The sequence below is a fragment of the Candidatus Methylopumilus turicensis genome, assembly GCF_000953015.1.
Taxonomy (GTDB): Bacteria; Pseudomonadota; Gammaproteobacteria; order Burkholderiales; family Methylophilaceae; genus Methylopumilus_A; species Methylopumilus_A turicensis.
Genome location: NZ_LN794158.1, coordinates 575104 through 632774, shown reverse-complemented (window position 1 = coordinate 632774; position 57671 = coordinate 575104). Strand labels below are relative to the sequence as shown.

The following is a 57671-nucleotide window of genomic DNA, read 5'->3' as shown; positions in this document are numbered from 1 at the left end:
ACAATGACGCACCAAAACAATGCAACTATCCGTGCAGCGCACTAATTAAGTGCAAAATCAAACCTATTGCACAACAGCACCCTTCAAGATTCATGCATGACGAATCTGCTTGGATTGTTTAAACTCTAAACATATTCTTTAATGAACAAATCCTTACCGTGGAAAATCTACTACTTATCATCATTGTGATGTTGGCCTGGTTCTGGTTCGACAGCATTTCAGCGCGTGATATGGCCATCGAAAAAGGCCACGACCTGACACATCGCACCAACTTACAACTATTAGACGAAAGCGTAGCATGTGTGCGTTTACGTTTAGGGCGTAATGCAAAAGGCCATGTGCAAATACTCCGCACTTATGAGTTTGACGTCAGCGCCAACGGTGGTGATCGCATGCACTGCCACCTTGTCTTGCTGGGGCGAGATTTGCAGTCTTGGTATATCCCACCTTACCTGGAGGCCGTTCATTAAAACGGCGAATCCATGATAGGTCGATTTGCTCCCTCCCCTACAGGGCCACTTCACTTTGGCTCGCTACTAGCGGCGGTAGCAAGTTATTGCGAAGCCAAGTCACAAGATGGACAGTGGCTAGTTCGCATGGAGGACCTTGATAAACCAAGAGAAATGGCTGGTGCTGCCGACCATATTCTACGCACGCTTGAAGCCTTTGGGTTCGAATGGGATGGCGAAGTTGTTTATCAGTCGCGGCGCAGTAGCCTTTATCAAGATGCACTATCTCAGTTACAAAAAAAATCCCTTATTTATCAATGCGATTGCTCGCGTAAAGAAATTGCAGACGCTTACAATCAAAGGCCTGCTCAGCATGGCATTGATGGTTTAATTTATCCTGGTACATGCCGTCATAAAGCAAAGATAAAACTACCACACGCAAGCCGCGTCGTTGTTGATTCAAATCCAATCGCTTTCACTGACGCAATTCAAGGCAATATTCAGCAAAATCTTGCACACGACATAGGCGACTTTGTATTAAAACGTGCTGATGGCTTATACGCCTACCAACTCGCCGTCGTGGTAGATGATTTCGTACAAGAAATTACCCACATTGTGCGCGGGGCGGATTTGCTCGACTCAACACCACGCCAAATTTATCTGCAACAAAAGCTGAACTACCCAACGCCACAATATGCCCACATACCAGTCGCTAGCAACACAGCTGGCGAAAAGCTAAGCAAACAAACTTTGGCGCCCGCTATCGATGTTGGACAAGCACCCATACTCCTTATTCAAGCTCTCAGCTTTTTAGGGCAACAACCTCCAAATGACTTATCCACAAACAGCCTCAGTGATATTTGGCTGTGGGCAAAACAACACTGGGGTATAAAAAAAGTACCCAGACAACGAAGCATCACGTTCAATCCATCATAATTTCAAGCCAAACCAAAAGTAATGTCATGATAAAATGCCGCGCATGACAACACTCAACACACCATCTACCGACCAACTCCACCGATTTGTGTTTGACAACACACCGATTCGTGGCAATACCGTCCATTTAGATCATACCTTTCGCACCGCATTGCAGCAAGTTGAATACCCAGTAGCGCTTAAAACAAAACTAGGCGAGCTAATGGCTGCAGCTGCGCTTTTAGCTGCCACGCTTAAGCTAGAAAATGGCGCACTGATTTTGCAGATTCAAGGCAAAGGGCCATTAAACTTATTAGTGGTGGAATGCAGCGCAGCACTTGAGATGCGCGCCACAGCGAAATGGCAAGGCGAAATTGGCAACCAAAGCTTTAGCGAACTCGTGGGTGATGGGCATTTTGTGATTACCTTAGACCCCAAAGACGGTGGTCAAACTTACCAAGGCATTGTGCCGATTGAAGGCGATAGCATCAGCGAAATCTTGCAAAACTATATGCAACGTTCAGAGCAAATTGAAACACGCATTTGGCTCGCCAGTGATGAAAACACTGCAGCGGGCATGTTGTTGCAAAAACTACCCGACTTGCCAGAACAAGATGCTGACGCTTGGGCAAGAACAGGGTTTTTAGCAGAAACCATCACCAATGAAGAGCTCATTACCCTCCCTGCTGAAACACTACTCACCAGACTATTCCACGAAGAGGATGTACGCTTATTTGACCCGCGTGACATTCACTTCCGTTGCAGTTGCTCACGCAAAAATGTCAGCAATATGCTCAAAATGTTAGGTCAAGCAGAAGTCGATAGCATTATTGAAGAGCGTGGCGAGATAGAAGTGAACTGCGATTTTTGTAATGCGGCTTACGTGTTCGACAAAGTCGATGCAGAACAGCTTTTTGCGGCAGATATCACGCCGCCCGTTTCAAAAACAAAGCACTAACTTCGTTCGTCCTGAGCTTGTCGAAGGATTTAGTAGTTCGACAAGCTCAGGACGAACGAAAAAACTAACAGCTAAAGCGTCTGCCTCACCCGCTCAAACAAACAAATTGAAGCCGCCGCGGCTGCATTGAGCGATTCAACACCTTCCGCAATTGGAATGGTGACATGATGACTCGCTGCCTTTTGCATCGCGCTACTTAGGCCATTGCCTTCGTTGCCAATCGCAATCGCGGTTGGGCCAGTTAAATCTAGCTTGTAGATAGACTCACCACGCAAAGTGGTGGCTAATACTTGTCCTGCAAAGTTGCTCGCCAGACCCACTAAATCAGCACGCTCAATAATGGGCAAAGTAAACTGAGCCCCCTGACCACCACGAAGCGCTTTTGGTGACCAAGCCTCTGTGCAGCCTTCCGACAAATAAACAGCTTCCACACCTGCCGCTGCTGCCGTGCGAAGCATAGAACCCAAATTACCTGGATCCTGAATGTCTTCCAGCATCAATACGAAGTTAGCTGCTTCTGGCGGTGAAATCGTTGGGGTTTTCACTAGGGCCAAGATACCCGTTGGACTTGCCACAGGCGCCAGCTCTTGAAACATTAAGGTTGGAAACATCACCGTCGGCACGTCTGCCAATTGCTGAATAAGATGCGACACCTCTGCAGTACTTTCACCTTCTGCAATAATTAGCAAACGAGGTTCACCAAACACCTCAAGATAAGTCTCAACCAAATGCGCGCCATCAAGCAAGGTTTCACCTAGCTTGCGACGCTCACGTGATGATTCAGCTAATTTTTTAAGCTGCTTAAATAGACTGTTATCGCGAGAAATAATGTGTTTGAATGTCATGGAGAGTTACTTAAACTTAATCGTTGTGGCATTTTAACTTAAACTGCCTACATGCATCCTATACAAAGACCATCCATATCATGATTAAACTTTACGGTTTTCCACAAACCCGCTCGGTACGCGTTGCATGGGCCTTAGAAGAAGCAAATGCCGAGTACGAATACGGACTCGTCAACTTACGCACAGGCGAACATAAACAGCCTGCATTTTTAGCGATTAATCCCTTTGGGAAAATTCCAAGCTTGGTTGATGATGGGCTAGTCATCAGCGAGTCTGCGGCAATCTGTACTCATATTGCTGAAAAATTTCCTGCGGCCAAGCTGATTCCAACTGATGCAAAAAGCAGAGCGGCGTATTTTCAATGGCTATTTTTTGTAGTTTCAGAGTTAGAGGTACATTTATGGACAGCGGCCAAACATGACCGCTTTCTACCCGAAGATAAACGCATCCCAGACATCGCAAACACCAGCTATTGGGAGTTTGAAAAAGCGGCGGCTATTTTAAGTACGCATCTTAAAGCACAGCCCTATTTGGCTGGCGACCAATTTAGCGCAGCAGATATCATTTGCGTTTCGGTTTTACACTGGGCACATCACGTCAAAGTGACGCTCGACGACACTTTACTGAGTTATATGAATCGAGTTTCAGAACGTCCTGCCCTCACCCGCGCCAGGAAACGTGAAGCCGATGCCACTTAAAGGAAAAACAAGATGAACGATAAAGAACTAGTCGCTTTTAAAGCAGCCAAGCTCGCCAAAAATGGCATGGTGATTGGCTTAGGCACAGGCTCTACCGCCAATTACTTTATTGAGCACTTAGCTAAACGCCAATCAGATGAAGGCTTGAGCATCAGTACCGTAGCCAGCTCCACAATTAGCGCCATCAAAGCAGAAAGTTGCGGGCTCAAGGTCGTCGCGATATCTCAGCTAAGTCGTATTAATTTATATGTCGATGGTGCGGATGAAATCACCCCCAATTTAAGCCTGCTCAAAGGCCGTGGGCAAGATTTGGTGATGGAAAAACTCCTCGCAAAAGCAGCGAATCAATTCATCGTAGTCGCTGATAAGGGTAAGCTTGTGAGCCGTATAGGCGAAAAATTCATCATCCCGATTGAAGTCATCCCTGACGCTTGGAAAATGGTCAAACACCAACTAGAAAAACATGGTGCAAAAGGTGATATCCGCCTAAATACTGGCAAAGACAATGTCGCTGTTAGTGCGCATGGTAGCTATATTTTAGATATGCATTTTCCTGAACACATCAGCGATGAAGCACTTAACACTTTACTCAACAATACAACTGGCGTTGTGGAACACGGCGTGTTTTATGGCATCGCTAGCCAAGTGTTGATTGCAGATAATGGCAATATTGAAGTGATGCTCACGCAAAAGCCTCTATAATGCCGCCATGTCTAAAAAAATATCGATAGAACGTGTTTTACATTCCCAAGGCTTTGGCTCACGTAAAGCCTGCCGCATCTTAGTCAGACATGATGCCGTGACCGTCAATGGCGAACCTTGTGATGACCCATTTGCAGAATTCCATACTGAAAACTTACACTTCACAGTCGATGGTGAACCTTGGCAATATCGCGAACAAGCTTACTTAATGCTCAACAAACCAGCGCATTACGAATGCTCACACAAAACCATTCATCACCCGTCGGTTTACAGCTTATTGCCACACGCTTTGGTTGAACGCGATGTGCAATGCATTGGTCGTTTAGATGAAGACACCACAGGGTTGATTTTACTTTCTGATGATGGCCATTTCATCCATCGCCTCAGCTCGCCTAAATGGAAAGTGCCAAAAATTTACGAAGTGTATTGCAAGCACCCTGTAGACGAAGCACAAATCAAAAATCTACTCGATGGCGTGCAACTCATTGATGAACCAGCACCGATTGCTGCGCTGGCTTGCGAGCAAGTCAGTAGCCACATTCTTCACATGACTCTAGCTGAAGGCAAATATCACCAAGTTAAACGCATGGTTGCCGCGAATAGCAACCGAGTAGAAGGCCTCAAACGTATCAAGATTGGTGAAGTGACGTTACCGAAAGACCTTGCTGATGGCGAATGGCGTTGGCTCACAGCGGAAGAGTTACATCTACTCACGCATACTGAAAAAATTTAATTACTAGCTAATCACGTAATACTCAGTATAATCAAGCCCTCCCTGTGCCATACCAATCAGCACAGCGGCCTAAAGGCGCCATGCGCCAACACTTTTACCTCTTATTTGTTAGTCTCGATTGGTGTTGTCTTAAAGGCAACAGACCACTTATAAATCTCCTTTAAGGAATTTACATTGTCTTCAGAAGTTACAAACCCTAGCCCAAATTTTAATGATTTAGGCTTAGCAGAACCTATTCTCCGCGCCATTAACGATGCGGGTTACACCACGCCCACCCCAATTCAAGTGCAAGCGATTCCACAAGTCCTCACGGGCGGTGATTTACTCGCTGGCGCACAAACAGGCACAGGTAAAACCGCTGGTTTTACTTTACCGATTTTGCATATCCTTAGCCAAAAACCAGTGGCTGACATAGGCAAAGGTCGCCCTCGCTGCCTCATGCTGACACCAACACGCGAGCTTGCCGCACAGATTGAAGAATCTGTTAAAACATATGGCAAATATTTATCACTTACTTCAACAGTCATTTTTGGAGGGGTGAATATCAATCCACAAATGTCGCGCTTAAGAAAACCTTTAGATATCTTAGTGGCAACGCCAGGCCGATTGTTGGATTTAGCTAACCAAAAGGCAGTCGATTTATCAGGCGTAGAGATTTTAGTGCTAGACGAAGCAGACCGTATGCTCGACATGGGCTTCATTCGTGACATTAAAAAAATCTTGGCATTATTGCCTAAAGCGCGCCAAAACTTACTGTTCTCAGCCACGTTCTCTGATGAAATTAAAGCACTGGCAGATGGTTTATTAAACAACCCAGGCTTTGTTGAAGTCGCTCGACGCAATACGGCTTCAGAACTCGTTGAGCAAACCGTTCACATGATTAGCCAAAGCTTTAAGCGTGAACTAGTCAGTCACTTAGTGTCGCACAATAACTGGCAACAAGTATTAGTGTTTACCCGTACAAAACACGGCGCAAACCGCTTAGCTGAAAAATTAGTGAAAGATGGCATTGAAGCCGCAGCCATTCATGGCAATAAGAGCCAAGGCGCGCGCACCAAAGCTTTGGCGCAGTTCAAAGACGGTACCGTACGTGTATTAGTGGCTACCGACATTGCCGCACGCGGTTTGGATATTGATCAATTGCCACAAGTCATTAACTTTGAGCTGCCTAATGTGCCTGAAGACTACGTCCACCGCATTGGTAGAACTGGTCGCGCAGGGAGCAGTGGTGCCGCGGTTTCATTAGTTGACCGTGAAGAATTAAAGCTACTCAAAGACATTGAAAAGCTGATTAAGCGCGAGATTCCAAAAGTGCCAGCTGATGGCTGGGTGCAGCCTGAAAAAGCGGAACCAGAAGCCCCCCGTGCACCAAGGCCTCAGCAACGCCGTCCACAAAACGCAGGCGCTAAACCTTCACAAGGTAAGCCACAACACAACCGCAATAAGCCACAAGGCCAACGTTCAGACAAAGCACCTTTTGACGGCAATAGAGTGCCAGCACAAATCCCCTCGACTAAAAACATGTCAGAGGCCGCGCGTCATCAAGCCATGCCACAGCCTGCTTTATTTGCGCCTAAACCGCAAAACAGAGGCCCTAACCCAAATGCAGGACGTAATACCAGCCGCAACAATGGCGGCAGTCGTGGTGGCCATACAGGCGGCGGCGGACGTGGTCGTTAACGCAATATAAAAGGAGTCCTTATGTTAAGAAAATTGGTGTTAATCGCTATGCTTTTGCTTATTTCCTGCACAGGTGATGATGCGAAATACAAAGCGGTTACAGGGTTTGAGGTAGATAAATATCTTGGCACTTGGTACGAGATAGCACGCCTTGATCATAGCTTTGAACGTGGATTGGATAAGGTTTATGCGGAATATAGCTTACGTGAAGATGGTGGCTTAAAGGTCATCAATCATGGCTTTGATACCAAAAAGCAAAAATGGAATGAAGCCATTGGTAAAGCATACTTCGTAGAAACACCAGATATTGGGCGCTTAAAAGTATCATTTTTTGGCCCATTTTATGGGGCATATACAATTGTTGAGTTAGATAAAACATCCTATAGCTATGCGCTCGTGACGGGTGGCGATGATTATTTATGGATACTCTCTCGCACACCGCAAATGTCTTACATTGTTAAACAGCAGTTGATTGCGAAAGCCAAAGCGCTAGGCTTTGCAACCGATAAGCTGATTTATCCGAACCAATAGCTAAAAATGCTAACCATTAAGAAAGCGCAGTGCATTTCTGACTGCGCTTTTTTATTTGCTGAATTGCTAGCTTTACTTGACTGGCGTCACCACAAAGCCAGACGCGCGCAAACGACCTAAAATGCCACCGTCGCCTGCCAAGTGCGATGCGCCTACCGCGGCAAACACGGCTTTGTCTTTTGCCTCAGATACAAGGCCTTCCGCCATGCCAGCATTACGCTCATCAATCAATTTAACGCGCATATTTTCCCAAACCGCTTTCGGTAACATGCCCCCAGTAATCTTGTCATCGAGGTCGATAATTTTCTTCAAATCCCCAGACTGATAAGCCTTTAGAAGCTTTTCATAATCACGCTCTTTGGTTTTTTGGCTCCGCTTGAGTACCGCACGTAACATGATCATTTGATCTTCCATGCTCACACTATCAAGTACTGAAAAATGCTCACGCGTTTTTTCCAAACCAACGATTCTTTTGAACTGCTCTTCTGCTTTTGCCATCAACAACTCATCCATTGAATAAAGCGCTTTAGGCTTAGGCAAATCAAAGATGACAGCAAGTAGCCAAGGCTTCATGCGCATGGCGGCTTCAATATGCATAGAATGAAAATCAGCCAGTTCACGTACTTGGTCGAATTCTTTCTCCGTCATCATTTCAGCCACTGTGCCCTGCTTCATCATGAATATAGAAGGGTCACGTGGCGGTAGCGTTTCCATCATAAACGCTTCGCTTTGATTAAAGGCTTCAAGGATTTTAGGTGAGAACTCAGTGACGCGTTGATCGTCGGTATGCATGGTGCCGAGCAAGTAGCTCACCTTGCCGCTTGGCGCTTCGAGCTTCCAAAGCAAACCATTATCAGCAGCAAAAGTGATATTAGCGCTGACAATAAGCATGACAGCCAATGAGAATTTAGAGAAAAATGAACGCACGGGATAGCCCCCAATCATGAAATGTAAAAGTCTGACAGACAACAAGCGCAGCGGTTCAATCAAGCTTAACGAGAACGTCGAAACGGCTTCCCTATTTCAAGCTTCTTACCCTTCACTGGGGCGGCAGGCGCTGCAATAGCGCGTTTTTTGCTCGCCACTTGCACAGGGCGCGGCGGTGTTTTATCTAGCGGCTGCCAAGCAGGAATTAAGCAATGTTTGCCGTTACCGATCAAATCCGCACGTCCCATGTTTTGAAGTACTTCACGCAGTAGCGGCCAGTTTTTTGGGTCGTGGTAGCGAATAAAGGCTTTGTGCAAACGGCGCACGCCACCCGCCTTAGGAATAGGCACTTCTTCGCTGTCATCCGTCACTTTACGCAATGGATTTTTACCTGAGTGATACATGGCCGTTGCCATCGCCATTGGCGTTGGGGTAAAGGTTTGTACTTGGTCTAACCTAAAGTCATACTTCTTGAGCCAAAGCGCAAGATTCATCATATCTTCATCGGTCGTGCCAGGATGCGCTGCGATGAAGTAAGGAATCAAATATTGCTTTTTGCCCGCCTCTTTTGAGAAGCGCTCAAACATCTCTTTAAACTTATCGTAAGCGCCCATGCCCGGCTTCATCATTTTAGAAAGCACATTCTCTTCAGAATGCTCAGGCGCAATTTTTAAATAGCCGCCAACATGGTTTTGCACTAATTCTTTGACATACTCAGGCGAAGTTACCGCCAAGTCGTAACGCAGGCCAGAACCCACCAGAATCTTTTTAATACCCTTGAGGTTACGTGCTTTGCGATAAAGCTGAATCAAGGCCGAATGATCGGTATTCAGGTTTTCACAAATGCCAGGATAAACGCATGAAAGCTTGCGGCAAGATTTTTCAATCTCAGGCGACTTACACGCCATGCGGTACATATTCGCAGTTGGCCCGCCAAGGTCTGAAATCACACCCGTAAAGCCATCGACTTTATCGCGAATTTCTTCCACTTCTTTCAAAATACTTTCTTCAGAGCGGCTCTGAATAATGCGACCTTCATGCTCAGTAATCGAACAGAAAGTACAGCCCCCAAAACAGCCACGCATAATGTTCACTGAAAAACGAATCATCTCCCAAGCAGGGATTTTTGCATCCCCGTAGACAGGGTGTGGTCTGCGGGCATAAGGCAAATCGTAAACGTAATCCATCTCTTTGGTAGTCAGAGGAATCGGTGGCGCATTAAGCCAGACTTCACGATCACCATGCTTTTGAACCAATGCACGCGCATTACCAGGGTTGGCCTCTAAATGCAGTACACGAGAGGCGTGCGCATAGAGCACTGGGTCTTTGACAACATCTTCATAGCTTGGCAAACGAACCACTTGAAAGGCGCGATCCGCTTTCGGTTTGCGAACGATTTGTACAGCTTGCGTGCCCTCTGGCAAAGCGACATCGTCTTTTTTTGCCTCAGTCTCACAGCTAGTGCCAGCACCCATTTTCATTTCATAAGGATCAATCGGCGCTTCTAATTTACCTGGGCGGTCTAGATTAGTTGAAGCAACTTCTTGCCAACCTTCTGGAATTTTTTTCCGTAAGAAAGCTGTGCCGCGAATATCGGTAATATCCGCAACATTTTCACCTTTACCCAAGCGGTGGCTGAGTTCAATCAATGCACGCTCAGCGTTGCCGTATAACAAAATGTCGGCTTTAGAATCCACCAGCACAGAACGACGTACTTTGTCAGACCAGTAATCATAATGCGCGATACGGCGCAAACTGGCTTCAATACTCCCAATCACCAAAGGCACATCCGAGAATGCTTCACGACAACGCTGTGAGTAAACTAGCACCGCGCGGTCTGGACGCTTGCCAGCAGCCGCATCTGGGGTATAAGCATCGTCAGAGCGTATCTTGCGGTCTGCGGTATAGCGATTCACCATACTATCCATATTGCCTGCGGTAATCCCAAAGTAGAGATTAGGTTTACCCAACGCCTTAAACGCCTCAGCATCTGACCAATCCGGCTGTGAAATAATCCCAACTCTAAACCCTTGTGATTCAAGCAAACGGCCAACCAGCGCCATACCAAAGCTAGGGTGGTCGATATATGCATCGCCCGTGATCAAAATAATGTCGCAACTGTCCCAACCCAAATCATCCATCTCTTCACGAGACATCGGCAACATTTTAGACGTGCCAAAACGCTTAGCCCAATAAGGACGGTACTGAGTGATCGGTTTTACGGTAGGAATAGTATTGATTTGCATAAGTTGAGTATTTTACTCTGGAATGGCTATTTTATAAAATCTAATGCGTGTTAGGGCTCGTTGTGCGAATAACGTTCGCCAAATCATCCCAATTACCGTCTGGCTTTGGCGCATATTGGCTAATATCCACTCGCGTGGCAGTAAACTGACCTTCGTACCATAGCGGCACATAAGGCAATTGCTGATGAATAATCTTGGTGGCGGCTTGCCAATCGTGCTTGGCTAACAAAGCGTCTAGCTGCGCATCGCTAAAACGACCACGGTTAAAACCTTTAGGCGGGGCATTATCTGAGCCAAATGCTTTTGCGTAAATGTCTGGGGTGTTGATCCCGACCCAAGTGAGCCCGAATAATTGAAAATGCCCTTGTTTCACATCCTCAAAAAACGTGCCCCAATCTAAGCTTTTAATCTCAAGCGCAATGCCCGCCTCAGCCATTTGCGCTTGCATAATCGTGGCGAGACGCACACGCTGGGCATCGGTAGAGGTTTTATAAACAAGATGGAGTGGCAATATCACGCCCGCCTCTTTTAGCAGCTTTTTGGATAGCGCTGGGTTGAACTCATAAGAAGCAAGCTTGGCGTTTCCCGCCCAATGCTCAGGTGGCAAGATGGCTCCTGCCTCACGTGTGCCGCCAACCAAGACCTGCTGGATAATCTCTGATCGGTCAATCGAGTGTGCAATCGCCCGTCGCACTTTTATATTCGCCAACGTTTTGTCTTGTAGATTAAAGCCCAGATAAGAAAAGTTGGCGCCATTGCTTTCAGTCACGTTGATATTGGGCTGTGTTTTTAAATAACGCACCAACTCCGGTGGCAAATCACCTTGCAGAATATCCACTTCACCCCGCATGAGCTTAAGGATACGCACGGTGGGGTCTTTTACTTCTAACAAGGTAATAATTTGACTATCGGTCACGCGCTTTAATTGGAGGGTATTTGTCCAACTTACAAATGCTAGCGCCCCACTACCTAACGGATTGTGGCTAAAATCACGCCCGGCTACAATCTGACTTGCAGGCAATATACCGATGATCAGTTTAGCTGGGAAAGCGCTATCGGCCGCTTTCAAGTAAATATCCAGGCGTGCGCCATCTAATGTTTCGATGCGACGAATATTGGTAAACTCAGCCGAAAGTGGAGAGTCTTTTAATGCAAGCAAGGACTCATACGTCGCTTTTACGTCTTTGGTTGATAATTGACTGCCATCATGAAATTTTCGCCCGGCCTCACCCAATTTAAAACGATATTGAGTCGGGCTAATCATCTGCCAAGTCGCCAAATCAGCGACTGGCTTTGAACTAGCATCAAAACCAACCAATGAACGATATAGCAAGCGATTAACACGAACCGATGCGGCATCGGTAGCATAGCGAGGGTCTAGATTGATCGGTGCTTGTGCGACTGCCAAACGAATGTTTTGTCGTTGATTCGCTTCTTGCTTATGACAAGCTGTTAGGCTAATGAGCAAACAAAACAAGAAACAAAAAAACTTAAACATCATGTTGTTTAACGCTCAAACAAAGCGATAGACTCCACATGCGAAGTATGTGGAAACATATTAATTACTCCAGCAGCGACCATACGATAGCCTTTTTCATTCACCAAAATCCCCGCATCACGCGCCAAGGTCGCTGGGTTGCAAGACACATACACCATGCGCTCTGGACCAAAGCTAGCATCATTAGGCAAAGCGCTGACCAAAGCCATTGCACCATCGCGTGGCGGGTCGATCAGCCATTTATCAAAGTGGCCTAAGTCTTGTAATAACTCAGGCGTCATATCGAATAAATCTGCTTCGGCAAACTCCACTTGCTCAGCAAGCCCATTTAAAGCCGCACTTTCACGCGCACGTTTAACTAATACTTCCAAGCCTTCCATGCCCAATACAGTCGCCCCAGATCGTGCAATCGGCAAAGTAAAATTACCCAAGCCACAGAAGAAGTCAGCAATCTTTTCACCCGCTTGTGGGGATAACAATTGCATGGCGCGGCGCAGCATCACTTGATTGATATGCGGGTTGACCTGCGTAAACTCAGTGGGGTTAAACGGATAAGTTAAATCGAACTCAGGCAATGAATAGCTGAGCTTGGCGCCATCTAAGGGGTAAAAAGGCTGAACCGTATCTAGTCCTTTAGTTTGCGTCCACACTTGCACATCAAATACATCCGCAAAGGCTTTAAACAATGCTTCATCTTTAGCGTCTGGCGTTTCCATCACACGGAAAACCAACACGACCGCATGCTCACCCACCGCCAGCTCGATTTGCGGAATAGCATCACGAATGCTCATTTGCACAATCATTTCTTGTAGTGGCGTAATCAAAGCAGAAATTCGCGGTGGCAAGACTGCGCAGCTATTCATGTCCGCCACAAAAGGCGTGGACTTTTCATTAAAGCCAACCAATACGCGGTCTTTTTTAGCAACGTACTTCACACGCAAACGCGCTTTGTGACGATAGCCCCAAGCTGGGCCATAAATTGGTGGCAACAGACTCTCTGGCTTTACTTTGCCGATATGGTGTAAATCATTTTCCAGTAAGCGTTGCTTAGCCGCGACTTGCGCAGAAAAATCCAAATGCTGGAGCGCACAGCCGCCACACATACCGAAGTGGGGACATTTTGGTGTGACACGCAAATTTGAGGCTTTTAACACTGACTTAGTTTCAGCAAACTCATAGCTAGATTTAATACGTGTTGATTGGTAAGTCACCGTCTCATTAGGCAATGCGCCGCGAATAAAGATAGCTTTACCATCAACATGGGCAACGCCCCGCCCCTCTTGGTCTAGAGATTCGATGAGGGCTGTGCCAATAGGATTTTCAGATTTGAATTTTTTACGAGAACGCATGACGGATAAACTTTACTACTCAATGGGGGTTAAAAATGCTTAAGACTTCCAAGCAGCCATAAACTCTTGCCAGTGCGAGGCAGCATCTGCATTTAAAGTGTCACGCACGAGAGAAATCTCGCGATCATAAGCAACTTGGTTAAGCTGGCCGCGCATGAATTGGAATCGCAGATAAACCAGATAGGTATTCACTACATCGGTCTCACAGTAGTTGCGGATCGCTTCAATTTCGCCTTGCTGATAAGCATCCCACACCTTACTACCATCCATACCCAACTTACCTGGAAAACCACATAACTGTGCCATGTCATCCAAAGGCGCATTCGCACGACCTTGATACATCGCGAGTAAATCCATTAAATCAGTATGACGTGCATGATAGCGGCTGATGTAGTTATTCCACTTAAACTCTTTGTCGTCCTCGCCCATATCCCAATAACGCGGCGCTTGAACACCATTGACGAGTCCACGGTAGTGCAAAACAGGGAAATCGAAACCGCCGCCATTCCAAGAGACAACATTCGGCGTGTATTTTTCAATACCATCAAAAAAGCGCTTGATAAGCTGGCCTTCAGGTTCGCCTGGTGCGCCTAAAGACCACACTTTAAAAATATCGGCTTCACGAAGCACGCAAGAAATCGCCACCACACGATGTTGATGCAAAGGTAGAAACTCGCTGCCATTATGTTGACGGCGTTGATGAAAAGCAATTTTTGCCACATCGTCAGCAGAAGTTTCTGCAGGCAAGCCAAGCAAGCCTTTTAAGCCATCGGTATCAGGGATGGTTTCAATGTCAAAGACTAAGGTTGGAATCATGCTGGGAAAACCCCAGTTGAAAGGTAGCGGTCACCCCTATCGCAAACAATAGAAACAATGACTGCGTTCTCCACTTGTTTAGATAATTGAAGCGCAGCGTATAGTCCACCCCCAGACGAGATTCCTGCAAAGATACCCTCTTCAGCCGCCAATCGACGGGTCATTTTTTCTGCATTCGCTTGGCTCACATAAATCAATTCATCAACATTTTTAGCATCGTAAATCGTTGGCAAATAAGCTTCTGGCCATTTACGTATGCCAGGAATTTGCGCACCTTCTTCTGGCTGAACACCAATAATTTGAATATTAGGATTCTGTTCTTTTAAGAAGCGCGAAGTGCCCATAATCGTGCCTGTGGTGCCCATACTCGCTATAAAGTGGGTGACTTTTCCTTCGGTGTCACGCCAAATCTCAGGGCCGGTGCCTTCATAGTGTGCCAAGGGATTATCTGGATTACCGAATTGGTCAAGTACGACACCCTCGCCTTCGGCTTGCAGTTTCATCGCTACATCACGTGCCAGCTCCATGCTGCCATCTTTAGGCGTCAGCAATAACTCAGCCCCAAACGCCTTCATAGTTTGACGACGCTCTATACTTTGGTTTTCCGGCATCACTAACAGCATTTTGTAGCCCTTCATCGCTGCAGCCATTGCCAAAGCAATGCCGGTATTACCTGAAGTAGCTTCGATTAAGGTGTCGCCAGGTTTGATATCACCGCGCGCTTCAGCGCGTGTAATCATCGAAAGCGCTGGACGATCTTTAACAGAGCCCGCAGGGTTGTTGCCTTCAAGCTTCACCAAAATAGTATTGCTGGTATCTCCAGGAATGCGTTTTAGTTTGACTAAAGGCGTATTGCCGACAAAATCTTCTAAATATTTGTACATAAAATTTCTTCTAAATTCGTTTTTTAGCTAATAACAACGCGTAGGCCGCGATACTTAAAAAAGCGATTAAAGCCAATTGCGGAATACTTAATCCAAGAAAAGTCCAATCAATTGAAGCGCAATCGCCTGTACCGCGAAACACTAGCGTGAGCGCTTTTTTAAGCGGGAAGTTCTCGAACATATAATCAAAACCAACGCCGCAATCTACTAACATTTCATCTTTATGCACTTGCAAATACCAATGGCGAATAGCCACACTAGCGCCACCAAGCGCTGTGAGTGTTTGCAATAAAGCATATAACTTTACCCAAGTTGGCTTTTGCGGATTGTGAATTGCCGCTATTAAAAACAAAACCCCTAAGCCCATCAACACAATCCGCTGAGAAATGCAGAGCGGACAAGGCTCTAAATTGTGTTGGGTTTGAATCACCAAAGCCAAGGCCACTAGGCCAAAGCTCGCGAAAAAGCCTAATAAATAAGCGGCGCGGCAGTTCAGTATTTTATTCAACATATTTAAATCCAATCAGTACAAATAGCAGCGTGCTCATCCTTTATAATAACGAGCAACTAATTAGCCTAGATTGTAACGGATAAAGCCCAATGATAGACACAGAACAAGCGAGTATTGCTTCACCAAAAGTGCTAACCGTCAGCGAATTGAATCGTCTGGCAAAAGAGGTGCTAGAGCAAAGCTTTCCGCTATTTTGGGTATCCGGCGAAATTTCCAACCTCACCCGCGCGGCTTCTGGCCATTGGTATTTTTCCCTTAAAGATGCTGGCGCACAAGTGAGTTGCGTGATGTTTCGTGGTCGCAATAGCTACATAGATTGGACACCAAAGGAAGGCGATAAAGTTGAAGCGAGAGTGCTAGTAACCCTCTATGAGGCACGCGGTAGCTTTCAGCTCACGATTGAATTTTTACAACGTGCGGGTGCCGGCGCATTATTTGAAGCCTTTGAAAAACTCAAAACTAAACTTCAGCAAGAAGGTCTTTTCGACCCTGCTTTTAAACAGGCAATTCCTGCGCACCCCAAACAAATCGGCATTGTGACATCAGCTGATGCCGCTGCATTGCATGACGTACTCACCACATTAAGACGCCGTATGCCTAGCATCCCAGTGGTCATTTACCCAACACCAGTCCAAGGCAAAGGCGCGGCAACCCAAATTGCCAAAGCCATCAATAGCGCCCATGAGCGAAACGAATGTGATGTACTGATTGTTTGCCGCGGTGGTGGCAGCATGGAAGACTTATGGCAGTTCAATGAAGAAATTGTCGCACGTGCGATTGCCAATTGCCGTATTCCGACCATAAGTGGCGTGGGACATGAAACTGACTTTACCATTTGTGATTTTGTGGCAGATGCACGTGCCGCAACACCAACAGCCGCAGCCGAATTAGTGTCGCCATCAAGAGAAGCCTTATTGAACAGCCTTAAACAGCTGGGCTTGCAGCTTAATAAAAACGGCCAAGATCTGATCAACCAACGTGAACAAATGTTGGATTATCTTGCGCGCCGCCTAGTTTCGCCCTCACAACAAATCACTCAGCAAAAAAACCAGCTGGCACAAGTGTCACATCGCTTAACAATCGCTATTAAACAACAACTCCAAAATCAACAAAACAGCCTAAGTAAGCTAACACTGAATCTCCACCACCTAAATCCACAATCTGTCCTCACAAGAGGCTATGCGTTTGCCCAAACTAAAGACGGGAAGATCATCAATAAGAGCAATCAAATTAAGGCGGGTGATGCGATTCACTTGAGTTTTGGCGAAGGCCAGGCTGAAGCGATCGTATCAAAAACGTCGTAATTGCGAACAACGCCTCAGCTATTATCATTCTGCTATTGGTTTAGCGCTTAAGTTGATTGATAATACTGTTTTAAGTCTTCAAGCTACTTTTAATGTCATCATCAACGGCTTCCGGCAATCAAACAAAACTCTCTGCATTGACATTAGCTGCGCTTGGCGTAGTTTTTGGCGACATCGGCACCAGCCCGCTCTATACGATGAAAGAAGTTTTTTCAGTAGGTACACATCCCGTTCCACTTAATGAGGCCAATATGTTCGGCATTTTGTCGCTCATTGTTTGGGCGCTCATCATGGTGGTTTCAGTGAAATACGTGGCATTTATTATGCGCGCTGACAACCGAGGTGAAGGCGGCATCATGGCATTGCTTGCGCTCGCTTCACGCCATACTGGTTCTGATAAAAAAATGCAGCACACAATTATGCTATTAGGCATCTTGGGCGCTTGTATGTTTTATGCAGACGGCATGATTACGCCAGCAATTTCAGTGCTATCTGCCGTGGAGGGTTTAGAGGTAGCAGCGCCCGGACTTCATGCATTAATTATCCCGATCACGCTTATTGTAATTTTTATTTTATTTCTGGCTCAGAGCAAAGGGACAGCAATCGTTGGCGCGTTCTTTGGCCCAATCATGTTGCTGTGGTTTGGCACGCTAGCGGTACTGGGCGTCAACAGCATCATGCAATACCCATCTATTTTACAAGCACTTAACCCCTATTACGCCTATCAATTTTTCCATACTAGTCCATGGATTGCTTTTGTAGCGCTTGGTGCAGTAGTCCTCTCTGTCACCGGGGCTGAAGCACTTTACGCTGACATGGGTCACTTTGGCCGATTTCCCATTAGGCTAGCTTGGTTTGGCTTTGTTCTCCCATCGTTGATTATCAATTATTTTGGCCAAGGCGCACTGGTGTTGTCCAATCCTGAGACTGTCGAAAACCCTTTCTATTTACTTGCTCCAGAATGGAGTCTATTTCCCTTAATTATTCTGGCGACATTAGCCGCAGTGATTGCATCACAGGCCGTTATTACCGGTGCGTTTTCAGTCTCTCGCCAAGCATTGCAATTGGGATACTTGCCTCGTATGCACGTTGAACATACTTCTGAGAGCCAAGAGGGCCAAATTTATATGCCTCGCGTCAACTGGGGCCTAATGCTGGGCATCATGGTGTTGGTGCTTGGATTTAAATCCTCAGGCAATCTCGCTGCAGCTTATGGGATTGCAGTGACGGGTGACATGGTCATTACATCATTACTCGCAGGAATTGTTTTTCATCACATGTGGGGATGGGGGAAACTCAAAACTGGCGCATTAATTGCGACCTTCCTTGTTGTTGATGTGTCTTTCTTTACCGCTAATGTGCTCAAAATTCCTGACGGCGGATGGGTCCCTCTTGTAATTGGCATTGTCATATTCACGCTTATGGTGACTTGGAAAACGGGCAGATCACTGCTGTATGCTCATCTCAAAAATGATGCGATGGAGTTGACCCCGTTCATTGAAGCCATTGGCCAACATCCGCCCGCACGCGTCCCAGGCACTGCATTGTTCATGACACCCAATCCAGACGGCGTTCCTCATGCAATGTTACACAATCTAAAACACAATAAAGTCCTACATGAAAAAGTCGTGATTCTCACGGTGAAGTTTTCAGACTATCCACACGCACCAAAAGATGAACTGGTCGTCGTAGAAAAGCTTCCGCATGAGTTTTATAAAGTCACTGTTAATTATGGCTTCAAAGACGAACCTGATTTACCTCGAGATTTAGAATTGTGCGCAACACAAGGCTTAACGCTTGATGCGATGGATACCTCATTTTTTGTCGGCAAGGAAATTCTCATCGCTTGTGAAAGTCCAGATATGGCAATTTGGCGTAAGAAAATATTTATTGGTTTATTTAGATCTGCTGAAACGATTACCAATCAATTTAAGTTACCGCCCAACCGCGTGGTTGAGCTTGGTTCGCAGGTTAGTTTCTAAGAAGAAGCCGCTTGAAAGATTTGATCATGATAAAAACTCTCACCAAACCGTTTCACTTTTTACTGTTAGCGTTTATCTCAACGCAACTAATAGGTTGTGCAACAACCACAAATAAAGGCGCAGTAGGGATAGAACGAAGTCAATTTATGATGCTTTCAAGTAAGCAGGTTGAGAGTATGTCGCTGGCAAGCTACTCACAAACGCTTAAAACGGCCAGTGACAAAAAAACACTCAATACAGATCCTGCAACACTAGCTCGCGTTCGAACCATTTCAGACCGCTTGATCGCACAAGTACCTGTTTATCGTGCAGATGCTGCCAATTGGAAATGGGAAGTGAATGTCGAAAAAAATGATCAAGTTAATGCCTACTGCATGCCTGGTGGAAAAATCATGGTCTTTACTGGCTTGATCGAAAAGCTTAATGCAACTGATGATGAATTGGCGGCTGTGATAGGCCATGAGATCAGCCATGCCTTACGCGAACATGGTCGTGAGCGCATGTCTCTGGCTTACGCACAACAAGGTGGATTAGCCCTGCTAGCTGCTGTTATTGGCTCAAAAAGAAATGCCGCGACTGGCTTAGCGTTAGGTGGTGCGACATTGGGAACACAATTGTTTTTCTCCCTACCCAACTCGCGTACACAAGAAACAGAAGCTGATCGCATGGGCTTAGAGTTAGCTGCACGTGCAGGCTACAACCCAAACGCTGCGGTGAGCTTATGGACCAAAATGGGGCAAAATGGCGGCAAAAAACCCACAGAATTCCTCAGCAGTCATCCATCTGACAAAACACGTATTGATGACCTGACAAAGCTTATCCCAACGGTGATGCCACTTTACGAACAGGCAAAAGTTGGCAAATAAGCGCATTACCTGCTTCAAACTGACAGAATCAGGTAAAATGCCCCACTAAAATTTGTTTACACTAATATTTATTTTCACTCTTTTTTATATTATCGGAATTATTCATGAGCCAATTGCAAACCATCATTGAAGACGCTTTTGAGCGTCGCGCCGACATCAACCCAAGCAATGCTTCAGCAGAGCTTAAAGAAGCAGTTGCTAGCGTTTTAGTTGATTTAGATGCAGGTAAATTACGTGTTGCTTCACGTCAAGGTGACAGCCAAGAGTGGGAAACACATCAATGGCTCAAAAAAGCGGTATTACTTTCATTCCGCTTACAAGACAATGTATTGATGGATGGTGGTTGTACGCAATATTTCGACAAAGTTCCACCAAAGTTTGCGGATTACACAGAAGAAGACTTCAAAGCTGGTGGCTTCCGTGTGGTGCCAAACGCGATTGTGCGTCGCGGTTCATTCATCGGCAAAAATGCAGTACTAATGCCTTCATACGTGAACATTGGCGCTTACGTTGGCGAAGGCACCATGGTTGATACATGGGCAACGGTTGGTTCATGTGCGCAAATCGGTAAAAACGTGCACTTGTCTGGTGGCGTAGGTATTGGTGGCGTATTAGAGCCTGTGCAAGCAGGCCCAACAATCATTGGCGATAACTGCTTTATTGGTGCACGTTCAGAAGTGGTAGAAGGCGTAGTGGTTGAAGATAACTGCGTGATTTCAATGGGTGTTTACATCGGCCAATCAACAAAAATTTACGACCGCGAAACAGGCTCTGTAACCTACGGCCGTGTACCAAAAGGCTCTGTCGTTGTTTCTGGCAACCTGCCATCAAAAGATGGTAGCTACAGCCTTTACTGTGCAGTGATCGTGAAAAAAGTGGATGAAAAAACGTTAGGTAAAGTCGGCATCAACGAATTATTGCGCGGCATTTAATTCTTTTTAGCTATAAAGCAAAACAGCCCCTTAGTGGGCTGTTTTGCTTTATAGCGCTGCTTTTACTGTTAAAATAACAAGCATGAAACTTTACGGCATCCCAAATTGCAATACTGTTAAAAAAGCACGCACTTGGCTTGATGAAAACAGTGTTGCTTATGAATTTCATGACTTCAAAAAATTAGGCATAGACGAGGCCACAATCAAGCAATGGCTGACTCAACAGCCTTGGGATAAGTTGGTCAATCGTGCTGGCATGACCTGGCGCAACTTAAGCGATGCAGAAATAGCAACGGTCACAGACAACTTGAGTGCCATGCAATTAATGATGACTAAAACTTCTGTCATTAAGCGTCCTTTATTAGTCAAAGATGACTCCCTGCTTGCTTTGGGCTTTGACGAAGCGACATATCAACAATTATTTAATCATTAAAGTTACTCCTATGAGCAAAACGCTAGATTTAGCTAAAGACTTAATTTCAAGACAATCCAACACCCCGCTAGATGCTGGGTGCCAAGATTTAATGATTAGCCGTTTGGAGCCCTTAGGTTTCAACATTGAGCGCATGCGCTTTGGCGACGTTGATAACTTTTATGCACGCCGTGGCACTACTGGCCCATTATTAGTATTTGCAGGTCATACTGACGTCGTTCCTACCGGCCCTGTTGATAAATGGCATACGCCACCGTTTGAACCCACGATTAAAGATGGCATGTTGTATGGTCGTGGCGCTGCAGACATGAAAACTTCATGTGCTGCGTTCATTACCGCCATTGAAGATTTTGTTGCAGCACATCCCAATCACCAAGGCTCTATCGGCCTACTCATTACCTCTGATGAGGAAGGCGTAGCGATTGATGGCACAGTCAAAATGGTTGAAGCGCTCAAAGCGCGAGGTGAGCATTTTGATTATTGCATCGTGGGCGAACCGACATCGAATAAAGTTGTGGGCGACATGATTAAAAATGGACGTCGTGGCTCACTTTCTGGAAAATTGGTCGTTAAAGGCGTGCAAGGACACATTGCTTATCCACACTTAGTTAAAAACCCCATCCACATGGTCGCGCCAGCGATTAAAGACATGGTCGATACCGAATGGGATAAAGGTAACGATTACTTTCCGCCTACCTCCTGGCAAATTTCCAACATGAACGGCGGCACAGGCGCGACCAATGTGGTGCCGGGCGAAGTAGAGATTTTGTTTAACTTCCGCTTTTCAACGGCCAGTACAGAGCAAAATTTAAAAGAGCGCGTTTATGCTATTTTGGATAAACACGAACTGAATTACGACCTAGACTGGGAGTACTCACCGCCTTACATCACACCACGGGGCAATTTAGTGGAAGCTATTTCGGAAGCCATTCAAGAATGCTACGGCGTTAGCCCTGAGTTATCCACCACAGGCGGTACGTCAGATGGTCGTTTTATTGCCGACATTTGCAAACAAGTGATTGAATTTGGCCCACTTAACGCGACCATCCACAAACTGAATGAGTGCGTCGCTGTGGCAGATATTGAGCCTCTCAAAGATACTTACCGAATCACGCTTGAAAAACTACTATTGGCCTAAATTGGACACGATCAAGATGACACCTAATCACATCACAGAAGCTTTGCTCACCATACGCGATTGGGTGCGCTACAGCATGAGTCGATTAGAAGAGGCTGAAGTCTTCTTTGGCCATGGCACTGACAACGCCTATGACGAAAGCGTCTGGCTAGTGATGAGCGCGCTGCATTTACCTTTAGATACCTTAGACAACTTTTTAGATGCGCGTGTAACCAGAGATGAAGCCAAGCATTTGGCGCATCTGATTGAGCGTCGCGTCACAGACCGTACCCCAACCGCTTACTTGCTTCGCGAAGCATGGTTGAGAGGCTTTAAGTTTTACGTGGATGAGCGCGTGATTGTGCCACGCTCATTTATTGCAGAATTACTTGAGAATGGCTTACATCCTTGGGTTGAGTATCAAGAGATGGTGGAAAGCGCTGCTGACATTTGCACAGGTAGTGGTTGTCTCGGTGTTTTGCTGGCGCACGCCTTCCCTAATGCAAGTATCGATGTGGTGGATATTTCACCTGATGCCATTGCGGTTGCAAATATCAACATTACAAACTACGGCTTAGAAGAGCAAATCACCGCGATTCAATCTGACATGTTTACAGCACTTGCTGGCAAAACCTACGATTTGATCATTAGCAACCCGCCATACGTAGATGCACCATCAATGGCGTTACTTCCAACAGAGTATCGTAATGAACCACAAATCGCGCTGGGTAGCGGCACGGATGGTTTAGACCATACCCATACTTTACTCAAGGAGGCCGGGAATTATCTTAATGATGGCGGCTTGCTGATTGTCGAAATCGGTCACAACCGCGATGCTTTACTTGAGGCTTACCCTGACGTGCCATTCACATGGCTAGAAGTGGAATCAGGCAATCAGTTCGTGTTTCTTATTACCAAAGAGCAACTACCAAGTTCGATTTAATTTAAAGCGTTTGCGCCATACTTGCAGACGCACCACTCGCTGCTAAATCGCATCAAGATTGTTCAAAATTTTATCGGCATGTATTTGAATGTGCGTTTGATCTTCAATACTAATCTTAGAAAGATTCGCGGTCATTAACCGTGTCCTTGGATTTTGATTAAATGCAGCTTGATGCTTCATTAAAAAATTCCAATACAATGTGGTCATCGGGCAAGCTTGATCGCCATATCTCACTTCAGGCTTGTACTGACACCCATTGCAATAATTACTCATTCGTTTCACATAGGCGCCACTTGCGACGTAAGGCTTACTCGTAAAACGTCCACCGTTTGCAAATAGGGCCATGCCCACGACATTGGGTAACTCGACCCACTCAATTGCATCTACGTAGACAGCCAAATACCAATCGGAGACTTGTTGGGGCAATACTTCTGCAAGTAGTGCAAAGTTGCCTGTGACCATTAAACGTTGAATATGGTGCGCATAGCCATACTTGAGTGTTTGCCCGATAGCATCCTTCATACAGTTCATTTTACTGTCACCCGTCCAATACCAACTGGGCAAAGAGCGCTGATGCTGGTAAAAGTTTGCTTCTGCCATTTGCGGCATATCGAGATAGTAAATGCCTCGAACAAACTCTCGCCATCCAATAATCTGCCTAATAAAACCCTCTACTGTAGATAAATCTAAGGCATCGGTTTGGTAAGCCGCTAATGCACGCTCAATGACTTCTCTCGGATTAATTAGTTTAAGATTCAAGCTAGGCGAGAGCATAGAGTGCCAACCAAAAGGCGTTTCTTTCCACATGGCGTCTTGATAAGTACCAAATTGAGCAAGACGATGCGTCACAAAAAAATCTAAAGCCACTAGCGCCTGCTCACGGGTGACTGGCCAGGCGAAATGGGCAAGTGAGCCAGGGTGTTGAGGATAGCTTTTCTCAACAAACTCAAACACCTCACGCGTCATCGCATCCGGTTCAAAAACTACAGGATCCTGAATAAGACCTGGACCATTCTTTGAGTATGGCTTTCTATTTTGATCATCAAAATTCCACTGCCCACCCAAGGGCTGAGAATCTTCATCCATCAGTACCTGATGTTTTTTTCGCATATACCGATAAAAATACTCTAGTCGCAGCTCCTTTTTATCGGCTACCCACGCTTTAAACTCACTAACACTGCAATAAAAATGATCATCATGATGCATGATGAGTTCAATATCCAAGTCGCGTGCTAAATGCTCTAAGGAAATTTTTAGGCGATACTCACCAGGTTCGACGCATTCCAAGTGCGTGACTTGATTGTCTAAGATGTGTTGCTTGAGAACATCAACAATATTCGCGTCAGAATCTTTGATGTAAGTCACAGGAATATTTTGGGACTCAAGGGTTTGAGCAAAATGGCGCATCGCTGATAAAAATAATGCGATTTTGGCTTTATGTGACCAAACATAAGTGGACTCATGTCGAGACTCAATCATCATGACTTCATCTGTACTTGGATCAAAATTACGCAATGCCACGCTATTGAAATCCAGTTGATCACCCAGGACTAGTATTAATTTTTTCATACCCAAATTTTACCCGCTATCACTTTCATCAATGCTGTATATTCTTCTACAAGCTAAAAAAATCTCAAATAAGATGACATCACACAAAACCACTATTGGCATCGACGTTGGCGGCGTTAAAAAAGGATTTCATGCAGTCGCCAATCGCAATGGCTTGTATCTCGAGAAATTTCATTCAATTCATTCTGATGAGATTGCCGCCTGGGCATTAAGCCACAATCCATCAGCCATTGCTATTGATGCGCCGTCAATGTTCAGTCTAAAGAGCGAATCAAGAAAAGCAGAGCGTGATTTAGTCAGCAATGGCATGCGATGCTTTTATACTCCGACTAGAGCACTTGCAGCCAAAAGTCGCTTTTACGACTGGGTTTTTAACGGAGAGTTACTTTACCAAAAGCTTGGATTGCCTATTTTTATGGGTGAGGAAAATAAGGAAACATGCGTCGTTGAAACCTTCCCCCACGCTGTGCAAATGTCGCTTTGGGCTGGAGATTCAAACCCTGTGGGCAACAAGCGTTCCATTCGAGAAAGCACATTAGCGCTTAAGGCAAATTACGACACCAGTCAGCTTAGTAATATTGACTTCATCGACGCGGCGCTCTGTGCAGTATCAGCAGATTACTTTGCTAATCATCAATATATAGCCTACGGATGCAAAACCGAAGGCTATATCATCCTGCCAAAATCACCCTCAATTACGACTTAATTACTTCGCCTTTACCTTGGCGACAGCAATGCCTTTTAATAAATTAATCGCTTGAGAATATTGAAAGTCTTTATCCGTACCCGCTTCAAATTGATTAGTGTCAGCAAATTGCGTCTTTGGCTCACTCTTCTCAACAACAATTGCTTGCGCTGGTGACTTGGTCCCAGCATCTGAATCTTTTGGATTAACCAAATGGTTAGATAAATTAGCCTCTCGTCTTAATTTGGCATTCTCTTCAGGGCTAATCGCTGGGTCTTCTACCACAATATCAGGCGTGATGCCCTTAGCCTGAATGGAACGTCCGCTAGGCGTAAAATATCTAGCAATGGTTAATTTAACAGCAGAGCCATTACTAAGCGGCAATAAAGTTTGGATGGTACCTTTACCAAAACTTTGTGTACCCAAGACCTTGGCACGCTGATGGTCTTGCAAAGCGCCAGACACAATTTCTGAAGCAGATGCAGAGCCTGCATTCACCAATACTACCATTGGCACAGTTTTCATTTCAGGCGGAAGCGCTTTAAGGTAATCATCCTCTGGATTTGGGCCGCTGTAATTTCTAGGGTTTGCAAACAAGCGCATTTTTGAGTCATCTGAACGTCCATCTGAGTAGACGACTAAAGCATCTTTCTTGAGAAAAGCCGCACTCACTGCAACGGCTGAGCTCACAACCCCACCAGGGTTATTTCTTAGATCCAAGACCAAGCCTTTAATAGGGCCTACCGTTTTTTCACGAATAGTCATCAATGTTTTAGCTAAATCTTCACCAGTACGCTCTTGAAATTGGGTAATTCTAACGTATGGATAACCCGCATCTGTCAGCTTATATTTAACACTAGGATTTTTAATAATCGCGCGTGTTAGCGTGATATCCACTAGGCCAGTTTCTCCTTTTCGAGAAATACTGAGTTTAATTTGGGTATCTGGCTTGCCGCGCATCTTCTTAATTGCGTCACCAATCGTTAAGCCTTTTACAGAGACGCCATCGAGTTGCACAATCAAATCTCCGGACTTAATCCCTGCACGGTAAGCAGGGGTATCCTCAATAGGTGAGACTACTTTCACTAAGCCATCTTCCATTCCCACTTCTAAACCTAAGCCACCGAATTCACCGCCCGTTGCAATACCAAAATCTTTTAAGCCTTCGTAATCTAAATAAGTAGAATGCGGATCTAGGCCAGCAAGCGCACCTGCGATGGCATCATTAAATAATTTATTGTCATCAATATTGTCTACATAGTTGCTCTTGATGGCTGAGTAAACTTCTGTAAATTTTCTTAATTGATCTCGTGGATAATCATTCAATGTCTCAGTGGCAGAGAATGATTGCACACTGAACGCCATGAGTATTGAAAAAGTCAGGATAGATTTTGGCTTGAATAACATGTGTGAATCCCTAGCAATAGGTTGATTAAGTGACTGCATAAAGCACTATATAATTAAAAGTCAGCCTTGTTTATTGAAACTTCTAGATGATCTACATGCATTAGAGCAGTATTTAACATCATCCCAAACCAACTTCCATTTTTTTCGCCAGACAAATGGTCGATTGCAAGTAAGGCAAACTTTAGTTGGAAGATTTTCTTTTTTTACCATACAAACTTTACTCTAAAAACGCCATTGTTAGTCAAAGCAATATAGACTTAGTTCGCGCTTGAACTAAGTAATACGATAAGGCTCTTATATCCAATCTTTAAAACACCTCATATCATGACCCCCATTAAAATTAATATTCCCGTATCGAGATCTGAACGTATCAAAGAGATCAAAGCGCTGTTTCCTCATCATACGGGAGCCAACTTAAGGGAAGATTGGGTTGGTGGGCGCACTGAAGGCTTAAAAAGACTATCCAACATTAAACCTGAGCGTTACGAAAAATCTCGTAACTATCTCAATGGCGAAGTGACTTACTTGTCACCTTATCTGAGACATGGGTGTATTTCATTAGCCGAGGCGATCACTTTTGCCCAAGAAAAATCAACGAGAGGCAACGATAAATTGCTTTTTGAGTTCGCTTGGCGAGATTATTGGCGTCAAATTTGGTATCACGCTGGTGATCGCATCCATTCCGAAATGGAAGCACCTAAAGTCGAATTAAAGCGCAATTCACTCCCCCGCATTGTGAGCGAAGGGAACACCAAATTACCGTGCATAGACCACTTCGTTAACACCCTTCGAGAGACGGGTTATCTTCACAACCACGCAAGAATGTGGCTTTCTAGTTATCTGATTCACTGGCTTGGGGTTGATTGGAAAATTGCTGCAAATTGGATGCATGACATGTTACTTGATGGAGACCAAGCATCTAACACCCTCTCTTGGCAATGGGTAGCCTCCACTTTTGGTAGCAAGCCCTACTTTTTCAATCAAGAAAACCTGAGTAAATATACGGGCAATCAACTATGTAACGGCTGTCAGGCTGTTTGCCCCTTTAAGAAGAGCTACGAGGCGCTGGATGCCTCGCTTTTTAGACCAACCACAGCACCAGCAAGAATAACTTCGCCAGATTACTCACCAATAAACTTCAAGCATCCGGGAAATGCATCCGTTATTTTATTCACCGACGAAATGCTTTCGCCAGCGCACGCTCTTTATCAACGTAACCAAAAGAAGATATTCGTATTTGATCCAATACATTATAAAAACTGGTCATTGAATCGATTACAGTTTATGGCCGACTGTCTAGCTGAAATGCCGGAGGTGGAAGTATGGACAGGTGACACATTGGCGTTACTTGAGATATTAGGTTGCGGTCATGTAGAGACTCAGTCGACGCCAAATAGTATGTTAAGGCACTTATTATCTAAGTGCAGTGTTACGTATATTGAAGAACCTGCTATTTATTCCGACGTCACAAAAGAAAAGCTTCATGCAAGAGGGTTGATGCGTTTCTCTAAGTACTGGAATTTCGTTGGGGAAGAGATACTTAAACGTTGATCAGCACTGGTTTCACGAGATACGCGGCTGTTACAAGGCACGTCGTGACCACCACCGTAAGTTGAAATCTCAATGGAAGATACCAAGTGGGCTTAGCTTCAGACTTCATCAACTGCATGTCCATGAAAAATGAAATCACAAAGAAAATAGACATCACTATTAATCCATAGACTTGCGGTATTAAAAGTCCTATCCAAGCAACAATGGATGGAATCACACTCCATGAAAGCATCACATTACGCTTTTTAATGGGCATCTCTTTCACAATCATAGCAACGCCCCAATAAACAGCCCCAAGAAAACTTAAAATGACTGCCGCATAGCTAATGAGCAAGTTTCTCCAAACCATAAAATGATGATGATCACAGAAAAGAAATGCGGTTGGGATAATGAATGGCAACAAGCCTAAGTATCCAAGCAATCTTGGGGCAAAACTAGCGCGATTTATTTTCACAAGAACTTTCACAATTTATTTTAAACAATTTCGGCGCGTCTGAGCTTTCGGGAACTGACATATTCAACCTTAACGCCCTTTAAGTTGCAGTAATGCTTCAACCTCGTCATTGTCGAAATTAAGTTTAGCTAACAGACCCTTGTACGCTTCAACATCTGCTGATTTTCCTTGTTTCTTAGCAATGTTTGCCAAACTAGCGATACTCGCTGCATGGCTTGGATTGACCTTGATGATGCCCTGGAATATTCGCTTGGCTTCATCCAAGCGACCTGATTGTTCCTTCACTGCAGCATCATAGAACAGCGCTTCAATATCATTAGGCGCGATACTTAGCCATTGCTTGCTAATACTTGCAACCTCATCCCACTGTTCATTTTGAAATGGCAAAACAATTTGCATCCAATAAGGCTTCTGCTCCAAAGGCACATCCCAAAAAGCTGGTTGTGAATCACGACTAAATTCAAGCACTGGTAGATTGAGCGCAGCTTTTACCCACTTTACCGGAATGTTGTAAAAAAAAGCATTTCGTCCAGGGCTTTTAAAAGTACTGATCCCCACCACATTTCCCTTAGCATCAAACAAAGGGCTACCACTTGCCCCCATTTGAAAAGATGCTGATGTGCGAATGACCACACTGTCCTCAAATGGATAGAGTGCCTTAATTGTGCCCCAAGTCGTCAGTGGCTTAGGTGGCCCGCCAGGAAAGCCAATAGAAAATACCTCTTGTTCATATTGAAGATGCTCGCTATCGCCCAATGTAGCCGCCTTTAGTGGCAGATACATAAAACTCATGATACAAACATCATGTTTCCAATCAGCCTGAAGGCCTATTGGTTGATAAGTTTCCCCCATCGCACCAATGTTCATCCCAACTGAATCTGCTAACACGTGGCAATTGGTGGCCACTTTATTTTCAGCAACGACAATCCCAGTGCCAGTGCTTCTACCCCCACTCGCATTGACACTATTAATTTTGGTGATGCTAGATTTGAGTGCGAACGTGAGTTCAGTTGGTGGCGCGGCAAAAGCATCCATCGCGAGGCTGATTAAGGCAATTTGTAAAAAGATTTTTTTCATCACAAGGCTGATCCCTTAAAATAAACTAGCATCAATATATAGGCCTAGAGTAAGCATTGAAATCACGACCAAATGCAATACCACACTCAACTGGTGCAGCAGTTTAAAGCGACTAGTGAGTGCTAAATCTGTTGCTTTATTGATAGCGGGCGTGAGAAAAATAAAATGTAATGCAAAAACAAACCCCGAAATAAAAGCGAGGGGTTTTAAGTGAGGGGTAGAAGCCGTTAAGCCAGCAACATCTGTTAAAACAAATAAAAAAATATGATAAACAGGAAAAAGTTTTCTCACAAAAATACTTGCATAGCTTTGTGGTAGCTTAACAAAAGCAACTGGCAACACCACCAGACTCACAAAAACGATTATTCCAACAATGGACGCAGCTATTAACATTCCAAGCATGAGAAAACCTTAACTAGTAAAATAATATTAACAACATCGACAGTTTAAAATGTTTGAAGGTTCATATTCAGCATAAAAAAAGGAGGCACGAAGCCTCCCGAAAGACTCAACAAGTTTAGTGAACCCTGATAACACTAAACATCATTTGCGTCGCATACTTTGTCTGACAAAACTCCAATAAGTTCACCTTGACGATCTCTGGTGAGTGTAACTAATTTTAAGCACATGCCCTGAACCTTAATACAGTTAAGAACACTAAACAGAGTGATTTAATTTGATGAGTCTATTTCTATGAAAAAAATGCTTTTGCTTAGCCTGCTTTTAAATGCTGATTTGGTCAATGCACAACCTAACATTGGGCAACTTTTAACGTTGCATGAATCGATTGTTCAAATTTCTGTCGAACTTGAAAATGGCAATGTTGGCACTGGCACTGGTGTCGTCATCAGTCCAGAATATGTGGTCACCAACTGCCATGTACTAGCAGACGGAAAAGGCGCAAACGTTGCAAAGTATGGCGATGGTTACAAACCTGTTGGGCTCAAGGCTGATTGGAAACATGACCTCTGTGCATTGAAGTTCGAAGGACTTCCTTTTAAACCCGTACCCATGCGAGATACTGGCTCGTTGGAGATTGAAGAAGAAGTATTCAGTGTTGGCTATCCAAATGGCAATAACGTGCCTCAGCCTTCCTATGGCAGCATTAAAGCTAAATATCCCTATGACAACAGTTTGATTATTCGATCTGATGCCGCGTTCTCTTTAGGCTCAAGTGGTGGTGCTTTATTCGACCAACAGTTCAACCTAATCGGTATTACCAGTTTTAAAAGCCCAGGTCCTCAGGGATTTTTCTACAGTTTGCCTGTTGAGTGGATCAAGAAACTCATTACTTCAGAAGAGCAACTTACATTGAAAGCCGAAGGATCCCCTTTTTGGGCACTCCCTTATGAGAAACAACCTTTTTTTATGCAGGTTGTGATTCCTTACCAAAATGGTGATTGGAAAACTCTGCATCAAACTGCCGAAGCTTGGACAAAAAGTGAACCTAATACTTCAGATGCATGGTATTTCCTGGGGGTGGCTGATTTGAAACTAAATAATGTTCCAAGCGCAAAAGTAGCATTTGATCAAGCATTAACACTTAATTCGCGTCATTTAGATGTGCTCATGCGTCAATCCGAAATGGCGTTAACTGAAGCTAATTTTGATCGACTGATTCAGTTGGTGACGTCAATCAAAGCTTTTGATAGCGACGCTGCTGAAGAATTATCTCTTAAAATTAGCGCACTCAAGCAAAACAAAACAAGTATTAGCGGCGCTTCCAGTAAATAGGACTATTAGAAGATTCATCTAACTCCATCATCGATTTGCGTCTTAGATTTTCGATGGCTTCATCGTCTGATATTTTTTGCGCAAGCGCATCTGCATGTGCGACTGGTGTGGCAAATCGAAGCCAACCAGGATTTTCAGTAAATCCGTGATCCGCCATACAACGGCGGATCACATTGATTTTTCTGCCTTGAATCTCTAACTTTTGAAATTCTACAATTGCCGTCATGTTAGCAACTGCATTGTCAGCAATGCCAGCGCAGTCATCCACTGCTTTACGAAGTGCAGAAGCATCTTTAGCAACTGTTGATTCCTCACTGGTGGATGCTAAATGTCCAGATGCGCTTAGATAAATAGCTACGAACATCCCAATAAGCACCATTAAAATCATAAGTTTTTTTAGCATAGAATTAGATCGACAATCTTTTTAAGTCTTCAATGATCTCTTGCGAATGCTTTGAAGTATCTACATTCAAATAGGTCTTGGTGATCTTGCCCGCAGGGTTAATCAAAAATGTATAACGTTTTGCAATCTTGATGACTAATAAATTGTTTAAGGCACCATAAGTTTCGGCAACTTTGCCATCTTTATCCGCTAGCAACGGGAATGGAAGATGGTATTTAGATGCGAACTTTGCATGAGAGTCGCTATCGTCAATACTGACACCAATCACCTTTGCCCCTAACTTTTCTAAAATAGCCAAGTCGTCCCTGAAGCTACAGGCTTCTTTAGTGCAGCCTGGCGTATCATTTTTGGGATAAAAATAAAGGACGACCCATTGCCCTGCAAAATCAGAAAGCTTTTTGAGCTGTCCATTCTGATCAGCCAAGGAAAAATCTGGGGCAGCTTCTCCCAATTTAGGAATGCCTGCTGCTTCAGATCGTTTTGTAAAAAATAAGAAGAGCGCAACCACAACAATTATTAACAACAAAAATTTCATTTGTCCGTCACTCCAAAATTAAGATCTCGCCTAAAATGACAGGTATACCCATCAGGATACTTTAAAATATACTTCTGATGCTTTTCCTCCGCAGGATAAAAGCCTTTAAAAAGCACAACTTCAGTAACAACAGGCAAGACCCATTGACCAGAGCGGTTCACAACATCGATCACTTCTTTTGCGATGATCTCTTGTGCCGCATTTTGGTAAAAAATGGCGGAACGATACTGGGTCCCAATATCGTTGCCCTGTTGATTGAGCTTGGTTGGATTGTGCAATCTGAAAAACTCAAATAGTAAATTTCTTAAAGAAATTTGATCGCCATCAAATTGCACCATTAAGGTTTCCGCATGGCCAGTTGTACCGGTGGTGACCTCTCTGTAGGCGACATTCGGAATGTGTCCACCAGAAAAGCCGACCTGCGTTTGAAGAACCCCAGGAATTACTCTAAAAAGCTCTTCCATTCCCCAATAGCAACCACCTGCTAGATAAATTGTTTGTATGTTGTTCATATTGTTATGAGTCAATAATTAATAAATTGTTCAAACGATAAAACCTTCTTAGCACTTTTGCCTCATAATTACATAAATAACAGTAATCACAATCAAGACAATTCAGGATACATTATGATGCTTTCAAAACTAGCCATCCACCTATCTGAGCGTGGCTATATGCCAGACTTTGTTATTAGAGCCGGCATAAGACAACTTTGTAAACAGCGCCTCAAGGAAATTTCAGCTAGTCATTGTGAAAAAGCGGCTGACTTGAGGATGCAATTCTTTGAAAGTATGAAACTTGCCCAAATTGCGCCATTGCCTGAAATGGCTAATGCTCAACATTATGAAGTCCCCGCAGGCTTTTTCGATTTAGCGCTGGGCTTACATCGCAAATATAGTAGCTGCTATTGGTCTAATGACGTAAAAAATCTTGATGAATCTGAAGCTGCTGCCCTTAAGGAGACCTGTCAACATGCTGACCTTAAGGATGGTCAAGCGATTTTAGAGCTTGGCTGTGGCTGGGGTTCTTTATCATTATGGATGGCGAAAAATTATCCAAACAGTCAAATCACCTCTGTATCAAACTCCAACTCACAAAGAGCGTTTATTCTGGCAGAGGCTGCAAAACGAAAACTGAATAATCTAAATGTGATTACTTGTGACATGAACAACTTCGAAATAAGCCAAACATTTGATCGCATCGTCTCCGTTGAAATGTTTGAGCATATGCGTAACTACCGAACACTATTTGAGAAACTTAACCAATGGCTTAAACCAGAAGGAAAGTTTTTTATGCATATTTTCTGTCATCGTGACGTGCCTTATGCTTTTGAAGTTCAAGGCGATGATGACTGGATGAGTCAGTTCTTTTTCTCTGGTGGCTTCATGCCAAGTGATGATACGCCGCTTCATTTCCAAGAACATCTCAAAATTGCTAAACAATGGCGCTGGGACGGCACACACTATGAAAAGACGGCAAATGCTTGGTTAGAAAATATGGATGCGCATCGCAACGAAATCACACCTATTTTGGCAAGTTGTTACGGTGAAGAGAATGTTCAAGTTTGGCGTCAACGTTGGCGCATTTTCTTTATGGCCTGTGCAGAGCTGTTCGGTTTTGATCGTGGCCAAGAATGGTGGGTCGGTCACTATCTCTTTGAGAAAAGATAAGCTACGACCATGCTATTGAATATTATTGGGTTTCAGATCGGTTGGTTCTCTTGTGTACTTGGGGCTGCGAATCAACGCCCTTGGATGGGTGTATTCATTGCATGCTTGGTACTATCAATTCATCTAGCTAAGTCTAGCGATGCAAGGTTTGAATTTAAATTTTTAATCACTGCACTCATTATTGGCATTATTTTTGATGGCATTCCTCAAAGTTTAGGATGGATTACTTTTAACCCCGTTAGTTATTGGCCCAACATTCTGCCGCCTCCATGGATGATCATGTTGTGGGCCTTATTTGCGAGCACATTGAATATCAGCTTAAGTTGGTTACAAAATAAAAATATTGTAGCCATATTGATAGGCGCAGTTGCTGGTCCAGTTTCTTACTGGAGTGGCGCCCGTTTAGGGGCATTGACTCTTAGCAATGCTAATGCAGCAATGATTTATCTTGCAATCGGTTGGGGCTTAATCGTTCCATTGCTTCTTAAAATTGCCGCATCAAAAGAAAAATAGCATTGAGCAACAGCATCCCATAAAGGATTAAGCATGCAAATTTATTTGATTACTTTATTACCCATGATCGCGCTAGCCCTATTTTGCTGGCTAATGAGCCTCAAAAGCAATAACGTCACGGTAGTCGACAGCTTGTGGGCCATGTTTTTCTTTATTTCTACGGCCCTCACATTTTCTTGCCTGACGCTACCGAGTGAGCGTGCATATTTAGTGCTATTTTTAGTGACTATTTGGTCATTCAGGTTGTCCACCTACCTCCATATTCGCAACCACAATAAAACTGAGGATCTGCGCTACCAAGCTATTAGAGCAAGGAATCAACCGAATTTTAGATACAAAAGTTTTTATCTTGTCTTTGTACTACAAGCATTTTTAGCCTGGTTTATTTCATTGCCTTTGAACTTCGCATTGCAATCAACGACTTCTCTGAACGCCATAGACTGGTTAGGCTTCAGCCTATGGCTGATGGGCATGGGTTTCCAAGTCACAGGCGACGCTCAATTGAAACAGTTCAAATCTAAACCTGAAAATAAAGGCAAGGTCCTCGATCAGGGCGTCTGGCGCTACACTAGACATCCCAATTACTTTGGTGAGTCATGCATTTGGCTAGGTTACGGAATGATTGCAGTGGCCGCGGGATTTTGGTGGTCGATGATATCGTCTATTTTCATGATCTATTTATTGATAAAAGTCACTGGGGTAAAGTTACTTGAAGCAGATATTGCTGAACGACGACCCGGCTATAAAACATACACCCTCAAGACCAATGCTTTTTTTCCTTGGTTTCCAAAAGATTAATGTTGAAATATTTTTAACATGACCAAATTACTGATCAGTTGTTTTTTCCTGTCGATGCCATTTGTTGCGGAAGCGCAAAGCTGGAACTTTGATGTATCAATGGATGGCAAACCAATCGGCACCCATCAGTTTGTGCTTTCTGACAAAGAAAATAATCAACAAACTCTTAAAAGTGAAGCCAAATTTAATATTAAAATACTTTCTATTAGTTTTTTTAAATATCACCACCAAGCAAATGAGGTTTGGGAAAATAACTGTCTGAAGAAATTAGAAGCCAAAACGCAAGAAAACAGCAAAACAACGATTGTTAAAGGTCTGCAAGAAAAAGCTATCTTTAAACTGTCAACCCCTGCATTGGCTGAAATCAATACAGAATGTGTGATGACCTTTGCTTATTGGAACCCCAAAATACTCCAACAAAAAAAATTACTCAATCCACAAACAGGCGACTACTTGAATGCCAATATTTCAGCCTTAGGCCAAGAGACGATTGTGGTAAAAGGTCAGCAAGTTAAAGCGGAACACTACAAGATAGATACGGCAAAGTTCAAGATAGACATTTGGTACGGACAAGATGACGAATGGCTTGCCCTACAATCACTTACGGAAGATGGGCGTATTGATTACGCGCTTAAATAAAAGGCAATGACACGATGAAAAGATCAATTTTGGCTTCAATGTGCGCGGTGCTGACTGCCTGCGCTAGCTTGCCACCGATTAAAACGGTGGAACAAGTGAATTTGAACAAATTCATGGGGGATTGGTATGTCATCGCCTGCATTCCAACGCTCATCGAAAAAGACGTGCATAACGGAATCGAATCCTATGCACTCGACACGGATGGCTCAATCAAAACCACCTTTACCTTTAGAAAAGGGAGCGCAAACGGTGAATTAAAGAGCTACCATCCAAGAGGTTTCGTGGTGCCAAACACCGGCAATGCCATTTGGGGAATGCAATTCATATGGCCGATTAAAGCGGAATACAGAATTGTTTATTTAGACGAAGCTTACCAAACCACCATCATTGCAAGAAATGCACGTGACTATGTATGGCTGATGTCGCGCAATCCCAGCATGACAAATGAACAATACAGTGGCTTCGTCGCAAAAATTCAAGAGATGGGCTACGACATTAATAAACTAGTCAAAATCCCGCAAGAGTGGGAATCGACGATGAAAAAGGATGTGCCATAAATGGTTTTCAAAACAATACTTGCTTGGTTCGATAGCGACGCTATTAATCCGCACGAGCAAAATCCAAACAAAATTGAGTTATTACGCATCCTGCCTTTTGTGATTTTGCATATCGCTTGTTTTGCTGTTTTTTGGGTTGAATTCAGCGCACTCGCATTGACCATCGCTATTGTGCTTTATGTATTAAGAATGTTCGCGATTACAGGTTTTTATCATCGCTACTTTGCCCACAAAGCCTTCAAAACCTCGAGGTTTATTCAATTTATCTTTGCATTTTTAGGCGCAAGTGCGGCGCAACGTGGCCCATTGTGGTGGGCCTCTCATCATCGGCATCATCATGCGCACTCTGACAACCCAAATGATCCGCACTCCCCAAAGCAACATGGCTTTTTTTGGAGTCATATTAGTTGGTTTTTAGCGAATAAAAACTTTGCTTCTAAAAGTGAACGTGTCAAAGATTTAATGCAATATCCTGAGCTAAAATTCTTAGATCGTTATGACGCTGTTGCCCCAATAGGACTCGCCATTAGTTTGTTTGTGCTAGGGGCATGGCTAGAAAGCAGCGCCCCTCATTTACATACCAACGGGATGCAACTGCTCGTTTGGGGTTTTGTTATCTCCACCGTATTTCTTTATCACATGACGTTTACTGTGAACTCACTTGCGCATGTCTGGGGGAAAAGAAGATTCATGACCAATGATGACAGTCGCAATAACACGCTGATTGCTATTTTCACGCTAGGCGAAGGCTGGCATAACAATCACCATCACTTCCCAAGTTCAGCAAGACAAGGCTTTTATTGGTGGGAAATTGATTTGACGTATTACGGACTTAAAGCACTCTCCGCACTTGGCTTAATCTGGGACTTACGCAAAGTCCCGACTGAGGTTTTATCTCAGAAGCGAGCGCTTAAATGAAAATCGCCATTATTGGTGCTGGCGTTTCAGGAAACACGCTTGGATGGCAGTTAGCAAAAGAACACGATGTCACCTTATTTGAGGCTAACAGCCATGTGGGTGGACATACTCACACGCACCAGATAGAGGCTTTTGGTAAGCAGTACAACATTGATACTGGCTTTATTGTTTATAACGACTGGACTTACCCTCACTTCATTCGATTGCTAGATGAACTCGGGGTAGAAACTCAAAGCAGTCACATGAGCTTCAGCGTTCGTGATGAGTCTTCAGGGCTGGAATATAACGGCACAAGTTTGAATAGTCTTTTCGCACAAAGACGTAATCTATTTCGCCCAAGCTTTCTGGGCATGATTCAAGATATTTTGCGCTTTAATAAAGAGGCGCCCAAATTGCTGGATGACACCCAAGCAGACATGCCTTTCGGTGAATATTTAAAGCTACACCGTTACCGTAAAAACTTCATTCAGCACTATGTGATCCCGATGGGCTCTGCCATCTGGTCCGCTTCACCTGAGCAAATGTTTGAATTCCCGGCCAAGTTTTTTATACGCTTTTTTCATAATCATGGCATGTTAAGTGTTTCTGACAGGCCTGAGTGGCGGGTAATTAAGGGAGGCTCAAAAGCCTACGTCGAAAAACTCACGCAAGGCTTTAAAGACAATATAAGACTTAATACGCCGATCGAATCCGTCAGCCGCAATCTCGATAGCGTGGTCGTTAAACCCAAAAATCAAACTGCAGAGTTATTTGATTGGGTATTTTTTGCTTGTCATAGCGATCAAGCCTTAGCGATGTTAGCGGACGCATCAAACGATGAAATTGCGATATTGGGTGCAATTCCTTACCAAAACAATCAAATCGTTCTGCATACTGATATTAATTTAATGCCCAAAAAGAAACTCGCTTGGGCTGCTTGGAACTATCATCTGACCGAGCAACCGCTTAATCTTGCGGCAGTGACCTACAACATGAATATTTTGCAGTCTCTCGACTCGCCAGAACCCTTCCTCGTCACCCTCAACCATACGAGTAAGATTGATCCAAAAAAAATCATTAAAACACTCAACTACACGCACCCCGTATTTACGCCGCAAGGCGTCGCGGCTCAGCTAAGACATGCAGATATTAGCGGGGTGAATCGAACTGGATATGCTGGTGCATATTGGCGCAATGGCTTTCATGAAGATGGCGTTGCAAGTGCGCTCGCGGCGCTTGCACACTTTAATCAAGCACAATCAAAGTTAAGCGCTACGTATGGCAAATAAGGCTAGCTGCATCTATGCTGGACAGGTCAATCATCATCGCTATTTTCCGGTGAATCATGCTTTTAAATATAAATTATTCATGATGTACATAGACTTAGCCGAGCTACCTACTTTGTTTAAGCCCTTCTGGTTATGGTCTTACCAAGTTCGCAATCTTGCGAGTTTTTGGCCTGGTGATTATTCCGATGGCAAAACACAAGATCTCGATCAAACAATACGTCTTGTTATTCAAAAAGAAACTGGCGAAAGGGCCACAGGCCCAATTAGACTGCTGACCCATTTACGCTACTTTGGATTTATATTTAATCCTGTCAGTTTCTATTACTGCTTCGATGCAACAGATGAAAATCTAGAATTTATTGTGGCAGAAATTACTAATACGCCTTGGGGTGAGCGCCATTCTTATGTGCTCAATTGCAAAACACAAGCAGCGCCCTATCGCTTTGAATTTGAAAAATCATTCCATGTGTCCCCATTTATGCCAATGGATATGCACTACGATTGGCGATTTAGAACACCGTCAAATCAACTTTTTGTGCATATGGAAAACCGGCAAGGTGACATCAAAAAATTTGATGCCACACTGATGTTGGAACGTATTCAAATCAGTAACGTATCCATGGCAAAAGTATTGGTGATGTTCCCGATGATGACCTTTAAGGTCACTTTAGCTATTTACTGGCAGGCATTAAAATTAACACTCAAACGTGTGCCATTTATACCGCATCCTTAATTAAGAATAGACCTAAATCATGTCAACAAATGCTCCCAGAGATGTCGCTTTATTAAGCAAGTTCACGCCCAAGCCGAGAAAATTAGATCGGCTCGCAAAACACATGCTAATAAAACGCCTCGAGAAGTTACAACACGGCACGATAACAATCGTAGATGGCCATCAAACCATCACTTTTGGGCGAGATGCTGAGAACTCATCGCTTGCCAATATCCATGTCCGGCTGGCAATCAAAAATTCGCAATTTTATGGCGAGGTTGTTTTTGGCGGATCGATTGGCGCTGGTGAAGCTTACATGCAAGACTACTTTGAATGCGACAACCTGACTAACTTAATTCGCTTAATGGTCAGAAACCAGTCTTTATTAGATGATATTGAGTCTAGTTTCGCGAAAATCACCGCGCCATTACAATCCTGGCTTCATCGCGTCAACAAGAATACCCAAACAGGTAGCCGTCGAAATATCTCAGCTCATTATGATCTCGGGAATGACTTCTTTAAGCTCATGCTTGATCCTACCATGATGTATTCAGCTGCATTTTTTGAAACAACCAAACAATCTTTAGAACAAGCCTCTCTTGCAAAATTAAAAAAGATTTGCGTCAAACTCGACCTCAAGCCAACGGATCATATTTTGGAGATTGGCACTGGTTGGGGAGGGTTTGCTATTTATGCAGCACAACATTACGGCTGTAAAATCACGACCACTACGATTTCACAAGCCCAATATCAACTAGCGATTCAAAGAATCAAAGATGCTGGGCTTGAAAACCAAATTGAGGTGTTACTCTCGGACTATCGCGACCTGACAGGCCAATACGACAAACTTGTCTCAATTGAAATGATAGAAGCGGTTGGTCATCAATTTTATGACACCTATTTTGAAGCCTGTGGTCGTCTTCTGAAGCCAAGCGGCATGATGTTGCTTCAGGCAATTACCATTACTGATCAGCGCTATGCCTCAGCCATTAAATCGGTTGATTTTATTCAGCGCTATATTTTCCCAGGCAGTTGCATTCCATCAGTGACGGCGATGCTCAATAGCATTACCAAATCTTCTGATATGCGTCTATTTGATTTGGAAGATATTGGACCACATTACGCGACCACGCTCGCCAAATGGCGTGACAACTTCTTCGATAAAATCACCGAGATTCGACAGCTCGGGTATCCAGAAACGTTTATCCGTATGTGGGACTTTTACCTGTGTTATTGCGAAGGCGGCTTTGAAGAGCGCGCTTTAGGCGACGTTCACATGCTGTTAGTGAAGCCCGAAAACAGAAGAGCCGCCAAGCTCTAACACTTAGCACCAGGCCATCCGCTTATTATTTCGCTTTTTTGGCAGCGGATTTCTTGACTGCTAAATCTGTACCCTGACGAATCCGTCGATTGGCTGCGGGCTTTTTGGGGGCTGAAGTTTTACCGCGTGTATTGCGCTTATCTCGCGCAAAATCTGCTCTGTCTAACTTCTCTTTATCCGTCGCCGCTCGCTCTGAAGCTTTTTTATCGACTGCATTAGTGCCTCTACTCTTACGTTGCGTACCTGTCAGAGTTTCAGCCAAGCTTGGTGGTGCATTACGCTCATAATAACTTTGACGCTCGCTCTTATTGCGCTCACCAGCGGCAATTCGCTCACGCGCTTCACGTTTAGGTTTAGGTGTAAATGCAGTGCCTAGCTTATCTTTTTCGCGGGTTGTGAGTTGACGCATAGGGCCACTAGGCGTTGGCAAACCAGCCCACTCCAACAAGCCTACAACTTCTTTGGGCGATAACTCTAACATCATGCCGCGCTTTAAACGTGGTGGTAAATTGACTGGGCCAAAACGCACGCGCATCAAACGACTCACTGGCGCTAAAAACGCCTCAAACAAACGCCGCACTTCGCGATTACGCCCTTCCGTCAAGACCACTTGATACCAATGATTTGAGCCTTCACCACCTTGCGGATTAATAATATCGAAGTTTGCAGGGCCATCATCAAGCTCAATACCAACACGTAACTGCGCTAATTGCTCATCCGTTAATTCGCCAAAAATACGCACGGCATATTCACGCTCCACTCCATAACGAGGATGCATAAAATGATTAGCTAACTCACCAGAGGTGGTGAAAATAAGTAAGCCTGAAGTATTGATATCCAGTCGACCGATGGCAATCCATTTGGCGCCACGCACTTTAGGAAGCTTATCAAATACGCTAGCACGACCTTCAGGGTCGTCATGACTCACAATCTCGCCTTCTGGCTTATGGTAAATCAGCACCTTCGGCAATTCAGGCTCGAATGGCAAACGCACTGGTCGGCTATCTACACGCACAATGTCATTCTCTGTCACGCCAGCGCCTTGAGTCGCCACTTGACCATTTATCGTCACACGGCCACTCGCAATCAAAGCTTCCATATCACGGCGAGAGCCTAAACCAGCTAAAGCTAATAGTTTGTGCAAACGCTGTGTTGGCAATGCTGGCGCATCAGGATCTTGTGCGATCGGCGTGAAGTTAGTCGTTGGGCGTTTGATGGTACGCTGCGGGTCACGCTGCTGTTTAAAAGGACGAGCCATGTTGGATATTTCGATAATTGAATAGTGCTAATTTTACCGCAGATTGCTTAGCTAAATATTTTAATTAGGCTGGCGCGTCGCTATTATCAATAAAGTCGACCTGGGGTGGCATTTCCGGTGCAGACTGAAGGATAGGCTCATCTTCACCAAATGGTTGGTCAATAAAGGTTTCCATCTCAGGCAAATCAGCCAAAGATTTCAGATTCAGGTCATCTAAAAAGGTTTTAGTCGTTGCGTACAAGGAAGGCCGACCAGGCACGTCTCGCTGACCGACCACATCTATCCAATCACGCTCTTGCAATTGACGAATCGTATTAGGATTCACAGCAACGCCGCGCAACTCTTCTATATCACCACGGGTCACTGGTTGACGGTAAGCAATAATTGCTAAAGTCTCCATTGCAGCACGCGAGTAACGGTGCGGACGATCTGGATTGAGACGAGACAAGAATGGTGCCAGCTCAGGCAACGCTTGAAAACGCCAACCACTGGCTACTTGCACCAACTCCATGCTATTAGGCATGCGCGCTTGCCAATCTTGCTTGAGTTCATCGAGCAACATACGCAAAGTTGCTCGCTCAATTCGCTCAGAAAATAAGCGCAACATGTCATCCAAAGACAAAGGAATTGGGCTGGTTAGTAAAGCTGCCTCTAATATCACTTTCATCTGCGTTGTGTTGTTAGATTCCATGATTAGCTTTGATTGATAGTTAAGTAGATAGGCGTAAACGCCGCTTGCTGGGTAATTTTGACTAGGCCTTCACGCGCCAATTCTAATATTGCCAGGAAGCACACGACCAGCTTTGGAATCCCCTCGTTTTCCACATCAAACAAAGCAGAAAATTCCAACATATTGTGTTCTTTTAATTTGCGCAAAATCTGACTCATATGTTCGCGCACAGAAAGCTCAGCTTTACCAACCTTATGGTGCGCGAAATGACTTGCGCGTTTGAGCACATTTTGCCAAGCCGCCATCAAGTCTTCCATAGAGACTTGCGCGGCTTGCACCTCCACGATTTTTTCAAAATAGGCATTAGCCACCATTAAATCAAGGCCGACTTGCGGCAACTCATCTAGCTTTTGCGCGGCCAATTTAATCGCTTCATACTCCATTAGTCGACGTACCAATTCAGCACGTGGGTCATCTTCAGACTCCACTTCAGTTGGCTTCGGTAACAACATGCGCGACTTAATCTCAATCAGCATGGCAGACATCAGCAAATAATCAGCTGCCAACTCTAAATTAATTGCCTGCATCTTTTCCACATAACCTATGTATTGGCGAGTCAGTTCCGCCATAGGAATATCAAGAATATCGAGATTGTGTTTGCGAATGAGATAAAGAAGTAAATCTAGCGGCCCTTCAAAAGTCTCTAGATAAACCTCTAATGCATCAGGAGGAATGTACAAATCATAAGGAAGCGAAGTAATCACCTCCCCATGTAAACGTGGCTCTGTGTGTGCTTTAAGTTCTGATGCTAAGATTGTCACGCGCTTATGAGTAACTTAAACCCATGACTTCACGCACTTCGCGCATGGTTTCACGCGCCATTTTACGAGCACGTTCACAGCCTTCAGCCACTACGTTTTTAATCAGCATTGGATCTTCGGCATATTGCGCAGCGCGTTCTTGAATGGGCTTCAATTCTTCTAACACGCTTTCAATTACAGGGGTTTTACAAGCAATACAGCCGATCCCCGCTGTACGGCATCCTTGTTGTACCCACGCTTTAGTCTCATCGCTTGAATACACTTCATGCAATTGCCAAACTGGACATTTATCTGGGTCGCCCACATCGGTCAAACGAATACGCGCTGGGTCAGTGGGCATGGTCTTAATTTTCTTCGCCACCATGTCAGGTGATTCACGCATTGAAATGGTGTTGTTGTAAGATTTGGACATCTTTTGACCATCTAAGCCTGGCATTTTAGATGCTGGGGTGAGCTTATATTCAGGCTCGACCAAAATCATCTTACCGCCGCCCTCTAGGTAGCCAAGCAAACGTTCACGGTCGCCCAAACTTAAGCCTTGTTGTTCCTCAATCATTGCGCGGGCTGACTCAAGCGCCTCATCATCGCCACTTTCTTGGTAACGGTTACGTAGTTCCTCGTATAAGCTCCCACGTTTGCTACCAAGCTTTTTAATCGCGGCTTCTGCTTTTTCTTCAAAGCCTTTTTCACGACCGTAAATGTGATTAAAACGGCGTGCAATTTCACGTGTAAATTCAATATGAGGAATTTGGTCTTCGCCCACAGGCACTTGCGTTGCCTTGTACATCAAGATATCCGCGCTTTGTAGCAATGGATAACCTAAAAATCCATAAGTGGATAAGTCTTTTTGCGCGAGTTTTTCTTGTTGATCTTTATATGTTGGCACACGTTCCAACCAACCAAGCGGCGTAATCATCGAAAGCAACGTATGCAGTTCAGCATGCTCTGGCACTTTCGATTGAATAAAAATGGTGGCTTTTGCTGGGTCTACACCCGCAGCAATCCAATCAATCACCATTTCCCAAACGCTCTCTTCGATAATCTCTGGAGTATCGTAATGGGTTGTCAGCGCATGCCAATCAGCCACAAAGAATAAGCATTCATGCTCATGCTGAAGCTTAACCCAGTTCTTTAATACGCCGTGATAATGCCCAAGATGCAAGCTTCCCGTGGGACGCATGCCCGATAAAACGCGCTCAACTGCCATAGTGATGAATAACCATAAATAAAGAGAAATCTATTATACGAAAAGGCGCGCAATCACGCCCGATAAATTAAAAAATGAACTCAATAATACGAATCGTCGCTTCAATGAAAGGCTCCATCACCTGCCCAAGCACGCCCGTTGCAAGCAACACAATTAAAATAATAAAGCCGTAGCGTTCGATTTGCGCATATTGATATGCCAACTGATTTGGCAACAAACTTACCGCGATTCTTCCACCATCCAGCGGTGGCAAAGGCAACAGATTTAGCACCATCAACACCACATTAATCATGACCCCAGCTTGTCCCATCAACGCCATGGGCTCTGAATAAACATTCGGCGCAGTGACTGACAACTTAATCATCAGCGCCCAAAACAAAGCCATCACAAAATTAGAAGCTGGCCCCGCAGCCGCTACCCACAACATATCGCGTTTAGGATTGCGTAAACGCGAAAAATCAACAGGGACAGGCTTTGCCCAACCAAACAAAATACCGCCAACTAGCAACGTCAATGCAGGCAGTAAAATGGTGCCAATTGGGTCAATATGTTTAAGCGGATTTAAGGTGATGCGCCCTGCTCTGTCAGCCGTCATGTCACCAAAAAAACGTGCCGCAAACCCATGCGCGGCCTCATGCACAGTAATTGCAAAAATCACTGGTAGTGCATAAATCGCTATTTTCTGTACGTAAGTTAAATCCATGTTTTATCCTTTAATCAATATCACTTAATCTTCTAAACCAAACGGCGCCAAATCACCCGCACCGTGCCGAATCAGTTGTGGCGTATCTGTAGTGAGATCAATCACCGTGGTCGGTAATGCTGAGCAAGCGCCAGCATCAATCACTAAATCTAATTGGTGCTCTAATTGATCACGAATTTCCCAAGCCTCATTTAAGGGCTCAGACTCACCTTTTAAAGACAAGGTCATGCTCAACAAAGGCTGATTTAATTCAGCCAACAATGCCTGCGTCACCGCATGTTCTGGCACTCTCAAGCCCAATGTACTGCGTTTGGGATGTTGCAAGCGGCGCGGCACTTCGCGCGTAGCCTTGAGCACAAAAGTATATTGACCTGGCGTATTGGCTTTCAACAAACGAAATTGCACATTATCAACTTGCGCATAAGTCGCAAGCTCTCCCAGATTGCGACAAACTAGAGTGAAATGATGGCTGTCATCGACCCCACGAATCGCACGAATGCGGGTTTGCGCGTCCTTATTGCCAATGATACAACCCAAGGCGTAACTAGAGTCTGTTGGATAAGCAATCACACCGCCATTATTCAAAATCTCAACCGCTTGATGAATCAATCTTGCTTGTGGATTTTCTGCATGAATAGAAAAGTACTGGGCCATTTAATGGGCCTCTAATTCCATGTTTTGCACTTCTGACCAATCGCGCCAAACAGGCACGCAGTGACTCGGCAAGCTAGGTAATCGACCCATCTCAATATAGGTTTGCCCTTTGCCGTGATAATCAGAACCCATCGATGAGGCTAAATCGAACGACTTAGCCATTTTTGCAAATTCTTGATACTGATCCACAGTATGACTACCCGTCACCACCTCAATCGCGGCGCCACCCAGCGCACGAAACTCATGCATCAGCTCCAACATGGTGACACGACCTAAATCATAGCGCCCCGGATGCGCAATCACAGCGACACCTCCGCTACCGATAATCCAAGCCATTGCATCTTCTAAACTTGCCCATTGATGTTCAACGTAACCAGGTTTGCCTTTAACCAAATAACGCTTAAATACTGCTTTAGTATCTTTGGCATAACCTTTTTCAATCAAAAATCGCGCAAAATGCGTGCGGCTAATAATGCCACCCTTGCTATATTCATAAGCGCCTTCTAATGCCCCATGAATCCCTACTTTTTCCAAAGCTTGCGCCATTCCTTCAGCACGCGTGTGTCGTCCAGCACGAATATTGGCAAGCCCTTGAACCAAGGGAGCATATTCAGGATTGATTTTTAGACCAACAATATGCAAAGTGCGTCGACGCCAAGTCACGGAGATTTCAACACCATTAATAAATTGCATGCCATGCGTTTCGGCAACAGCTCTGGCTGTTGCCAAACCAGCCACATCATCATGATCGGTCAACGCCAATACCCGGACCCCTTTTTCGGCAGCATGATTTACGATTTCAGTTGGCGTTAAGACGCCATCCGAAACAGTAGAATGGCAATGAAGATCAATGAGAGCGCGCATTTTTAATTGAAATTGAATAAAGTCGTTGGAATAAGCATGAATAAATAAAAGTTGCCTTGTCAGGCATCACACATCATAGCAAAATACAGTCCTCACCGACACCTAAAGCGGGCCAAGCCTGCAAACCCAATTAGCGAAAGCGCCCATGAAATTCTTATTCGATTTATTCCCTGTCATCTTGTTTTTTATCACCCTTAAAGTTGCCGAAAAAGCGGCTTCAGCAAGCATTGTGCTGAGTAAGATACTCACGACGGTTGGAATTACAGCAGTGGTCAAACCAAGTCTTGTTCCTATTATGCTAGCAACGATTGCTGTCATTATCGGTAGCATTATTCAAATCATTTGGGCAAAACTGCATTATAAAAAAGTGGACAACACTTTGTGGCTCAGCGCCCTATTAGTGACGGTGTTAGGCGGCATGACGCTTTACTTCCAAAACGACGCCTTTATTAAGTGGAAGCCAACTTTATTGTATTGGACCTTTGCAGTGGTGCTGATTGGCGCACGGCTATTTTCAAAAAAGAACATCATTAAGATGATGATGGGCAAAGAAATTCAACTGCCTGAAACAATTTGGAGCAATCTGAATATTGCTTGGGCAATATTTTTCATTACGTTAGGCGCACTTAACCTCTACGTCGCTTTCCATTACTCAATCGACATCTGGGCAAGCTTTAAGCTCTTTGGCACGATGGGACTGATGTTCATTTTCATCATCGCGCAAAGTCTTGTCATTAACAAACACATCATCCAAAAGGAAAACGCATAATGTGGTACGCCATTGTTACCGAAGATACGCCAAACAGCTTAGAAAAGCGGTTAGCAAACCGTCCTGCGCACTTGGCAAGACTTACTGCTTTGTATGAAGCTGGTCAGTTATTATTGGCAGGCCCTTTTCCAGCGATTGATAGCGCCGATCCGGGTCCAGCAGGATTTACAGGCAGTTTAATTGTGGCTGAGTTTAATACACTTGCCGAAGCAGAAGCTTGGGCAAATGCAGATCCATTTGTAATTGCAGGCGTTTACGCCAGCGTGAGTGTAAAACCTTTTCGTAAAACATTGCCGGCTTAATATGAACCTCATCGAAGAAATTAAAACGAGACTACAAACGCTATTACCGAGCGAATTAGAAATTCAAGACGACAGTCACTTACATGCTGGACACAAGGGTAATGGCGGTGGCGGACATTTCACCATCAAAATCATTAGCGCTGAATTTAATGGGAAGTCTCAAGTAGCGCGTCATCGTGCCATTTATCAATTGATGGGAGATCTTATTCCCAAACAAATTCACGCACTCAGCATCCATGCTATCGCCAGTAATGAATAAACCCTATAATATTGCCAAAACAACAACTTCACATCCCAATCAAACCCTTTAAGGATCTTGAATGAAAATCTCTAGAATCACCCTCTTGTTACTAGCTACATTAAGTTTAAGTGCGCCAGCATTAGCGGGTGATGTAGCCGCCACCGTGAATGGCAAGCCAATCAAACAGTCTTTGTTTGATTTTATTGTTAAAGACGCTACTGATCATGGTCAAAAAGTGGATGACAACGTCAGAGAAGTGATTATCTCCAAACTAATCAGCAGCGAACTTGTGCTTCAAGAAGCGCAAAAATCTGGCTTTGATAAAAAACCCGACTTTCTTGCTAAAGAAGAATTAACACGTCGTGAATTATTAGTGAATGTATACATTCAGGATTACATGAAGAATCACCCTGTGAGTGAATCTGACACTAAAGCTGCATACGAAAAATTCAAGACCGAGCTTGGTGACAAAGAGTACAGTGCTCGTCATGTATTGTTAGGTTCAGAAGCGGAAGCGAAAGAAGTCATTGCGCAACTCAACAAAGGGGGTGACTTTTCAAAAATCGCTAAAGAAAAATCAAAAGATCCTGGCTCGAAAGACAAAGCCGGTGACCTTGGTTGGTTTTCATTAGGTGGCATGGTAAAACCATTTGCTGACGCTGTGGCAAAACTTGCTAAAGGGAGTGTTTCTCCGGAGCCAGTTCAAACGCAGTTCGGCTGGCACGTGATTAAGCTTGATGATGTGCGCGAAATGAAAGCGCCACCATACGACAAAGTAAAAGAGAACTTGCAAAAACAGCTTGCTCAACGTCAGCTTGAAAAAATGCTCACTGACTTACGCGCTAAAGCGACTGTGATTGATAACACCAAACCAGCTGCTAAAAAATAAGGCACTACTTCTATTTTTAAGCTAAAAAATGGCCTGCTTGCAGGCCATTTTTTATATTCTCACGATGCATCATCGTGACGTTTTTATGAGATAATAAGAATTATTATCATTTAGAATATGTCATTCAATCAAAATGAGCGTGAGCACCAGCACCGACCTTTCCAGCTTAAAGCCCAATGAAATAGGCATCATCTCCAGCATTGAAGCTGAAGATTCCTTATTTCACCGACTAGCTGCGCTTGGTTTTCGGACCGGTAAAAAAATCGAGTTAATCCGTTGCGCTAGCTTTAACGGTCCTCTGCAAGTTCGGATTGGCAACACGGACATCATCCTCCGCCGCTCAGAAGCCAGTCGCATTAAGATCAGAACATCATGAAACGTATCGCGCTTTTAGGCATGCCAAACACGGGGAAATCCACCCTGTTCAATCGCCTGTCTGGTGCTTCTGCACGGGTTGGCAATTGGCCTGGCATTACGGTTGATTTGATGAGTGCAAAAATCTTAATGGGTGGGCATATCGCTGAACTCATCGATTTGCCTGGCCTTTACGACCTACATGGTTATTCAGATGACGAACAAGTTGTGCGCCACTTTCTAAGCAATAACAATGTAGATTTGGTGATGATTGTTGCAAACAGCGCTCAAATCGACAGACAGCTTTCACTGGCATTACAAATCCGTGCATTAGGATTGCCTTCAATGCTACTACTCAACATGAGTGACGAAGCAAAACGTGCCGGAATCACAATCGACACCGAAGCGATGTCAGCCAAACTCAATATGCCGGTGGTGCAAATCAGTGCGAAATATGGTGATCGCTGTCCTGATGCACTTAAAACTGCATCTGCAGTATTATCCAAAACAAAGGCGGATGTAACCGCTGAACGAATCAGCGAACAGCTGCAACAAGATTCAAATATCGAAGCGGAAATGGAAGCCATCGTACAAGAGACCGTACAAATGCCAAAGCAACTTGGTGACGACCTGACTAATCGCATCGACAAAGTGTTACTGCATCCATGGCTAGGCCTTCCCATATTTTTCGCCGCAATGTATGTGCTATTTCAGTTTATCTTTAATGCTGGCAAACCACTACAAGATGGCATTGCATGGCTACTCGCATTACTTCGTACCAGCGCTTTAGATCCACTTTTATCGAACACACCAGCTTGGCTAAACGGTTTGTTGCTAGATGGCGTTTATAACGGTATTGGCACTGTTGCAGCATTCATTCCTATCATCGTGTTGTTCTTCCTGATTATGACCATGGTGGAAGACAGCGGCTACCTATCTCGCGCTGCATTTTTGGTTGATGCCTTGATGGCTAAAATGGGCCTTGATGGTCGAGGTTTTGTGATGGTGTTGATGGGTTTTGGATGTAATGTGCCCGCGCTCATGGGGACACGCGTGATGCGCTCAAAAAATATGCGTTTGCTCACGATGCTTGTAATTCCACTATCGCTCTGTTCTGCACGCCTCCAAGTGTTCCTGTTCATGACCGCAACCTTATTCACAGCCAGCCAAGCGCCACTGGTCTTGTTTGCACTTTATTTGGTTAGCTTTATCACTATTTTCATTACTGCCATGCTATTCAAGGGCCAATATCAGAATAACGAGCCTTTTATTCTAGAACTACCCCCTTATCGTTTTCCCACAGCACGCCAAATATGGCTCAGGGGCTGGCAAGAAGTTAGGTATTTTATAAGTCGCGCGAGCAAGTTCATCACCATCGGTGTCATTTTGGTATGGGCATTAACCCATTTTCCGATGGATGTAGCGCCTGCAAGCAGCGCAACTTATGCAGGAAAAATTGGCGATTGGTTTTCAGTTGCACTCAGTCCAATTGGCATAGACAGCCAACTTGCGATCGCTTTAATTTTTGGATTTGTTGCGAAAGAGATTGTCATTGGTGCCCTCGCAGTGATTTACGGACTGCAAGGTGATGCACTGATGCATATGATGGCGCAGAAGCTCGATTGGGTTCAAGGTATGAGCTTTATGTTATTTACACTCATATACACACCCTGCTTATCCACCATTATTACTTTGAAGAATGAAGCGAAAAGCTGGATGTTTGCTGGCCTATCTATCGTTTGGTCTTTAGGTTTGGCTTGGATCGTTAGCTTTGTGTTTTATCAAACTGCACGCTGGCTAGGTTTTTAACAACCCAGCCAGCAAGTAAAATTTAAACGGCTGACTCGCCTGTTTCACCGGTACGAATACGTAATACTTGCTCGACATTCGTCACAAAAATCTTGCCATCGCCAATTTTTCCAGTGTGCGCCGCTTTAATAATCGCATCCATCGCTGGCTCAACCATCTCATCTGAGACAACTAATTCAATTTTAATCTTGGGTAAAAAATCTACGACATATTCTGCACCACGATAAAGCTCCGTGTGGCCCTTTTGACGACCAAATCCTTTTACTTCAGTCACTGTCAGTCCATTTACACCGATTTCAGACAAGGACTCACGTACTTCATCTAACTTAAATGGCTTAATCACCGCTTCAATTTTTTTCATTTACTTTTTCCTTAAGTGAAAACAGCATTAACATCTTAACTATTCAATACAAATTTAGAGGTAATAGGATAGCGCCTATCTTTGCCAAACCCGCGCTGGGTAATGCGCACACCAATCGGTGACTGACGGCGCTTATATTCGTTTCGATCAATCAGTGATGTTACACGATTCACATCTGTCGCTCTATAACCCATTCCCACGATATCCGCACGACTTGCATCATGCTCAACGTAAGCTTCCATAATGGCGTCTAAAATTTCATACGCTGGCAAGCTGTCCTGATCTTTTTGATCGTGACGAAGTTCGGCTGAGGGTGGCCTTGTAATAATGCGTTCCGGAATCACGGGCGATATTGAATTACGATAGTTTGATAACTGATAGACCAGTGTTTTTGGGATATCTTTGAGCAAAGCAAAACCACCCGCCATATCCCCATAGAGCGTTGAATAACCAACCGCCATTTCACTCTTATTGCCAGTCGTCAGCACGATACTGCCAAACTTATTGGACAAGGCCATCAACAACATGCCGCGAATACGCGCTTGCAGGTTTTCTTCTGTCGTATCAAATGGCATTCCAAAAAACTCCTCTGAAAGCGTTTCTCTGAATAGATTGAACAATGAACTAATTGGTAGCTCGCTGTAGCGAACCCCTAATATTTCTGCCATTGAATGGGCATCTGTTACGCTCATCTCCGCGGTAAATTCGGATGGCATCATCACCACATGGACTTGATCAGCGCCTAAAGCATCCACCGCTACCGCGAGGGTTAGTGCAGAATCAATCCCACCGGACAAGCCCAGCACAACACCCTTGAAGTTGTTTTTAACGACATAGTCCTTTAGACCAAGCGTTAAGGCTTGATAGACTGAAGCCTCAATTGAAAGTGTGGGCGAGATTTCAGCTTGCAAAGGATTGCCATGATGACCTGCAGAGCAATCGATTTCGATCGTTCTAACCGACTCTTCAAAAGCAGGAAGCTGTTGCGCCAGGACGCCCGCGCTATCAAGCACAAAAGATGCTCCATCAAACACCAATTCATCCTGACCGCCAACTAAGTTTGCGTAAACTAGCGCCAGGCCCGTTTCAAACACGCGCTGTCGGGCTACTGCATGGCGACTATCTTGTTTGTCCATATGGTATGGCGAAGCGTTTAATGCCAATAAAATCTCAGCACCCGCTTGCTTAGCCAATCTTGCTGGATTTGACTCCCAAACATCCGCACAAATTAATACCCCGCACTTCAGCCCCTGATGGTCAAACACTAAGGGCGATGTGCCCGCCTTGAAATAACGTAACTCATCAAACACCGTGTGATTGGGTAATGCATGTTTATGATAAGTGGCGAATACCTTGCCATCTTGCAAGACCGAAGCAGCGTTATAACAAGCCCCTTCAAAAACACGAGGGTGCCCCACTAACACCGTGATCCCATGAATTTTTTTCGCCAAAGCCAGCAAAGCCACTTCACTTGCTTGATTAAAATCTTCCCGCAACAGCAAATCCTCTGGAGGATAACCCGTTAAGGAGAGTTCTGGGGTCAGTAAAAGAGTGGCGCCCTCTGCTTTGGCTTGAGTGGCAGCCGCCAGAATCTTATCGCTATTACCTGCAATATCACCTAACAGACAATTGATTTGGGCAATGGCAATGTGCATGGACTGACTAATAGCTGCCACCTGCATCTTTTAACATTTTGACAATTTCTGGACTTTTGCCTTTGAGTGCGTAGACCAAAGCGCTTAGCCCATATTGATCTTTGGCTTTTACATTGGCACCGCTCTTAATTAATATGGCGACCATTGGAACATCGCCGTTTAAGACAGCATTATGCAATGGGGGGGTGCCTTCGCTATCCTTATGATTAACATCTGCACCCTTGGCAATCAGGGCACTCACCGCCTCCGCATGTTTTTTTCTGACAGCCCAGCTGACCGCCGTCCATTTTGATTGATCTTGCTCGTCTACTTTAGCACCAGATTCAATGAGGATATTAATTGCAGCCACTCTCCCCTCTCGCGCGGCATACATTAGCGCTGTCAATTTCAGACGGTCACGATCAGCAATCAGCGCACCATGTGATAGCAGTATTTTAATCGTCGAGACATCACCGTTCTTGGCCGCATACATCAACGCACTCTTACCATCATCGCTTTTAATATTCACTTCCATGCCATGGTCTATGAGTAATCCAACCATTTCTGAATAACCAGAGGTTGCTGCCATCCCCATGGCACTCCAACCAGACACATCACGAAGCGCTGGGTCAGCCCCTTTATTAAGTAAAGCTTCTGCTGTATTTAAATAATTTTTGCGCGCTGCCAACATGAGTGCGGTCCAGCCGCTATTATCTTTCGCATTAGGATCTGCACCCTTATCCAAAAGCAATTTAACGACTTCTGATTTGTCTTTGCGTGCGGCGTACATCAAGGCAGTGACGTTGTCGATATCGCGCACATTAGGATTAGTGCCGCTTTCCAGCAAGGCACGCACAGTTGCCATATCGCCTTTGGCTGAAACCGTTAACAAATATGGCACGTCTTCTTCAGCGACCGCCAAATGGCTGAGCACCAAACTGATTAACATCAGGGGAAGCCATACAAAATTTTTCATCAAATTCGCGTTCATTAATTTGCTTGTTTTGCCTTAATCGCTGCCATCACTGCTTCACCCAAGCCTGCTGGAGAACTCGCAACAATGACGCCCGCTTTTTCCAATGCCAACATCTTGTCTTCGGCTTTACCGCTTCCGCCAGAAATAATCGCACCCGCATGGCCCATCCGTTTGCCTTTAGGGGCTGTTTGACCTGCAATATAACCAGCCACAGGCTTGGTCACATGGTGCTTAATGTAATCAGCCGCGGCCTCTTCATCCGCACCGCCAATTTCGCCCACCATAATAATGGCTTCAGTTTCAGGATCCGCTTGGAACATTTTCAAGCAATCAATAAAATTCAAACCGCGAATAGGATCACCGCCAATACCCACGCAAGTTGATTGGCCTAAACCTAATGTCGTTGTTTGATTAACTGCTTCGTAAGTGAGCGTACCTGAACGTGAAACAATGCCCACTTTGCCGCGCAAGTGAATGCTTCCAGGCATAATGCCGATTTTGCACTCATCTGGCGTAATCACACCTGGGCAATTTGGGCCCACTAATTTCACGTTATTGGCTTTAAGTGCTGCTTTTACATTCAGCATATCCAAGACTGGAATACCTTCTGTAATACACACAATCAAATCAATGCCCGCATCGCACGCCTCTAAAATAGAGTCTGCTGCAAACGGTGGTGGTACGTAAATTACAGAAGCATTGGCGCCAGTCTCACGGACTGCATCACGCATGGTATTAAAGGCTGGCAAACCCAAGTGGCTTTGACCACCCTTGCCAGGCGTTACACCACCGACCATTTTGGTGCCGTAAGCCAACGCTTGTTCTGAATGGAATGTGCCTTGTTTGCCAGTAAAACCTTGGCATAACACTTTGGTATTTTTATTCACTAATATGCTCATGTTCTAACCTTACGCGCTCACTGCAGCAACTGCTTGTTTAGCCGCATCGGTCAAACCCGCAGCAGAAATAATGGATAGACCGCTCTCGCTCAACATCTTGCGACCTAATTCGACATTCGTACCCTCTAAACGCACTACCACAGGAATCTTAATCCCCACTTCTTTCACCGCAGTGATAATGCCTTCAGCAATAATGTCGCAGCGCATAATGCCACCAAAAATATTCACTAAAATCGCTTTAACGTTGCTATCAGCCAAAATAATTTTGAATGCTTTAGCAACGGTTTCAGCCGTTGCACCACCGCCCACATCCAAGAAGTTAGCTGGCGCACCACCATGGAGTTTAATCAAATCCATGGTTGCCATGGCTAAACCTGCACCATTCACCATACAGCCAATGTTGCCGTTAAGCGCAATGTAATTAAGACCTGCATGATGCGCTTCAGCCTCTTTCGCATCGTCTTGGCTCCAATCACGTTGCTCAGCCAATGATTTTTGGCGATACAGCGCATTGTCATCCACACTCATTTTGCAATCGAGGGCAAACAACTTGCCATCAGTCGTCACAACAAGAGGATTGATTTCAAGCAAAGCCAAATCGTTCTCTTTGAATAATTTATACAAGCCTTTTGCTAACTTAGTGAATGCGGAAATTTGGTCGCCGACTAAATCTAAAGCAAATGCCAAATTACGCGCTTGATAATCAACCAAGCCGTTTAATGGATCACAGACTTCTTGCAGAATTTTTTCAGGCGTCGTTGCGGCAATTTCTTCAATGTCCATACCGCCAGCACTCGAAGCCACCATCACCACACGTTCAAGGGTACGGTCTACCAAAATAGATAAATAAAGCTCACGGGCGATTGGTAACGTTTGCTCAACCAATAATTGATGCACCGGCTGACCATCTGGCGCATTTTGGTAAGTCACCAAATGTTTGCCCAATAAACCATTTACAACGGATTGTGCTTCACCCGCTGATTTTACAATTTTCACGCCGCCCGCTTTGCCGCGACCCCCTGCGTGCACTTGCGCCTTTACCACCCAAGCATCGCCAGCGATTTCTTTAGTTGCCGCTGCTGCAGCTTCTGCTGATTGAACGACCTGTCCGACAGGTACCGCTAGGCCATAGCGCTGAAGCAGTTGTTTAGCCTGAAATTCATGCAAATTCATAGTGATATTGTGTGATTGAGCTTAAAATGACATTCTCGCGCAAAACGTCGCTAGACGCCAGCCATTGATGATAAAGGGCGTGATAAAACGCGACAATAAAGCATGATAAATACACCGCTTTGAACATGTATAATATCTTCACTTTTTTCATTTCTCACAAAACTTACTATGCGTTTAGTTGTTCAAGGTTCCTCCATACAATTGCCTCACTTGATGCACATCCATCAACTCAGCAACGCCAAGCAAGGCGCACAATTCATGCAAATTGCTGAACACGCTTATTACTTACCACATCAAGCCATTACATCTGAGGCCAGCGCTTCTGACGCAGTAAAAGCATTTTGTGCGAGTGAAAAAATTGATTGCGCCTATGTACCAGAAACGCAAACACTTAAAAACATCAAACTTGCCGTGATGGATATGGACTCCACGCTCATCAATATCGAATGTATTGATGAAATTGCTGACATGATGAACATCAAACCGCAAGTGGCTGAGATTACCGAAAGCGCGATGCGTGGCGAAATCGAATTTAAAGAAAGTCTCACACGCCGCGTTGCCTTGCTTAATGGACTTGAAGAATCAGCACTTCAACGTGTGATTGATGAAAGACTCCAACTCAACCCTGGCGCGCAAGTGTGGATAGATGCTTGTAAAGCGAATGGCATTAAAACCCTGCTCGTTTCTGGTGGCTTCGAATTTTTTGCCAACCACGTCAAAGCCAAGCTAGGTTTGGATTATGCGGAGTCAAACACGCTAGAAATTATCGATGGCAAGCTTACAGGCAAAGTGCTTGGTGAGATTGTGGATGGTCAAGCAAAAGCTGATTTCCTAGTACAAAAACGTGATGAATTAGGCTTAACACCAAACCAAGTCATTGCGATTGGCGACGGCGCTAACGACTTAATCATGATGCGTGAAGCGTTAGCGGGCATTGCCTACCACGCCAAGCCTATCGTA

General features: G+C 44.6%; 63 protein-coding genes (1 of these 63 running past the window's edge). 34 read left to right on the top strand and 29 right to left on the bottom strand.

Features of this window, described 5'->3' with window-relative positions:
* The first annotated feature begins 158 nt into the window (after positions 1-158).
* The 3 genes from BN1209_RS03325 to hslO are packed head-to-tail and all read left to right on the top strand — an operon-like array spanning position 159 to position 2322.
* Complete coding sequence (locus tag BN1209_RS03325; protein ID WP_082048381.1) at positions 159-470, top strand: DUF3301 domain-containing protein; 312 nt, start codon at positions 159-161, stop codon at positions 468-470.
* 12 nt (positions 471-482) lie between these two features.
* Entirely contained in the window at positions 483-1385 is a 903-nt protein-coding gene (gluQRS, locus tag BN1209_RS03320) for a tRNA glutamyl-Q(34) synthetase GluQRS (protein WP_045750940.1), read from the top strand.
* 43 nt (positions 1386-1428) lie between these two features.
* On the top strand, positions 1429-2322 hold the full coding sequence (hslO, locus tag BN1209_RS03315; protein WP_045751939.1) for an Hsp33 family molecular chaperone HslO: 894 nt from the start codon (positions 1429-1431) through the stop codon (positions 2320-2322).
* A gap of 71 nt (positions 2323-2393) precedes the next feature.
* Here the strand turns inward: hslO and BN1209_RS03310 are convergent, their stop codons facing one another.
* Positions 2394-3167, bottom strand: a complete 774-nt coding sequence (locus BN1209_RS03310) for a TrmH family RNA methyltransferase (RefSeq protein ID WP_045750939.1) — start codon at positions 3165-3167, stop codon at positions 2394-2396.
* Between the two features lie 80 nt (positions 3168-3247).
* Between BN1209_RS03310 and BN1209_RS03305 the strand changes: the two genes are divergently transcribed.
* The 5 genes from BN1209_RS03305 (at position 3248) to BN1209_RS03285 (ending at position 7511) form a co-directional block, all read left to right on the top strand.
* The gene (locus tag BN1209_RS03305) at positions 3248-3865 is read left to right on the top strand and encodes a glutathione S-transferase family protein (RefSeq protein WP_045750938.1); all 618 of its coding nucleotides are present in this window, start codon (positions 3248-3250) and stop codon (positions 3863-3865) included.
* A 12-nt stretch (positions 3866-3877) separates the two neighbouring features.
* On the top strand, positions 3878-4567 hold the full coding sequence (rpiA, locus tag BN1209_RS03300) for a ribose-5-phosphate isomerase RpiA (RefSeq protein ID WP_045750937.1): 690 nt from the start codon (positions 3878-3880) through the stop codon (positions 4565-4567).
* A 7-nt stretch (positions 4568-4574) separates the two neighbouring features.
* Positions 4575-5300, top strand: coding sequence for a pseudouridine synthase (locus BN1209_RS03295; RefSeq protein WP_045750936.1), 726 nt, complete (start codon positions 4575-4577; stop codon positions 5298-5300).
* 174 nt (positions 5301-5474) lie between these two features.
* Positions 5475-6980, top strand: coding sequence for a DEAD/DEAH box helicase (locus BN1209_RS03290; RefSeq protein ID WP_045750935.1), 1506 nt, complete (start codon positions 5475-5477; stop codon positions 6978-6980).
* A 21-nt stretch (positions 6981-7001) separates the two neighbouring features.
* Complete coding sequence (locus BN1209_RS03285) at positions 7002-7511, top strand: lipocalin family protein (protein ID WP_045750934.1); 510 nt, start codon at positions 7002-7004, stop codon at positions 7509-7511.
* A 72-nt stretch (positions 7512-7583) separates the two neighbouring features.
* On the opposite strand, the gene BN1209_RS03280 is transcribed toward BN1209_RS03285, so the two are convergent.
* The 7 genes from BN1209_RS03280 to BN1209_RS03250 form a co-directional block, all read right to left on the bottom strand.
* Positions 7584-8438: a TraB/GumN family protein gene (locus BN1209_RS03280; RefSeq protein WP_231855150.1), complete on the bottom strand. Its 855-nt coding sequence runs from the start codon at positions 8436-8438 to the stop codon at positions 7584-7586.
* 65 nt (positions 8439-8503) lie between these two features.
* Positions 8504-10684, bottom strand: a complete 2181-nt coding sequence (locus BN1209_RS03275) for a YgiQ family radical SAM protein (RefSeq protein ID WP_082048380.1) — start codon at positions 10682-10684, stop codon at positions 8504-8506.
* A 40-nt stretch (positions 10685-10724) separates the two neighbouring features.
* Positions 10725-12185: an ABC transporter substrate-binding protein gene (locus BN1209_RS03270; RefSeq protein ID WP_045750933.1), complete on the bottom strand. Its 1461-nt coding sequence runs from the start codon at positions 12183-12185 to the stop codon at positions 10725-10727.
* Between the two features lie 5 nt (positions 12186-12190).
* The gene (gene rlmD, locus BN1209_RS03265; protein WP_045750932.1) at positions 12191-13531 is read right to left on the bottom strand and encodes a 23S rRNA (uracil(1939)-C(5))-methyltransferase RlmD; all 1341 of its coding nucleotides are present in this window, start codon (positions 13529-13531) and stop codon (positions 12191-12193) included.
* Between the two features lie 39 nt (positions 13532-13570).
* Entirely contained in the window at positions 13571-14347 is a 777-nt protein-coding gene (locus tag BN1209_RS03260; protein WP_045750931.1) for a 3'-5' exonuclease, read from the bottom strand.
* Positions 14344-15231 (bottom strand): cysteine synthase CysM, encoded by an 888-nt coding sequence (gene cysM / locus BN1209_RS03255; protein ID WP_045750930.1) that lies wholly within the window; start codon positions 15229-15231, stop codon positions 14344-14346. The genes BN1209_RS03260 and cysM overlap by 4 nt, the downstream gene beginning before the upstream one ends.
* Before the next feature lie 10 nt (positions 15232-15241).
* The gene (locus tag BN1209_RS03250; protein WP_045750929.1) at positions 15242-15742 is read right to left on the bottom strand and encodes a disulfide bond formation protein B; all 501 of its coding nucleotides are present in this window, start codon (positions 15740-15742) and stop codon (positions 15242-15244) included.
* Between the two features lie 89 nt (positions 15743-15831).
* On the opposite strand from BN1209_RS03250, the gene xseA reads away from it, so the two are divergent.
* The 7 genes from xseA (at position 15832) to prmB (ending at position 23319) form a co-directional block, all read left to right on the top strand.
* The gene (gene xseA, locus BN1209_RS03245) at positions 15832-17046 is read left to right on the top strand and encodes an exodeoxyribonuclease VII large subunit (protein WP_045750928.1); all 1215 of its coding nucleotides are present in this window, start codon (positions 15832-15834) and stop codon (positions 17044-17046) included.
* 92 nt (positions 17047-17138) lie between these two features.
* The gene (locus BN1209_RS03240; RefSeq protein WP_045750927.1) at positions 17139-19028 is read left to right on the top strand and encodes a potassium transporter Kup; all 1890 of its coding nucleotides are present in this window, start codon (positions 17139-17141) and stop codon (positions 19026-19028) included.
* A gap of 26 nt (positions 19029-19054) precedes the next feature.
* On the top strand, positions 19055-19894 hold the full coding sequence (locus BN1209_RS03235; RefSeq protein ID WP_045751936.1) for a M48 family metallopeptidase: 840 nt from the start codon (positions 19055-19057) through the stop codon (positions 19892-19894).
* Between the two features lie 104 nt (positions 19895-19998).
* Positions 19999-20826, top strand: a complete 828-nt coding sequence (dapD, locus tag BN1209_RS03230) for a 2,3,4,5-tetrahydropyridine-2,6-dicarboxylate N-succinyltransferase (RefSeq protein ID WP_045750926.1) — start codon at positions 19999-20001, stop codon at positions 20824-20826.
* 82 nt (positions 20827-20908) lie between these two features.
* On the top strand, positions 20909-21259 hold the full coding sequence (locus tag BN1209_RS03225) for an ArsC family reductase (protein ID WP_045751935.1): 351 nt from the start codon (positions 20909-20911) through the stop codon (positions 21257-21259).
* A gap of 10 nt (positions 21260-21269) precedes the next feature.
* Entirely contained in the window at positions 21270-22397 is a 1128-nt protein-coding gene (gene dapE / locus BN1209_RS03220; protein ID WP_045750925.1) for a succinyl-diaminopimelate desuccinylase, read from the top strand.
* A gap of 16 nt (positions 22398-22413) precedes the next feature.
* Entirely contained in the window at positions 22414-23319 is a 906-nt protein-coding gene (gene prmB / locus BN1209_RS03215) for a 50S ribosomal protein L3 N(5)-glutamine methyltransferase (RefSeq protein ID WP_045751934.1), read from the top strand.
* A 42-nt stretch (positions 23320-23361) separates the two neighbouring features.
* On the opposite strand, the gene BN1209_RS03210 is transcribed toward prmB, so the two are convergent.
* On the bottom strand, positions 23362-24888 hold the full coding sequence (locus tag BN1209_RS03210) for a cryptochrome/photolyase family protein (protein ID WP_045750924.1): 1527 nt from the start codon (positions 24886-24888) through the stop codon (positions 23362-23364).
* 73 nt (positions 24889-24961) lie between these two features.
* On the opposite strand from BN1209_RS03210, the gene BN1209_RS03205 reads away from it, so the two are divergent.
* The gene (locus BN1209_RS03205; RefSeq protein WP_045750923.1) at positions 24962-25594 is read left to right on the top strand and encodes a DUF429 domain-containing protein; all 633 of its coding nucleotides are present in this window, start codon (positions 24962-24964) and stop codon (positions 25592-25594) included.
* Here BN1209_RS03205 and BN1209_RS03200 read toward each other — a convergent pair whose 3' ends face one another.
* Positions 25595-26980 (bottom strand): S41 family peptidase, encoded by a 1386-nt coding sequence (locus BN1209_RS03200; protein WP_045750922.1) that lies wholly within the window; start codon positions 26978-26980, stop codon positions 25595-25597.
* Positions 26981-27040: 60 nt separating this feature from the next.
* Positions 27041-27190, bottom strand: coding sequence for a DUF2256 domain-containing protein (locus BN1209_RS08980; RefSeq protein WP_082048378.1), 150 nt, complete (start codon positions 27188-27190; stop codon positions 27041-27043).
* Between the two features lie 114 nt (positions 27191-27304).
* On the opposite strand from BN1209_RS08980, the gene BN1209_RS03195 reads away from it, so the two are divergent.
* On the top strand, positions 27305-28531 hold the full coding sequence (locus BN1209_RS03195) for an FAD-binding domain-containing protein (protein WP_045750921.1): 1227 nt from the start codon (positions 27305-27307) through the stop codon (positions 28529-28531).
* Here the strand turns inward: BN1209_RS03195 and BN1209_RS03190 are convergent.
* From BN1209_RS03190 to BN1209_RS03180, 3 genes are all read right to left on the bottom strand, one after another.
* Positions 28521-28985, bottom strand: a complete 465-nt coding sequence (locus tag BN1209_RS03190) for a DUF3429 domain-containing protein (RefSeq protein WP_171816496.1) — start codon at positions 28983-28985, stop codon at positions 28521-28523. The two genes, BN1209_RS03195 and BN1209_RS03190, sit on opposite strands and share 11 nt — an antisense overlap.
* 69 nt (positions 28986-29054) lie before the next feature.
* Positions 29055-30062, bottom strand: coding sequence for a S1 family peptidase (locus tag BN1209_RS03185; RefSeq protein ID WP_045750919.1), 1008 nt, complete (start codon positions 30060-30062; stop codon positions 29055-29057).
* 15 nt (positions 30063-30077) lie between these two features.
* Complete coding sequence (locus BN1209_RS03180; protein ID WP_045750918.1) at positions 30078-30464, bottom strand: DUF4149 domain-containing protein; 387 nt, start codon at positions 30462-30464, stop codon at positions 30078-30080.
* A gap of 291 nt (positions 30465-30755) precedes the next feature.
* Here BN1209_RS03180 and BN1209_RS03175 point away from each other — a divergent pair, with 291 nt between their 5' ends.
* A complete protein-coding gene (locus BN1209_RS03175; RefSeq protein ID WP_045750917.1) occupies positions 30756-31796 on the top strand; it encodes a S1 family peptidase in 1041 nt (346 codons plus the stop codon).
* Here the strand turns inward: BN1209_RS03175 and BN1209_RS03170 are convergent.
* The 3 genes from BN1209_RS03170 to msrA are packed head-to-tail and all read right to left on the bottom strand — an operon-like array spanning position 31774 to position 33246.
* Entirely contained in the window at positions 31774-32199 is a 426-nt protein-coding gene (locus BN1209_RS03170; protein WP_045750916.1) for a hypothetical protein, read from the bottom strand. The two genes, BN1209_RS03175 and BN1209_RS03170, sit on opposite strands and share 23 nt — an antisense overlap.
* A 4-nt stretch (positions 32200-32203) precedes the next feature.
* A complete protein-coding gene (locus tag BN1209_RS03165) occupies positions 32204-32734 on the bottom strand; it encodes a peroxiredoxin (protein WP_045750915.1) in 531 nt (176 codons plus the stop codon).
* Entirely contained in the window at positions 32731-33246 is a 516-nt protein-coding gene (gene msrA / locus BN1209_RS03160; protein WP_045750914.1) for a peptide-methionine (S)-S-oxide reductase MsrA, read from the bottom strand. Before msrA ends, BN1209_RS03165 begins: the two co-directional genes overlap by 4 nt.
* Before the next feature lie 114 nt (positions 33247-33360).
* On the opposite strand from msrA, the gene BN1209_RS03155 reads away from it, so the two are divergent.
* From BN1209_RS03155 to BN1209_RS03115, 9 genes are read left to right on the top strand one after another with little or no spacing between them, the layout of a single operon-like run.
* Positions 33361-34401 (top strand): SAM-dependent methyltransferase, encoded by a 1041-nt coding sequence (locus tag BN1209_RS03155; RefSeq protein WP_045750913.1) that lies wholly within the window; start codon positions 33361-33363, stop codon positions 34399-34401.
* A gap of 9 nt (positions 34402-34410) precedes the next feature.
* Positions 34411-34914, top strand: a complete 504-nt coding sequence (locus tag BN1209_RS03150) for a DUF2878 domain-containing protein (protein WP_045750912.1) — start codon at positions 34411-34413, stop codon at positions 34912-34914.
* A 33-nt stretch (positions 34915-34947) separates the two neighbouring features.
* Positions 34948-35712, top strand: a complete 765-nt coding sequence (locus tag BN1209_RS03145; RefSeq protein ID WP_045750911.1) for a DUF1295 domain-containing protein — start codon at positions 34948-34950, stop codon at positions 35710-35712.
* Between the two features lie 18 nt (positions 35713-35730).
* Complete coding sequence (locus BN1209_RS03140; protein ID WP_045750910.1) at positions 35731-36351, top strand: DUF6134 family protein; 621 nt, start codon at positions 35731-35733, stop codon at positions 36349-36351.
* A 14-nt stretch (positions 36352-36365) separates the two neighbouring features.
* The gene (locus BN1209_RS09115; protein ID WP_045750909.1) at positions 36366-36908 is read left to right on the top strand and encodes a lipocalin family protein; all 543 of its coding nucleotides are present in this window, start codon (positions 36366-36368) and stop codon (positions 36906-36908) included.
* On the top strand, positions 36909-37826 hold the full coding sequence (locus tag BN1209_RS09110) for an acyl-CoA desaturase (protein ID WP_045750908.1): 918 nt from the start codon (positions 36909-36911) through the stop codon (positions 37824-37826).
* Positions 37823-39094, top strand: a complete 1272-nt coding sequence (locus BN1209_RS03125) for an NAD(P)/FAD-dependent oxidoreductase (protein WP_045750907.1) — start codon at positions 37823-37825, stop codon at positions 39092-39094. The genes BN1209_RS09110 and BN1209_RS03125 overlap by 4 nt, the downstream gene beginning before the upstream one ends.
* Positions 39084-39827, top strand: coding sequence for a DUF1365 domain-containing protein (locus tag BN1209_RS03120; protein WP_045750906.1), 744 nt, complete (start codon positions 39084-39086; stop codon positions 39825-39827). The genes BN1209_RS03125 and BN1209_RS03120 overlap by 11 nt, the downstream gene beginning before the upstream one ends.
* A 19-nt stretch (positions 39828-39846) precedes the next feature.
* Positions 39847-41127, top strand: coding sequence for an SAM-dependent methyltransferase (locus BN1209_RS03115; RefSeq protein WP_045750905.1), 1281 nt, complete (start codon positions 39847-39849; stop codon positions 41125-41127).
* 25 nt (positions 41128-41152) lie between these two features.
* On the opposite strand, the gene BN1209_RS03110 is transcribed toward BN1209_RS03115, so the two are convergent.
* The 7 genes from BN1209_RS03110 to BN1209_RS03080 form a co-directional block, all read right to left on the bottom strand.
* On the bottom strand, positions 41153-42385 hold the full coding sequence (locus BN1209_RS03110; RefSeq protein WP_045750904.1) for a pseudouridine synthase: 1233 nt from the start codon (positions 42383-42385) through the stop codon (positions 41153-41155).
* 64 nt (positions 42386-42449) lie between these two features.
* Positions 42450-43076: an SMC-Scp complex subunit ScpB gene (gene scpB, locus BN1209_RS03105; RefSeq protein WP_420885820.1), complete on the bottom strand. Its 627-nt coding sequence runs from the start codon at positions 43074-43076 to the stop codon at positions 42450-42452.
* Positions 43077-43078: 2 nt separating this feature from the next.
* Positions 43079-43876, bottom strand: coding sequence for a segregation and condensation protein A (locus tag BN1209_RS03100; RefSeq protein WP_231855149.1), 798 nt, complete (start codon positions 43874-43876; stop codon positions 43079-43081).
* Positions 43877-43880: 4 nt separating this feature from the next.
* Positions 43881-45083, bottom strand: a complete 1203-nt coding sequence (locus BN1209_RS03095) for a tryptophan--tRNA ligase (RefSeq protein ID WP_045750903.1) — start codon at positions 45081-45083, stop codon at positions 43881-43883.
* Positions 45084-45150: 67 nt separating this feature from the next.
* Positions 45151-45786 carry a site-2 protease family protein gene (locus BN1209_RS03090; protein ID WP_045750902.1) on the bottom strand — a complete coding sequence of 212 codons (636 nt, stop codon included), beginning with the start codon at positions 45784-45786 and terminating at the stop codon, positions 45151-45153.
* A 24-nt stretch (positions 45787-45810) separates the two neighbouring features.
* Positions 45811-46440, bottom strand: a complete 630-nt coding sequence (locus tag BN1209_RS03085) for an L-threonylcarbamoyladenylate synthase (RefSeq protein ID WP_045750901.1) — start codon at positions 46438-46440, stop codon at positions 45811-45813.
* Positions 46441-47304 carry a 3',5'-nucleoside bisphosphate phosphatase gene (locus BN1209_RS03080; RefSeq protein WP_045750900.1) on the bottom strand — a complete coding sequence of 288 codons (864 nt, stop codon included), beginning with the start codon at positions 47302-47304 and terminating at the stop codon, positions 46441-46443.
* A 145-nt stretch (positions 47305-47449) separates the two neighbouring features.
* Between BN1209_RS03080 and BN1209_RS03075 the strand changes: the two genes are divergently transcribed.
* The 6 genes from BN1209_RS03075 to feoB all read left to right on the top strand — a co-directional run bounded on the left by BN1209_RS03075 (position 47450) and on the right by feoB (position 51668).
* On the top strand, positions 47450-48073 hold the full coding sequence (locus tag BN1209_RS03075) for a septation protein A (protein WP_045750899.1): 624 nt from the start codon (positions 47450-47452) through the stop codon (positions 48071-48073).
* Entirely contained in the window at positions 48073-48375 is a 303-nt protein-coding gene (locus BN1209_RS03070; RefSeq protein ID WP_045750898.1) for a YciI family protein, read from the top strand. The genes BN1209_RS03075 and BN1209_RS03070 overlap by 1 nt, the downstream gene beginning before the upstream one ends.
* A gap of 1 nt (position 48376) precedes the next feature.
* Positions 48377-48634, top strand: a complete 258-nt coding sequence (locus BN1209_RS03065) for a BolA family protein (protein WP_045750897.1) — start codon at positions 48377-48379, stop codon at positions 48632-48634.
* 61 nt (positions 48635-48695) lie between these two features.
* On the top strand, positions 48696-49505 hold the full coding sequence (locus BN1209_RS03060) for a peptidylprolyl isomerase (protein ID WP_045750896.1): 810 nt from the start codon (positions 48696-48698) through the stop codon (positions 49503-49505).
* Between the two features lie 133 nt (positions 49506-49638).
* Complete coding sequence (locus BN1209_RS03055; RefSeq protein ID WP_045750895.1) at positions 49639-49881, top strand: FeoA family protein; 243 nt, start codon at positions 49639-49641, stop codon at positions 49879-49881.
* Positions 49878-51668, top strand: coding sequence for a ferrous iron transport protein B (feoB, locus tag BN1209_RS03050; protein ID WP_045750894.1), 1791 nt, complete (start codon positions 49878-49880; stop codon positions 51666-51668). The genes BN1209_RS03055 and feoB overlap by 4 nt, the downstream gene beginning before the upstream one ends.
* 22 nt (positions 51669-51690) lie before the next feature.
* Here the strand turns inward: feoB and BN1209_RS03045 are convergent, their stop codons facing one another.
* The 5 genes from BN1209_RS03045 to sucC are packed head-to-tail and all read right to left on the bottom strand — an operon-like array spanning position 51691 to position 56711.
* Complete coding sequence (locus BN1209_RS03045; RefSeq protein WP_045750893.1) at positions 51691-52029, bottom strand: P-II family nitrogen regulator; 339 nt, start codon at positions 52027-52029, stop codon at positions 51691-51693.
* Between the two features lie 35 nt (positions 52030-52064).
* Complete coding sequence (locus BN1209_RS03040; protein ID WP_045751931.1) at positions 52065-53684, bottom strand: NAD+ synthase; 1620 nt, start codon at positions 53682-53684, stop codon at positions 52065-52067.
* Between the two features lie 7 nt (positions 53685-53691).
* Positions 53692-54612, bottom strand: a complete 921-nt coding sequence (locus BN1209_RS03035; RefSeq protein ID WP_231855148.1) for an ankyrin repeat domain-containing protein — start codon at positions 54610-54612, stop codon at positions 53692-53694.
* 41 nt (positions 54613-54653) lie between these two features.
* The gene (gene sucD / locus BN1209_RS03030; RefSeq protein ID WP_045750891.1) at positions 54654-55538 is read right to left on the bottom strand and encodes a succinate--CoA ligase subunit alpha; all 885 of its coding nucleotides are present in this window, start codon (positions 55536-55538) and stop codon (positions 54654-54656) included.
* A gap of 9 nt (positions 55539-55547) precedes the next feature.
* Entirely contained in the window at positions 55548-56711 is a 1164-nt protein-coding gene (gene sucC, locus BN1209_RS03025) for an ADP-forming succinate--CoA ligase subunit beta (protein WP_045750890.1), read from the bottom strand.
* A 168-nt stretch (positions 56712-56879) separates the two neighbouring features.
* Between sucC and serB the strand changes: the two genes are divergently transcribed.
* Positions 56880-57671, top strand: the 5' portion of a protein-coding gene (serB, locus tag BN1209_RS03020; protein WP_045750889.1) for a phosphoserine phosphatase SerB. Its footprint extends 72 nt past the window's final position; only the first 792 of its 864 coding nucleotides appear in the window; the start codon lies at positions 56880-56882; its stop codon lies beyond the right edge, outside the window.

Excerpts from the sequence above, each read along its gene's own strand:
- gluQRS (WP_045750940.1), top strand. The coding sequence starts at position 483 with ATGATAGGTCGATTTGCTCCCTCCCCTACAGGGCCACTTCACTTTGGC.
- hslO (WP_045751939.1), top strand. The coding sequence starts at position 1,429 with ATGACAACACTCAACACACCATCTACCGACCAACTCCACCGATTTGTG.
- BN1209_RS03310 (WP_045750939.1), bottom strand. The coding sequence starts at position 3,167 with ATGACATTCAAACACATTATTTCTCGCGATAACAGTCTATTTAAGCAG.
- BN1209_RS03305 (WP_045750938.1), top strand. The coding sequence starts at position 3,248 with ATGATTAAACTTTACGGTTTTCCACAAACCCGCTCGGTACGCGTTGCA.
- rpiA (WP_045750937.1), top strand. The coding sequence starts at position 3,878 with ATGAACGATAAAGAACTAGTCGCTTTTAAAGCAGCCAAGCTCGCCAAA.
- BN1209_RS03295 (WP_045750936.1), top strand. The coding sequence starts at position 4,575 with ATGTCTAAAAAAATATCGATAGAACGTGTTTTACATTCCCAAGGCTTT.
- BN1209_RS03285 (WP_045750934.1), top strand. The coding sequence starts at position 7,002 with ATGTTAAGAAAATTGGTGTTAATCGCTATGCTTTTGCTTATTTCCTGC.
- BN1209_RS03275 (WP_082048380.1), bottom strand. The coding sequence starts at position 10,684 with ATGCAAATCAATACTATTCCTACCGTAAAACCGATCACTCAGTACCGT.
- BN1209_RS03270 (WP_045750933.1), bottom strand. The coding sequence starts at position 12,185 with ATGATGTTTAAGTTTTTTTGTTTCTTGTTTTGTTTGCTCATTAGCCTA.
- rlmD (WP_045750932.1), bottom strand. The coding sequence starts at position 13,531 with ATGCGTTCTCGTAAAAAATTCAAATCTGAAAATCCTATTGGCACAGCC.
- BN1209_RS03260 (WP_045750931.1), bottom strand. The coding sequence starts at position 14,347 with ATGATTCCAACCTTAGTCTTTGACATTGAAACCATCCCTGATACCGAT.
- cysM (WP_045750930.1), bottom strand. The coding sequence starts at position 15,231 with ATGTACAAATATTTAGAAGATTTTGTCGGCAATACGCCTTTAGTCAAA.
- BN1209_RS03250 (WP_045750929.1), bottom strand. The coding sequence starts at position 15,742 with ATGTTGAATAAAATACTGAACTGCCGCGCCGCTTATTTATTAGGCTTT.
- xseA (WP_045750928.1), top strand. The coding sequence starts at position 15,832 with ATGATAGACACAGAACAAGCGAGTATTGCTTCACCAAAAGTGCTAACC.
- BN1209_RS03240 (WP_045750927.1), top strand. The coding sequence starts at position 17,139 with ATGTCATCATCAACGGCTTCCGGCAATCAAACAAAACTCTCTGCATTG.
- BN1209_RS03235 (WP_045751936.1), top strand. The coding sequence starts at position 19,055 with ATGATAAAAACTCTCACCAAACCGTTTCACTTTTTACTGTTAGCGTTT.
- dapD (WP_045750926.1), top strand. The coding sequence starts at position 19,999 with ATGAGCCAATTGCAAACCATCATTGAAGACGCTTTTGAGCGTCGCGCC.
- BN1209_RS03225 (WP_045751935.1), top strand. The coding sequence starts at position 20,909 with ATGAAACTTTACGGCATCCCAAATTGCAATACTGTTAAAAAAGCACGC.
- dapE (WP_045750925.1), top strand. The coding sequence starts at position 21,270 with ATGAGCAAAACGCTAGATTTAGCTAAAGACTTAATTTCAAGACAATCC.
- prmB (WP_045751934.1), top strand. The coding sequence starts at position 22,414 with ATGACACCTAATCACATCACAGAAGCTTTGCTCACCATACGCGATTGG.
- BN1209_RS03210 (WP_045750924.1), bottom strand. The coding sequence starts at position 24,888 with ATGAAAAAATTAATACTAGTCCTGGGTGATCAACTGGATTTCAATAGC.
- BN1209_RS03205 (WP_045750923.1), top strand. The coding sequence starts at position 24,962 with ATGACATCACACAAAACCACTATTGGCATCGACGTTGGCGGCGTTAAA.
- BN1209_RS03200 (WP_045750922.1), bottom strand. The coding sequence starts at position 26,980 with ATGTTATTCAAGCCAAAATCTATCCTGACTTTTTCAATACTCATGGCG.
- BN1209_RS08980 (WP_082048378.1), bottom strand. The coding sequence starts at position 27,190 with ATGGTAAAAAAAGAAAATCTTCCAACTAAAGTTTGCCTTACTTGCAAT.
- BN1209_RS03195 (WP_045750921.1), top strand. The coding sequence starts at position 27,305 with ATGACCCCCATTAAAATTAATATTCCCGTATCGAGATCTGAACGTATC.
- BN1209_RS03185 (WP_045750919.1), bottom strand. The coding sequence starts at position 30,062 with ATGAAAAAAATCTTTTTACAAATTGCCTTAATCAGCCTCGCGATGGAT.
- BN1209_RS03180 (WP_045750918.1), bottom strand. The coding sequence starts at position 30,464 with ATGCTTGGAATGTTAATAGCTGCGTCCATTGTTGGAATAATCGTTTTT.
- BN1209_RS03175 (WP_045750917.1), top strand. The coding sequence starts at position 30,756 with ATGAAAAAAATGCTTTTGCTTAGCCTGCTTTTAAATGCTGATTTGGTC.
- BN1209_RS03170 (WP_045750916.1), bottom strand. The coding sequence starts at position 32,199 with ATGCTAAAAAAACTTATGATTTTAATGGTGCTTATTGGGATGTTCGTA.
- BN1209_RS03165 (WP_045750915.1), bottom strand. The coding sequence starts at position 32,734 with ATGAAATTTTTGTTGTTAATAATTGTTGTGGTTGCGCTCTTCTTATTT.
- msrA (WP_045750914.1), bottom strand. The coding sequence starts at position 33,246 with ATGAACAACATACAAACAATTTATCTAGCAGGTGGTTGCTATTGGGGA.
- BN1209_RS03155 (WP_045750913.1), top strand. The coding sequence starts at position 33,361 with ATGATGCTTTCAAAACTAGCCATCCACCTATCTGAGCGTGGCTATATG.
- BN1209_RS03150 (WP_045750912.1), top strand. The coding sequence starts at position 34,411 with ATGCTATTGAATATTATTGGGTTTCAGATCGGTTGGTTCTCTTGTGTA.
- BN1209_RS03145 (WP_045750911.1), top strand. The coding sequence starts at position 34,948 with ATGCAAATTTATTTGATTACTTTATTACCCATGATCGCGCTAGCCCTA.
- BN1209_RS03140 (WP_045750910.1), top strand. The coding sequence starts at position 35,731 with ATGACCAAATTACTGATCAGTTGTTTTTTCCTGTCGATGCCATTTGTT.
- BN1209_RS09115 (WP_045750909.1), top strand. The coding sequence starts at position 36,366 with ATGAAAAGATCAATTTTGGCTTCAATGTGCGCGGTGCTGACTGCCTGC.
- BN1209_RS09110 (WP_045750908.1), top strand. The coding sequence starts at position 36,909 with ATGGTTTTCAAAACAATACTTGCTTGGTTCGATAGCGACGCTATTAAT.
- BN1209_RS03125 (WP_045750907.1), top strand. The coding sequence starts at position 37,823 with ATGAAAATCGCCATTATTGGTGCTGGCGTTTCAGGAAACACGCTTGGA.
- BN1209_RS03120 (WP_045750906.1), top strand. The coding sequence starts at position 39,084 with ATGGCAAATAAGGCTAGCTGCATCTATGCTGGACAGGTCAATCATCAT.
- BN1209_RS03115 (WP_045750905.1), top strand. The coding sequence starts at position 39,847 with ATGTCAACAAATGCTCCCAGAGATGTCGCTTTATTAAGCAAGTTCACG.
- BN1209_RS03110 (WP_045750904.1), bottom strand. The coding sequence starts at position 42,385 with ATGGCTCGTCCTTTTAAACAGCAGCGTGACCCGCAGCGTACCATCAAA.
- scpB (WP_420885820.1), bottom strand. The coding sequence starts at position 43,076 with ATGGAATCTAACAACACAACGCAGATGAAAGTGATATTAGAGGCAGCT.
- BN1209_RS03095 (WP_045750903.1), bottom strand. The coding sequence starts at position 45,083 with ATGGCAGTTGAGCGCGTTTTATCGGGCATGCGTCCCACGGGAAGCTTG.
- BN1209_RS03090 (WP_045750902.1), bottom strand. The coding sequence starts at position 45,786 with ATGGATTTAACTTACGTACAGAAAATAGCGATTTATGCACTACCAGTG.
- BN1209_RS03085 (WP_045750901.1), bottom strand. The coding sequence starts at position 46,440 with ATGGCCCAGTACTTTTCTATTCATGCAGAAAATCCACAAGCAAGATTG.
- BN1209_RS03080 (WP_045750900.1), bottom strand. The coding sequence starts at position 47,304 with ATGCGCGCTCTCATTGATCTTCATTGCCATTCTACTGTTTCGGATGGC.
- BN1209_RS03075 (WP_045750899.1), top strand. The coding sequence starts at position 47,450 with ATGAAATTCTTATTCGATTTATTCCCTGTCATCTTGTTTTTTATCACC.
- BN1209_RS03070 (WP_045750898.1), top strand. The coding sequence starts at position 48,073 with ATGTGGTACGCCATTGTTACCGAAGATACGCCAAACAGCTTAGAAAAG.
- BN1209_RS03065 (WP_045750897.1), top strand. The coding sequence starts at position 48,377 with ATGAACCTCATCGAAGAAATTAAAACGAGACTACAAACGCTATTACCG.
- BN1209_RS03060 (WP_045750896.1), top strand. The coding sequence starts at position 48,696 with ATGAAAATCTCTAGAATCACCCTCTTGTTACTAGCTACATTAAGTTTA.
- BN1209_RS03055 (WP_045750895.1), top strand. The coding sequence starts at position 49,639 with ATGAGCGTGAGCACCAGCACCGACCTTTCCAGCTTAAAGCCCAATGAA.
- feoB (WP_045750894.1), top strand. The coding sequence starts at position 49,878 with ATGAAACGTATCGCGCTTTTAGGCATGCCAAACACGGGGAAATCCACC.
- BN1209_RS03045 (WP_045750893.1), bottom strand. The coding sequence starts at position 52,029 with ATGAAAAAAATTGAAGCGGTGATTAAGCCATTTAAGTTAGATGAAGTA.
- BN1209_RS03040 (WP_045751931.1), bottom strand. The coding sequence starts at position 53,684 with ATGCACATTGCCATTGCCCAAATCAATTGTCTGTTAGGTGATATTGCA.
- BN1209_RS03035 (WP_231855148.1), bottom strand. The coding sequence starts at position 54,612 with ATGTTAATCAGTTTGGTGCTCAGCCATTTGGCGGTCGCTGAAGAAGAC.
- sucD (WP_045750891.1), bottom strand. The coding sequence starts at position 55,538 with ATGAGCATATTAGTGAATAAAAATACCAAAGTGTTATGCCAAGGTTTT.
- sucC (WP_045750890.1), bottom strand. The coding sequence starts at position 56,711 with ATGAATTTGCATGAATTTCAGGCTAAACAACTGCTTCAGCGCTATGGC.